Here is a 57,671-nt window from a genome sequence, read left to right as displayed (position 1 = left end):
GGGCGAACTTCACGGGTAACGGATCGGAAAGCACGCCATCTACCAGGCGTTCATTGTTGATCACACAACCTTTGCGATAGTACAAGGGTAATGCACTGGATGATTTCAGACAATCCAGCCAGTTGGCCGGTGTGGGCGACAGGTACACCGGTTTACCTGATTGGGCATTGGTAGCTACCACATAAAAGCGTTTATGCTTTTCCTGCATCACCTGGTAAGCTTTCTCAAAATGGATGGGGTTTTCTTCCTGTGTGCTGTTCCACAACCAATCCAGGTCCATGTAATGCCCACCTCGTAAGAAGCGGCTAAAATTCAGAAAATGCTTACTGGCCATATGTCCGGTATAGGAGTCAAAATTTCTTCTGAACTGTCCGGCAATATGGGAAGGAATATTACAGGCGCCGGAGGATACCCCGATATACATATCAAAAGGATCGTATTTGTGCCGCAGAAAAGCATCCAGCACGCCTACCGAAAATATTCCCCGCATACCACCACCTTCTATGATCAGTGCATTCATATTTAAATCATTTATTCAGAATAAGTACTATAAACACCAGTGTGTAAACAAATGAAAGGGTGGCTGCGATGTAATAAAAAATATACACGATCCGGTTATGCCGGCCCGGTTCTTTTTTATCCAGTCCTCTGGCTGCTGTTAGTGCGGCCCATAACATGCCCGCAGCAAAACAATAGTTGGAAAGGATCACACTGTAGAACAGGTAAACTGCATACCTGAAATCTTTCGTCAGCTCATTAAAAAACACCGCCATTACCATCAGCATGATGCCTCCCATGACAGATGCCGTGTGTAATAATTTCCACCCGTTTTCATTGGGGATCTTGTTTCGGATTGCCTTGGAATAACCTACACCAGCCAGATTACCAATCAGCATGGTCAGGAAGCCATGCAACAAAAGTGTATAATTCATCATAAACGTTGAAAAAATGAGTACCGGGTCTGATGGTCTCCATAGGATGGATATTAAACCTGATCAGACAAACTAAATTTACGTTTTAATTTTTTCACCGTGTGAATACTGGCAATACACTTATTGTCCTGTTTCCGCCAAAGAGAGCTTTCCAATGTAACTACTGTACCGGAAGGATCTACCTGGTAATGATGCAGGCGATAAATAATTTTATCGGCATGATTGCAATTCCCGAAATAAAAGACCCGCCGCTCGTTCAGATAACTTTCCAGGGGCCAGGTGGCATTTTCCAACCGGGCATTAAAAAAGTCTGCTTCACAGATATCGTTGATCAGGGGATAAGATGCAAAATAAAGCAGGTTCACCCCATTGATATCTGTATATGGATTGATACTGTATTCGGTTTCAAATACGACTCCGGTTTTCTCTTCCTGCAATATTTTTTTCTTTTCCTGTCTGTATATGTCCGACAGTTCTACGGGTTCGTAGTGCCGGGGTATTCTGGCAATATCTGCAGGAACGCTCCGACTCAATATCACGCTGTCGTTGCTTTTGGTGGCAAATGCAGATAGGATGCCTACTTCCGCCCTGATGTCTGATGATCGTATAAAGATATTACTGTAATTTTTGTTATTCCCCACTCTTAACAGGTTGCCACTCATCAGCAACTGATCATTTTCCTTGTAGTAGCTAAGGTCGTAGCTGGTCTTGATATGAATACCGATAATGGTGGCATATACCCTTCTTCCTTCGGCATCTTTAATGCCGGCGGTATTGCTATTGAGTGCATTCCCAATCAATTCCCAGTGATAGTCACCAATCTCTTTTATTAACCAATTCTCAGATAAACCAGACAATACCATTTGTGGCATACCTATTTTATGTACTCTTTCATGCCGGGCAGTTTGCTGCGGTAAGGGAACAGGGGCGTCTATTAACGTCATAAAATTAAATGGTCATACAATGATAGAAAGGGTATATAAAACAACTCACACACGCGCCTATAATATACAGGCGTCTACCAGATATTACAAGAATAAAAAATGAAAAAAACGAACGAAAAGATAGTGATAAACTTTTGGGCTGAAGGGGCACTCACTCAATATTCACAAGGTCTACAGGGCATCAGATACTACAGTGCTTAATGCATGTAAAATTACTTTCTTTCAAAATTATCTTTCACATTCCTATGCAACCAAAGTTATATCCGTTGCCTTGCGAATCAAAATACTTTCTTCGTTATAACAGAATTTTAACATTAAAAAAATGACTGATGCCACTTCGTTTATAGATTTCCGTCATGGTATCCCCGGAATGATAAAAAAAGGCTGACAGTATATCAAAAGTGAAGAATCATGCTGCTGCCAGATAGCATCTCTTTATTTACCGTCATATTTATTTTTTAAATTATCAACTATTGATCCGTTTGTCTCTCGATTATGACAATTATTATACTTGTTGATGTTCTTCCTCACTTGCTGCGCAAAATTTTCCAGTACTGTTTTTTCAGTGAAATATCCGCTGTCAACCTGGTTGATTTGTTTATCTGTTCATGCTATGCCGTTGCACATGCTTTACTTAATTTTATAGCGAAAAGAGCACCCTTTGTTAACCATCTTAATTCACTATCTCATGCCAACATTTACCTGATGGTCCGTTGTTAATATGGATGCTTTCTGTTGTATCCGGCAGGCCGCCACCTCATCCCGCCCATTACACCTGTAGTATTACATTCAACTGGCTGCCTGTATCAGATTGGTATTATGTATTCATTTTCAGATCGGACCATTGTATTTACAACCGGCAATAGTAGTATGCTCCCACCTCCCTGTTGCTGCTCATTGCATCTGCAGTAAACCATTTTACTGTTGTATCAACACATAGGGATAGCCGTTTCCGTTAGTTACCATGAAGGTATACCCCTCGGGATACTGCTGCCATACCTATTTCCTGTTATTGCCATAAAGACCCGTATGACAGTCATCATACCATGATATTATGCGATCACCTAAAACCATGACCATATGTACCCGCCAGGTATTCCTGTGCCGGATATTCCGCAACAAAACAGTTGGCCATCCGGCATTATCGTTATCCAGACCCCGTTTTTCCTGTTAACCACTCCATATACGAAGGCGCCTGTTCTGCCTGCATCACTTTATCCGGCAGCTATTTCCGGAGCAACCGATAGCTGCGGTATAGTAGCAGACCTGTGAAATGGCGGTCGTTGCAGCAGTACAAAGGCAGCTGTAAACCCAACAACTGGTAAGCCATATATTGCCATGGTATACCAGACACTTCGCGATTAACGTCGCTGTTATCCCTGTGTCCCGGGGCCGGTATCTTTACCGGCCCTGTATGTTTCCGGCGATCAATTCCCTACCTTTGGCCCATCAGTAACCATTTTAATCATACTACTCATGCAACCACTCATCCGGGTTCCCGAAAACTATACTGAATTTCTATACTGGGTAAAAGAAAGAACGGAATCTTTCTGGCGCACGGACCCTGCTGATACCACATTGGATTTCAAATGCGAACCATGGATCCATGGCGCAAAATGGCAGGGACTGACGGACACTGAAATTGATCAGATTGAAAAAAAATATGCCATCCGCTTCTCGCCTGCCCACCGGGAATTTCTGCGTATCCTGCATACGATAGATCGTAAAGAAGTGATGGAATACAAGGAAACATTTGAAGAAGATGCGCCCATACAAAAAATGCAACGGCCATTTTTCTATAACTGGCTGACGGATGACCAGGAAATAAAGGAGCGGTTTGAATGGCCTTATGAAACCATTTTATCCGATATACTGGGCGTCAATGACACCTGGCAGGAAGCGTGGGGGCCCCGGCCGAAAACGCCGGAAGAACAGACGACCCTTTTTTCCCAATGGTACCATACAGCACCGCCGCTGATTCCGATTACGTCTCATCGGTTTTCGCTGAGTGCACCCGACCTGCCGGATGCACCTATCCTTTCCGTTTATGGATCCGATATTATCGTTTATGGCTGGAATTTCCGCCATTATCTGCTAAACGAACTGGTAGAACATCTAAACCTTTGCGAGCTGGTATATGACGAGGAAGATCAATGTCATTATGCAGAGACCCTGCAGGAGATAAAAGCTATTAATGAATGGGAACGAGCCCATGCCGATACCAACAGGATACCTGTCTGGAAAGAGATGCTGTAGTACCGGCCTTCACCGGTTGCCGGTTTACGGACTATCTGCCGGCACGTTGCTGATGGTATCCTTTATCGCCGTAAGGTTCCAGTTCCATCATGACCAGTTTTTCCAGGGTCTTGATTTCCTGCTTATAATCTGTTTGCGGCTCATCACGCTCCTGCAGTACTTCTACAATTTCGTATATAAAATCTTCTCCCTGCTGCAGCTGCCAGTCCCGCTGCAATGCTTCATTGGCATGCGAGCCACTCATCAGTTGTATCCGCAGCGAGTTCCAGGCCCTGTCCAGGTCCATGGTGCTACCAATAAATACTTTATTATTCCGTTTGTTCCTGAGCTGGAAAACACCTTTTCTGAACTGCATTTCCTTATAGGCCTGCTTCAGCTCTTTTTTTGCACTCATTATTTATGGTTTTAATTGCTGATCAATAAAATTAGCCGCCTGCTTTGTAAAGAGGGCATAACTGGCGGGATGCCGGCGGTTGAGGTATAGGGAAAGCATACCGATACTGCCAAATAACAGCGCTGCTTTTTTGTGGGTCGCTTCCCGGGAGGTCAGTATCCCTTTTTCCACCAGGTGCTCCCAATCGGCTGTGCATAGCTCCTCCAGCAGCGCGGTCACCAGTTCACTGGTATCGCCCTTCTTATCTATATCGGCTAATTTTTCATTAAAGAAAAGATCGAAGATGCCCGGATACTGGATAAAGTATTCCATATATGCCAGTACGATCGTTTTCAGGCGCCTGTTTCCGGCGGCAACGTTTTGACTGCGTTCCGCTACATATTCCCGGCATTCTTCCCGGAAGTCTTTTACACAAAGGAATACCAGGTCTTTGGCGTCTTTAAAATAATTATACAGGGTAGCAAAGGAATAACCAGCCTTATCTGCCACATTCCGGACGCTGACACTTTTCAGGCCTTCACTTTTCAGCAGGTCTTTGGTGGCGGCAATAAAGTACCCCCTTACCCGCTGTTCCTGTATTTCCTTTTTAGTCATCATGCTGCAAATATATTGAACACTGTTCAATTTTTGAAATAGTATTAAAAATAATAAACAACAAGGTAATATGTGGCCGCTATAACAAAGGGCGATGACGCACAACAAATAGCCACTGGATAAACATGTCTTGCTGCACCAGAAGGATAATGTATTATTTATATATAAAAAATACAATTATCATCTCCGGTAATTTCCATTTTTCATCTCCCTAAAAAATACTATTTTTAATAACCTGCTTACAACACACCCTACATCTCAATAGCCATTATCACCAAAATCATTATCCAATGAACCTTTTCAGATATAAACATCGCAGAGCTGAAAGATTTCCGTTCCGCCAACTAGCTACCACCTCTTTCATCACCGGCGCGCTGGCCATCCTCCTTGGAATCGTATTGCTATTATCGGTAAAATCAGCCATCATCGCCCATCAGCCGGTTAAGACCGGCGCAAAAATAATAGCAGGATTAGGTATGATCCTATTGGGCGTAAAAGACCTCAAACGTGGTTATATCAATGAATATAAGTTTGACCTGGATGATGCCTATAATCCTGCTCAGAAAAATCATATCAATGATTTAATGGGGCAGCGAAGAAATAAACATCACAGGCTTGCATATATATACGCCGACATTTTACAAAGCAAATCATATGCATTGAATGATAGCGAAAAAAGACCTATTTCTGCCTGGCAGAAAATATTCTATGAATTACTTTCTCAGGGAAAGCTAACGAAAGTGATTGACCTGCTACCTTATCCCATCACTAATTTTATTGTCAACCAGTCTACGCCATTGGCTATTGTTGGTTATTTCCTGCTGTCATTATGCGTACTCTTTTTCTGTGCCTGGCTGGGACTTATTACGATCAACATGACCCTGATAAACCTATTCCTGTTTACCGGATTGTTAAGCTTATGGAAACCTTCCGGCATAGACAATGTACTTAGGGCCGACAGGAAAAAAGATCTACGGGAAAAGCTCATCTTATTCATACTGGCTTTCCTGGCTACCTTGACACTTTATAAAACATATACCAGCGCTATTAATTCCGGTGTATTTATATCTGTTCTGTTCCTGGCAGCGGTGATGGTTACTACAGCCATCCTGGCATTCCGGGTTATCAATCATATTTTCTCCTCCCGCGATAAACCACTGATCGTTGCATCCGAAATACAGGCTCACACCTATCGTGCCAATACACAGCCTAATAATATCTTAAATCAGTTCGACAACATGATAGGCGAAAAAACCAACTGGTTCTTCAAAGAGGCAACGAAAGACGCACAGGGGGTAATATCCGGCAGTCAGCACAACAAAGGCGATTTCGAATTTGAATATGTATATGAAACACTCCCCGTGCTGATCCCCAGTCCACATGATGCCACCAGTGAATCCTTATTGAAATACACCTGGGGACTTGGTACTGTTTTGCTGAGTGTGGGTCTTCTCTTCTTTTTTGCCGGTATTATGACAACTCCCGGCGTAAACATATCAGCCCTCCAAACTAATCCTGAAGGGATGCTCACAGACAATGCCCCCGGCATTTTTCTCAGCCTGTATTTTACTTTGCTGGGGTTAGCCATTTTTTTCTTTGGCAGAAAACTGGTGTATGAAATATATCTGTTCTTTCATACAGAAATATTTTTTGAATCCAACCTGATCGTCTTTAAGGCAACTGGCAACTATGATGAATTTGAACAGATTTCGGGCAATATCAAGCGAAAAGATACCTGTACAGATTATACCCCCGGCATCAAAGTATGCAAAGTTATCAGCAGCGTATTTATGCATCCTTATATGACAACAACAGCCATCCCGCAACAACCCAGATTTCTGGTAAAAGTAGAAAAACAGGATGCTTTGCTACAGGATTTATGGCAAGGTTTTCAGGCAAAAATGCAGCATTATACTGTTGCCTATCTACCATAATCAATAACTGCAATACCTTTAGGCAGGATCATTCTCCTACGTATAGGCATTGCAGTTATCTATCATCTTCCTGTCAGGTTAAAGTCACTTCCCACAACACCACTATTGTGCGCCGGCTCCCGGAACCAGGGACTGGAAGTTCACCGTATCCACGACCGCCTGTTGCTGCGTCGGGAAATAATGATTGTTATCGCTACGGGTAATAACAGTACCGGACATATTATTGATCATATTCGTTACAGGTCCTACCGCCTTTACCATCTCGAAGCCCACATTATTGTAGTACTCCAGTGTGCCATAGGTATTGTACAAATCCAGCTGCTGCCCTTCCCAGTCCTGCGATACATTCAGATGACCGGCAGTATTGTTATACACTTTAGCATTGGTATGGGTTACCCGTGCCGGGTATTGCTGTATATAATCGTACAAATAAGGCGCTAACTGCAATTCGAAAGCGGAATATTTCCAGCTGTTCCATACAATGTTATTGTAGATGAGTACTTCTTTTACGGTAGTACCGAAAGACATACCCCAGGCTCTGATGGCATTTCCCTGGTGATTGGTAATTTTGTTATCATGAAAAGAACCATTTCCCATCATCTGGAAAATACCGTTGTGATAACCATTCGGAGCATTCGGATCTGTGTATAGCGTATTGATGTTATTAATCACATTCCCTGCGATTTCATAATCCTCTACTGCACCCATCCAAACAACGTTGCCTATTTCCGGACAGTTTTTGATGGTGTTATTCACGAACTTAAAGTTTCTCATCAGTCCTTCTACCCCATTCGGTGCAAATTCGCCGCGACAGAAAAAGCCGCAGCTGGTATTCTCATAGGTAAGCCTTTCAAATTTCCAGTTCTTTGAAACCGTAGCCGGACTACCATCATAAATGGTCCGGTTATCGTAATGGATGGTATAATCACCGATATTCTTAAAGCTCAGATCATGCAGGTAAACATCATTACTGTTGCCACGGATCGTTAATGCGCGATAAGGCTGGTTGATAACAGACAGCCCCCATAATTCAAAGGTATTCGCCTGATCTACTTCCATACTGCCATTATTCAACACGACATCTGTAGCATCTATTTTCACGTTGGTAGCCGACGCGATATAAATGAATGAATAATTACCCGGTTTGATTTTGAGGGAGGCATTGCTCAGGGTACCCAGCAACAGCTCACCGGATCCCGTACCCACCACATTAGGATCAGGCGCCACCGGGGTTTGTGTAGCTGTTTCATAAGCCTTTACAAAGTCGGTACTGTAAATAGACGGGAAAGCAAATTTGCCATCTGAATAAGTGATCTTTTCTCCTGCTACCGTGTAGGAAATGGTTACGCCATTAACGACGATGGTGCCGGTTTGCGGGGTCGTTGTCAGGGTTGTTGTTTGCGTGTCTTTTGGAGTCATAATTATATATTTATTATTAGTGCGCGTTTATTTCTTCTATATTTGTTCTATTGCGCTCAGCGAAAATATAATAGAATTTTCTTTATTTCTATTATTTCACAGAAATACGATGATAAACTTATGAACACCACTGAGAACCAGCGGCTTAAAACCTTTAGAACCGCGCTTAGGAAAACGCAGCAGGAATTTGGCACTGCAACAGGCCTTAAACAAGGCAGCTATGCAGATGTAGAGCGAGGAAAGGTGAAGGTTTCCGGCGACATCAAAAATGCCCTTATAAAAGAATTTTCTTTAAACATCACGTGGCTGGAATCGGGAAAAGGCAGTATGTTCTTACCTCCTGCCGGTGGCAACACGAGAGATATTGGTCATCTCGCCTATCCTCTGGAGTCAGCAGAAACCCCTTTTATAGAATTGGGAGAAGGACAATATCTCATGCTGATTCCCCTGATCCATGAAGCAGCTTATGCCGGCTATCCTGGTGGTTATGCGGATGCTGAATATATAGGTGAGTTACCCCGGCATTCTATTATCGTCAACAAATACCACAAAGGACAATACCGGGCATTTGAAATTGTTGGCGATAGCATGGACGACAACACCAAACAAAGCATCCCGGATGGCAGCATTGTTACCGGCCGGGAAATCCAGCAAAGCTACTGGACCTCTAAATTTCACACCCACCGCTTTAAAGACTATATCATCGTACACAAAACCGATGGCATCACCACCAAACGAATCACGCACCATGATGTGGAGAAAGGTATCATTACCTGTCACTCTTTAAATCCGGATAAAAACATGTACCCCGACTTTGAGATACATTTGAAAGACGTGCAACAACTCTTCAATATCGTCAATGTATCGCAAGCCAGATAAAACAACCCTATCATAAACCACTTAAAATTATATGGATGATCTTCTTCCGGCGTATAATCCCAGGCGTATCACTGTTATTTTTTCTCTGTTTATTTTCGTGCCGGGTAAATAAGCCCAACGCGACTACCCCGCTACGCATTGGTTCCTGCGGTGACTATCCGCCGCTAACCACCTATGATACCACTACCCTTACTTTTCAGGGAGCTGATATTGACCTGGCCAGGGAATTAGGGAAACACCTCGGCCGCCCCGTCACTTTCATAAAAACGACCTGGCCTGCCCTGCAAAGTGATTTACTGGCCGGGAAATTCGATATCGCCATCGGCGGCATTTCCATTACGGCAGCCCGGCAACAAAAATGCTTATTCTCCGATCCACTGATTACTGACCGGAAGGTCGCCCTTTTCCGGCGGCGCGATAGTGCACGGTACACCCATTTCGCTCAGATGGATATACCTGGCGTTACCATCATTGAAAACAAAGGTGGCACCAATCAGCAATTCGCCCAGGCGCATATCCGCCAGGCTACCCTGCAGATCATCACCGAGAATCAACAGATATTCCCCCTGCTGCTGGCTGGCAAAGCGGATGTCATGTTTACGGATGAAACAGAAGCTTTGTACCAGCAAACCCTGCATCCCGATTTCTTTGTAAAACAGCTGCCCGATTCCATCAGCCCTGTTTTTTATAAAGCGATCATGCTCCGCAAAACAGACGAAAAACTGCAACAGACCATTAACAAGTGGTTGCGGCAACGATAGCGGCAGCATTTCTCTATCCTGATATATTTTGTATTTTCCAGAAAAAATTGTCATGACCACGCAGGTGATTAAAGTAAAAAACCCTTACTTACAGGCATTTATTCAGTTTTTTATTTTTTTCAAGGGAGATGTACCCCAGGCGATCAACTATGTCACTTTTCCCAATAATAATTTATGTCTGGCCCTGTATAAACACAATGATGTAGTGTATAACAACACCCCCCTGCTGAATCATTGTGAGATTTTACCAGGACATAAAACCTATACCAGCCGTTTATACGGATTTCATGAAATGCCCTTTCAGGTAACCGTTAAAGCGCCTATAGATCAGGTCTGTATTATATTTCAGCCAGCAGCCCTGAGAATGTTTACCCGGGAAGCTTATAAGGAGCTGCTGGAAAGCGACCAGGTATTCCATACTATTTTCCCGGCTGCCCGCCACTTCCCGGAATTGTTGTTCCAGGAACCCAAACCGGCTGCCAGGGCGGCCTTACTGGAAACATTATTACTCAAAAATATACAACAGCACTATCTGCCAGGCAGGATGCAAACAGCGCTGGATATCATTGACCAGGGCATACAACACAAAATAAATGTCACCACTATTGCCCGGGAAATGGGCATTAATAACGCCACCCTTTACAGGCTGTTCTCCGATCATCTTGGCCAGAACCCTATCGCTTTTCTGAAAACGCTACGGTTCAGAAAAGCCCTGGAGACGCTGCGGCACAGCCAGCCGGCTTCGCTTACCGGGGTCGCCTATACGCACCATTACTTCGATCAGGCCCATTTCATCAAAGACTTTAAACATCTATCGGGCGCAACTCCGAAACAGTTGCAAAAAAACCTGGCTATTCAACAGGATACCTTAGTATGGATCTACAAAGAAGCGTAAACCATGCACGATTTTTACAATTTCAGACAACGGAATATTGCTTCCTTTGCGGTACAAATCACACTCGACAATGAAAATAAGTTATCTGTTTGCACTACTCTTGCTGCTTTGCACAGCATCATCCCATGCCCAAAACAATTGTAACTGCGCCCAGGCTGTAGAAAAATTAATCGCAAAAATTGAAACGGAATATCCGGGGTTTAAGGAAAAAACAACTGACACCTTACTATATAATCATTTCAAAGCGGGTATTATTGAAAAATCATGGCGTACCGATGATGCCCATTGTCTTGCTTTACTAAAAGAATACACCCAATTCTTTAAAGACCGGCACATTTTCTTTCTGGACCAGACCACGCCTCAGCCCCAGGATAAAAAAGCGGGCAAGGCAACTGTAACGATCAGCGCGGCAGCATTTCACAAAAAAATAAGTACGACCAAGGATCCGCTGGAAGGCATCTGGAAATCTGACAATTATAAAATCGGTATCCTTAAAACAGATAAGACAACCTATACTGGATTCATCCTGGAAACCAATTCCCAATACTGGCAACCGAATGATGTAAAGTTTGTACTACACGGGACTGATCGTGTAGACTATTATCTCCAGGATCGTTCGATGTTCAAGGATACGTTTACGTTATATAGTCCTGCTATTCTATACTTCCGTCTCCTAAAATCTGCCTTTATCAAGCAACCGCTGCTTCCTGCCGATACCTTAAAAATACAGGCACAATTAAACGAGATAGAGGGCTTCTACGTAAAACAGCTAACACCTGCCACTACTTTACTTAGACTTAAAAGTTTTGATTATCCCTTCGTTGATCGCATTGAAGCATTAATCAAAGCGAATCGTGCTTTAATTGAAAACAGCCAAAACTTAATCATCGACATCCGTCAGAACGGCGGTGGCACGGATCTGGCTTACAAACCTATACTGCCTTACATCCTGACCAACCCCACCCTCCATACCGGCGCCACCTTTCTGGTGACCCAAACCTTACTGGACGGATTGGAAAAATATAAAAAAGGATTACCCAGGGATGAAAAACATCAGGCCGAAATCGCAGGCGTAGATCATCAACTTAACGCATTCACAGGGAACATCGGAAAATATATCAATCCGGATGAGGGGGAATCTCCTGTCAGCAAAATAGCACCTGCGCTCAAAAGCCCCCAACAAATTGTGATACTCACCGATCGTAAAGTGGCCAGTTCCGCCGAAAACTTTCTCCTGGTGGCCAAACAAAGCAAAAAAGTCAAGGTGTTTGGTACACCTACCAGCGGTGTCCTGGATTATGGCTCTGCACGTGTATTTGACATGGGTTGCGCCAACTACCCCTTTGTAATGCCTACCTACAGATCGTTGCGGCTTCCCGCGTATCCGATCGATAATATCGGCATCCAGCCGGATGTGTATCTGGATAACTACATCACCGATTGGATGCAGTATGCGATTAACTATCTGGAAGATAAACAATAACTACTACCCACCCATATTTACAAACCCGGATCCGCACCGCTGATCCGGGTTTATTATTTTGTTTTGTACCCCTCCCCTTTAAAAACCACCGGATATACGACTTCCATCTGGTATCGACACTCATCATTACCACCGGATAATCCGGTTAAAGGAATCTTCCACATTGCCTATATTTGCAGGCCAATAGCAATTGTATGCAGCAGCTGATTAAACCTACCGTCTTAAAAAAGGGCGACAAAGTAGCCACCATCTCACTTTCCTGGGGTGCAGCGGGCGAATTACCGCACCGGTATGAACGTGGAAAAAAGCAATTAGAGGAGGTTTTCGGGCTCGAAGTAGTAGCTACGAAACATGCGTTGAAATCTGCCGAATGGCTCTATCATCATCCACAGGCAAGAGCCGCAGATTTAATGGAGGCATTCGCTGACCCGTCTATTAAAGCCATTATTACCAATATCGGCGGGGAAGACAGCATCAGAACCTTACCCTACATAGATTTGCGCATCATCCAGGAAAACCCGAAAATTTTCCTGGGTTTTTCCGATAGCACTATTACACATTTCGCCTGCTTAAAAGCCGGGCTGACTTCATTTTACGGTACCTCCCTGCTGGTGGGCTTTGCCGAAAATGGCGGTATGCATGACTACCAGATAGCTGATCTTAAAAACACGTTGTTTTCCACCCAGCCCGTGGGGCAAATTATGCCGCATCAAAATGGCTGGACTTCGGAGCGCCTGGAGTGGTTTGACCCATCTTTATCCGATGTTAAAAGAAAAATGATCCCCTCCGCAGGATGGCGCTTCCTCCAGGGCAATAGAAAAGTACGGGGACGATTAATCGGCGGCTGCTTTGATGTATTGGAGTCTTTAAAAGGCACTGCCTATTGGCCGGCAAAAGAAATGTGGCGCGATTGTATTCTTTTCGGAGAAACATCGGAAGATATGATAGATCCGCTCTATTTCCGTTACTGGCTAAGAAACTATGCCGCGCAGGGAATTTTACAGGAGATACAGGGATTGATTATCGGCAGACCTTACGACAACGAACATGAGGAAGCTTACAATACTGAAATCCTGAAAATAATGGCCGAAGAAGGCCTGACGGATCTGCCCATCATTACAGCCATGGACTTCGGGCATACCTGCCCTACCTTTACGCTTCCCTTTGGTGTAATGGCCGAAATTGATTGTGTTGAGCAATCCTTTAGTATTATAGAAAGTGGTGTAAGTAAATAAGATCTTACCATGAAAGCGGAACACAAAAAATTAATGGCCAAATTCCTGGAAAGGCCCCTCATGTTTGTATACCAAATTGAAAAGGGACAAATTGTTGCCTTCTTAACCGGTTATGAGTTGGCTGCAGGAGACGATTTTGATTTAACAGATCAGCTATCTGCTCAACTCCGTATCACTCATAAGATCCCTAAAAGCAACCCGGGATGGCCAGGTCAGGTGCAGGAATATGCAGATAAAAAAGGAATTGACTTTTTTAATGCCTTTAAAGAAATCGCCCTGCCACTCCTTTTGTAGCAACTTATGTTATCCCGTATTACCCGGGCGGATAGCCTCCTCCCAGGTAATACGGGATAACGGTATACGCACAGCAACATCAGCTGAAATGCGACCCGGGCACAGGACTTTCAATCATAAAATTATAACGGTGTCCCTTTCCATGGGCGCCTATCCCTTTCAACAACTCCCGGTGTGCCGCATAAAAATCAAGCACATCAGGGATGGCTTCCGCTGGTGATTCCAGCCGGAAAATCTCTTCCGCAATGACTGCCGCCTCACGCGTATCTTCGGGAAGATGCTCCACTTCTCCATTCTCTCCCACGCGCATTCCTCCGCCATCCCAGGGAAAACTATATAGCTGTGTCATAAAACCGATGATATCCGGACATACTACCGCCGCATCCAGCCAAGAGTGATTCATGGCAAAAACGATTTGTCCGTTTTGGATGGTATTAAGTGTTTCATGATGCTCCAGGTGCGCACTGTCGGATGTCACGATCAGGCAATCCTGATACGCATTAGTGGCATCATATGTATAATATGCCACATCAAATTCTTTTGCCAGCAACCTGCCCAGTATCTCTGTATCTCTGTTGGGAAGCGCCACGATACCTGCAAATGAAAGGGATAGTTTTTCAGCAAATTGTTTGAGTTTAACGACCACCGATTTGATGGATTCCACAGAACCCCAGCTGGCGACGTATCTTCCACCAGCAACGTAATCCTCCCCCTCCTCTGTTTCAAAATAGTCGAGTATTACCCCGCCATATTGCACAAAATGCCAGTCGCGGATATGTGTCCGGATAACCGGCATGGATTGTAGCCGCGCTAAGGATTCCTGCAGCTCGGTCACTTTTCGGGCAGGAATTTCCATTTCTTCCTGATTGGGCTGCGCCGCTAAAAATTGTTGCAGCTGCGTGATGGATGCCTGTACACCGGCTGTTTCATTGGTGAGTATCTTACACTTATTCAGAAAATACAAATCCCAAAAGTTACCGGAGGTATTTTCTTTCAGCAATGCCAACGCTTTATCCAGTTGAAATTGCCTGGCAAAGCATATGGCCAGGTCATGCCGCGCCGTATCGTGTGTTGGCTGCAACTGTAACGTTTTCTCATAAAACACCTGCGCTTTATCATAATGCCTGGCGCTAAAGAAAAAGTCGCCCAGGTTATTGAAGGTATCCGGGTCATTGGTATGATGGATGGCCGCTTCAAACAATGCTTTCTCTTCATCGGCGCCTAATTTCTCCAGACAAGCTGCTGCCAGTTCGTACAGGGGTATATACGCCACATCCTTCTTTAAGCCCGACCCCAGCGATCTTAGCGCCTCCTGATATGCTCCCTGATCAAAGTGTTCGATGGCCTTCTCCAGCTCTTCTCTGGCAGGTGAATTTTCGTCTGGTTTTTTAAAAAAGCTAAATAGTCCCACAATATTGCATTGTATTTTTTAGTGTTAATGCTATTAAGATAGCAAGATGTAACTTTTAAACATAAAAAAAAAGACCGGGACTATATAATGCCCCTTCACTGCAGGGAGCGCTGTCTATAATAGATTGCCTGTGGGCTGTTTCGCAGCAGGAAAAGGAGATGGTTTACAAACAAAACCGGAGTTCCTTGAGGAACTCCGGTTGACTATATTCATACTAGATAGCTGCTAATTAAGCTGCACTAATTCCCATTGCTGATTGTCGCCGCCATGTGGCGTAAATTGTTGTATACGGGCGCCATCATCATAGGAAGCACTCACTACATCCAGTGCTTTATTAGTCAGATTACTTCTGATCTCATAGCTTCCATTGGGCTGACGGAACAACAACCATTCCTGGTTCTTACCGGTATGCGGTGTGAACTGCTGTATGATCGTCCCGTCTGCATAAGAACCTCCAGGTATATCCAATGCCTTATTACTCTGCACAGATATTATTTTATAAATCGGGATACCGGTAAAGACCTCTACGATCTTCCATCGTTGATTATCTCCTCCATGCCAATGATATTGTTGTATCTGCGCACCATCATTATAGGAACCACTCACTACATCCAATACTCTGCCACTACGTACAGAGGTAATACGATAGATACCTCCCGACACAATATTATTCAACGCAGGTTGATCTTTAGAGAAGGCACTGTTATTACTTTCCTGAATGTCTGATGAAGTTAACTGGTCGCTTTTCCGGCAAGACTGGGTCATAGCAAGACCGGCAACAAACAGCAGACCCAATAAAATCCGATTACAATAATTCATATTGGTTAAAATTAAGGGTGAATAAATATGGCATTTAGATCGGGAATAATTCAACTTTGCATAAATAACAGGCCCAATTGTTTGGAGCGATTTTTAATCATGCTTATTTTTCTGGAAAGAGAATACGGGTTAAATAATTTCCTTTGGGTCATCTAACATTAAATATATGATGGTTAAATAAAAGTAAGTATCCCAACCGGCAAGTCGCCCGCAGTACGGGAAATATTTTTTCAGACAGCTAATTTCGTCTCCTTATGACTACATTATCCCCATCTCTATAAGAACAAAACACGACTTACTTCCAATATACTACAGAGATACCTTACGTCTGATCCAACTACATACTTATCATGCCACATTCTTTCGTCGTGAAAGCATCCAGACAAATAACTATTGCAGCAGATCAATATACGCATCAGCAGACGTTGCTGATTGTAACAAGACAAGTGAAGCGACTACCGCAGTTCGTGACAATGAGACTGACCAGTCATTTACCGACATTACCAGTTGAATACACTAAATACTATACGCTAAAATCCTATTAACCCCAAAGACTAAACGAAATTATCCAGTTTGTGCAGACAGGTTTTATTTACTTTCTTGTCTTTGAGACACCTATATTCATATTACATAATTATCCAGTTTATAATAACTGCCATGGATTCAAGTAAAACAACGTTCTTGGATTTTATTCGGACATTACTTGTATACTATACACCATGCTTTTTAATTCAATTACCTTTGCACTATTCTTACCAGTAGTATTCGTACTGTATTGGTTTCTAGCGAAAGGAAATCTCAGATTTCAAAATGTTTTGCTCCTGGTTTCGAGCTATTTTTTTTATAGTTGTTGGGACTGGCGTTTTATGTTCCTGTTGGTTTTTTCTACGCTACTAGACTATTATACCGGCATTAAAATATATGAGGCCACCAGTAAAAATAAAAAACGTTTTTGGCTCTGGGCCAGCATAGTTATCAACCTTGGATTTCTTGCCATTTTTAAATACTATAATTTTTTTGCCCATTCTTTCGCAGAAGGTTTAACCTTGCTGGGATTCAAATCAAACATTGAGACGCTGCATATTTTATTGCCGGTGGGTATCTCCTTCTATACTTTTCATGGTTTATCTTATGTGATTGACCTTTATAAAGGTAAGATCAATCCCACACGCAACTTTATCGACTACTCCCTCTTCGTCAGCTTTTTTCCTTTGCTGGTGGCCGGTCCTATAGAACGGGCAACGCACCTCTTACCTCAGATCCGGCAGAAAAGGGAATTCGATTTTGAACAGGCGGTGAATGGCTTGCGGCAAATGCTGTGGGGCTTATTCAAGAAAGTTGTTATCGCCGATAATTGTGCGCAATATGCCAACACTATTTTCAATCATTCCACTGAATATTCCGGCAGTACATTAATTTTAGGTGCGGTATTATTCTCTATTCAGATTTATTGCGACTTTTCAGGTTATTCGGATATAGCGCTGGGCACCGCCAGGTTATTCGGTATGGAACTGCTGCGCAACTTCTCTTTCCCCTATTTCTCCAGGGATATTGCCGAGTTCTGGAGACGCTGGCATATTTCCCTGTCATCCTGGTTCAAGGACTACCTTTACATTCCTCTCGGCGGAAATAAAGGTGGTATGCTGATGAAGATCAGGAACACCTTTATCATCTTCCTGGTAAGTGGTTTCTGGCATGGTGCAAATTGGACCTTCCTGGCATGGGGCTTCCTGAACGCCTTATACATCATGCCTTCCATCATTCGCGGCACCAACAGGAATCATCTTGAAATCGTAGCCAAGGGAAAAATATTTCCGACAGTACGAGAATTTTTCTCGATGGTATTGACCTTTGGCTTAATAACTTTTGCCTGGATCTTTTTCCGTTCAGAGAACCTTGCACATGCATTCAGCTACATTTCATCGATATGTTCACCGTCATTGTTTTCTAAGCCAGACCAGGTACAGATCCCTCCATACCTCTTTTATCTTATAGGTTTATTCTTTGCCGTTGAATGGTTGGGACGGGAACAACAATATGCTATTGCTAATCTGGGCGTAAAGTATCACAAGATCCCGAGATGGGCGTTTTATGTTGCATTGGTCCTCACCATCTGTATATGTCATGGTACCGAACAACAATTTATTTACTTCCAGTTTTAATGTATCGAGATGAGGAAATTTTTCGTAACGCTATTACATTTTATTGCTATCATATTGGGGATATTTACGGTAGGGCTGCTATTACCGGCAACACCCACTACCTCGAAATCGTTATTGTTTGCACAACCCATAAAGGATTCGTTGCTGATACACACACCAGCTCCCCGTATGGTTTTAGTAGGTGGGTCCAACCTGAGCTTTGGGTTGAATAGTGAGATCATCCAGGACTCTCTGCATATTCATCCTATCAACACCGCCATTCATGCCGCCCTGGGGTTAATCTATATGCTCGATCATACCCTCCCCTTTATCCAATCCGGCGACATTGTTGTCATTTCGCCGGAGTATGAACAATTCTATAACAAGTTTGCATACGGTCGTGAAGAGTTACTGATAACGGCATTGGATGTTCCTCCCCGTGCCATCCACCAATTAGGCATCAGGCAGTGGGCGGCTATTTATAGTTATCTGCCGGCATATCTCTTCTCTAAATTCATGCCGTCGCAGTACTTATATAATACGGAAAGTCCGGTATATGGTGTTTCTTCTTTCAATACATTTGGAGATGCTTCCGGGCATTGGCAGCTGGGAAAGGAAAAATTTGAACCCTATGCTTCTTTAGGTAATAAATACAATCCCGCAGTTGTTGAAAAGCTGATGGATTTCAACAAGAAAATGCAGGAAAAAGGCGCTACCCTGTTGGTTTCCTTCCCCGGGCTGCAGGACTCGACGTTTGAAAAAAGTATCCCGCAAATAGCAGGTATCGCAGCTGCGCTAAAGAAAAATGGTCTTACTGTACTGGGCACTCCGGCACGGTATAAAATGCCAGACTCCCTGATGTTTAATACTCCCTATCACTTAACCAAAGCAGGAGTTGATTATAGAACAAACCTATTAATAGCTGATATAAAAAAAGCGATGCAATAATCACCTGTCCGCAAGCAGGAACAGGATATTACCTGCGCTTTATCTGCGTACAAATAAAGTGTAGGTATTTCCTTCAATGATGTCACGATTGGTCATGGGCTGCTTACCGGTTATACCACCAACGCTATGGACATTCCTCCGGAAGAGTTTGCAGTGCCGGCGGTTTACTGAGACTACATTTCAGACGTTGTATTTATATTTACCTCTCAAGATAGCCAGGAAAAATACACAAAGTAACCATTAAGACCAGCTTCCCCTCAACAGCATAGTAATTCCCAATTACCGATTAAATCGAAATCTCATTTTATGCAAACTATTAATTTCTTCTCTGAGGCCTATCAGGAAAATCCTTACTATTACTATCAGTTAATGCACGAACAACAACCACTCTTTTTTCACGAACCCACGAATAGTTATGTTATCAGTTTATATGAAGATGTGGAAAGAGCTTTTAAAGATCCCACCTTCACCAGCCATAACTATTCCTGGCAGGTAGAACCCCTGCACGGCGTCACCATGATACAGATGGATGGCAGAGAACATTCCAGGTCCCGTAATGTAGTAGTACCTTCTTTTCGTGGCAAGGAACTGATGGAACAAACACTCCCTTGTATAAAACAAAATGCAGCTTCCCTGCTGGAACATTTCAACGGGCGAAATGTGGTGGAATTAAGGGATGAATTTACCAACATCTTCCCTATTAAAGTGATCGTCAGCATGCTGGGACTACCGGAAGAAGACATCGTCTATTTTCATAAATGGTACAATTGTTTTGCCCGCCACTTCGAAAACATCAGTAATAATGAGACGGTATTACAGGCAGCCAAAGATGCCAGGGATGAATTCCAGGCATATCTGAGTAATATCATCGATGACCGTATTGGCAAGCAGGGCAACGATTTACTGACCATTCTCTGTAATGCTGAAATAGACGGTGTGCAGATGGACAAGCGTCAGATAATGGGATTCTGCGGACTGTTACTACAGGCAGGTGGTGAAACAACGGATAAAGCCATTGCCAATATGTTCCGCAATTTGTTGTCCCATCCCGACCAGCTGGCCCTGCTGCAACAAGACCGAAGCCTGATGGATCGGGCCATCACCGAATCCCTGCGGTGCTCCCCCCCCGCTCATATGATACTGCGCGTCACCAGCGAGAAAGTACAGTTAAGTAGTGGAGAGATTCCCGCCAACGCCACTGTGGTTTGTATGATTGCTGCTGCCAACCGTGACAAATCAAAATTTGAAAACCCCGATGAGTTTAATATCCTGCGGAAAGAACTGGAAACCAAAATAGCGTATACCGGCGCCAGCAACATGGCTACTTTTGGATATGGACGCCACTTCTGTGTAGGTGCGCAGTTATCTAAAATGGAAATGCAGGTGGCGGCGGAAATGCTACTGGATTACATGGAGGAGCTGGCGTTTGCGGATGATACCATCCCTAAAGAAATTGGTATATTCAGCCGCTACCCGCAAAGCCTGCGTGTGAAATTCAAAGCACGGAATAGCATCAACTAATATCAGCCCGGTAAGTTACCTGCTACGGGATGTTCCGGTATTGCCGCTACCGGAGCGGGTAACATACGTACCTTCCACATAAGCCAACCCTCCTACTACGGCCACCTGTAGTATCAGGAATGCTGCGCCCCATATGGTGGCTCCGGGAAGATACCAGATTAATAACGCCAGGCTGATAAACGCCCATATCCAGTTGGCGTATATCAGGATGCGCAGCAACGATACAGCCGGCTGTTTTTGTGTTACGAGACGCAGGGCCACCAGTGCATAAGCCAGGGTAACTGCCGAGATAATAACAATCAGATTTACCGGTAGTCCCATAAAATCGGATAACAACGGATACCCACATAAACCTATCACCGCCGTGCCCCCACCCAACAAGAAATCCGCCAAAAGTATCTTCTTTAATAAAGGAATATTCCTGAGTTGATATTTCATATACATACGTGGTTAAATTTCCTGATGGCCTGTTGTAATAAAACGCCGCTGCTACCGGATCAAGCGGGCGTTTTATTATGGATCGTATCTCTCACGGAGGTGGTATCACCGGCCGGCAGCACAAACGTATCCTTTTGATACCCCTCCGGGTTGGGAATCAGTTCGCGGCTTTCATCATAACTTTCGGTACGGGAGTAACAACCGAAAAGCGTGGTTAGTCCCAGCGCCAGTAAGAACGTCTTCATACTGCAATGTATTAAAAAAGGATCAGCCACCGGCTCCATTTAAACCAGCTATGTGCCAGCCATCAGTTGACAATTTTATCCTGCTCTCCTTACGGGAAAGGCAATGCGATGGGTGAGAGCAACCAGGAAATGCCATCTTCCTCCTGCTTCACATGCCAGATAATCACCCCCCTGGCATCTTCCTGAAATGCCATTTCATGCAGCATAAACGGTGGTATCCAGATTAATCCTATTTCACCATCTCCATCCCAGCCGGCCGCCAGAAACAATTCCCTGGCTACCGTAAGATACGCCGCGGCATTTGTCAGATATACATGGGGATCCGCCGTGAAATGCAGGTTATCGATCCATTCGTAGGCTGTCAGGTGAAATTCCCGCAAGGCTTCCGGCGCATATTTTATCACGTCTTCTTTCTTTATGGAGTAGGCCATTATCTATCTGTTATGATGTGTTTTGTTTCCATGCATCTGATACAACAGGATAAGTATATAAAATGACTCCTGCCTGTACCTGACAATGATAAACGGTCATGCCGCTGTTACGGCTGTTCATCCGGCAAAGATACATCACTAAAAAGGGAAGTGCCTATGCCTGAGAAAACTTCGCAGCAATCCCTTATCTCACCAGCTTCGCTATTACGATGCGGAACGTTTGCCCCACCATAACCTATCAAGACTATATTTCCCGCCACCGGCTATCAGTAAATAAAGGAACAATACCAGGAATAAAAAAGGCGGCTGGTCGTCTGTAAAGACCTTACCCGTACCCATGATAAAAGTAATCACCCCCATATTGATGACCAGCACGGCTGCCGCCATCCGGGTCAGTAATCCCAGCATTAGGAAGGCGCCACCAACGAGTTCCGCCCCTTTTCCCAGATAAGCCATTCCTACCGGTATCGGAAAATGAAGGTCAGTCAGCCAGGCAATATTCCCCTCCATATGCCCCGGATGAAATATGCCGCAGCCATGAACAAAAATCAGTAAGCCGGCGATGATACGAATCAGTACAACCCCGATTGCTACATGGGCCATTGCGGCCAGACGTTTTTTAAACATAATAATTATTTTTAATTTGAATAAATCAGGCCGAAGGTAAAGTGATACGCAGGCAAGGGCAGGTAAACACGTGTAAAAAAGTGTAAATTGACTGGTAAAATCTTTTAAAGCTTTGTATTTACATCGGTTAACGACGGCCTTTATTACGCTGGCAATCCTGCTGCATCACTGCTCAAACCTGTTTGCACAGGGGCTTTCAGAGCAGGAAAGCCGGAAAGCTATCCAGTTCAGACAGGTAGGTCACCTGTTGCTGCGGGCAGCAGGCGATCATACTTCCCGGATCATGCCGGTACAACAAACAGCTGCCAATACGTACCGGATTTCGTTCGAAAATCCGTTTACATTCATCCCCGATTCCCTGGCCAACATCGCTACACAGCTGATGAAAGCGCATCTGCTGCCGGTTCCCTACACGTTAAGTGTTACCATCGCCGGATCTTCCCAGATTGTATATGGATTTACCAGCGAAGATGTCATCAAAGGCACCGTGCCTTGTATAGGCCGGATAATGCCACCAGACAATTATGTTATTAATATACAGGTACCTGTCAGCAACAACGCACCGCTTTATTATACCCTCATCGCGGGCTTGCTGATGAGCGTTGCAGTGGTCACAGGCAGGCAGTTTTACAAACGTAAAAAGCCGAACAACCCCGACAGGCCACTGGTAGTTCCGGCGCCAGTTATGGACATACCCGGCATTGCCATCGGAGCATATCTGTTTATCCCGGATAAAGGCATATTGCGCTACGCGGAGGAAACAATCTCCCTCACCCCCAAAGAACAGACCCTGCTTAACATCTTTGTCAAACAAATCAATCAGGTGATTGATCGTAACCTGTTACTAAAAGAAGGATGGGAAGATGAAGGGGTAATTACAGGACGCAGCCTGGATATGTATGTATCCAAACTCCGGAAAAAGCTGCAGCACGATGCTGGTGTCAGTATTAAGAATATACATGGTAAAGGATATTGTCTGCATGTTGAACTATCACATCATTAGTACGCAAAAACCATCAAAGCCTGCAGTACCGGTACTGAAGGCTTTGATGGTTTATCTTTTGTAATTGAAATTTTATTCCGGTTTTATTACTTGTTGCGTATGTACCTCCTGCCCTGCCATGATTTTACAAATGTATTGTCCTGCCGGTAGTTTTGCAGTGGTCAAAGGTATTTGATATACCCCTGGTGCCCTTACCTGATCTGTCAACACAAAGGGCCTGGCGCCATTCACCGGATATAGTGTGATCGTTACCCGGGCTTGTTTACGCAGGGTGAAACGGGTACTTAGCTGCGTACTGAATGGATTCGGGAATAATTGCCAGTCTTCTACAGCTGCTGTCTGCGCGCCGGCTGTAGATCCGGCCCTGGCAGCAGCTTCTGCATAGATGGTATGATTATACAGTGCAGGGGAGGCAAAAATAGCGGCATCACTCATCTTTTCCAGGTTCCCGGCTACTTGCTGCGCCGGTACCTCCTGGGCAGCATAGTGTATATTCACACTGCCTATCAACTGTAAACCGGAGGTAAGACGCACCTCCAGCTGGTTAAATGGTTTTTCACAAGTGATAAATACCATGACTTTATTTCCCTCCAACAGCATCACAAATATGCCCATATCCAGATCAGCCAGTCTTCTGCGGTCATTGTTAAATGTACCATTCAGGTAAGTGGCTACCTCCACATTACCCACCTGCAGCGGATTGGTTACGGTGGCAGGAAATGATAGCAGCAGGGTGACAGTACTGCCGGTGCTGCCGGTAGATGGAAAGGTCAGTGTTTGCTGCGCATAAGCACCCAGCAAACCTAATAAAATCTTCAACTGGGAATAAGTAGTGCTACTCGTGTCTACCGCTAATTCAGGCTGTGCGACCAGGCATCCCACGCAAAGGCCATCCGTCTTATAAGTTTGTATCCTGGCCAAACCAGGGAGAATGGATTGCGCCTGTATAGCTGTAAAGGAAGTGATCAAACATCCCATCAAAATCAACATTTTAAACCAGGATGACCGGAGGAATATGAGGAAGTGGTACATATGATATCATTTAGATGGTGCATTAATCAGACTTAATCAGCGAAGTCACCTGTGTACTACCAGATTCCTGTAAACGCAGGATGTAGCTGCCGGCGGGATAACCATTACCATTAACCTGTAGCTGATAAGTGCCAGCCGACATCCATTCATCTTTCAGTGTAGCCATCAGGGTGCCACTGATATGAAACAGTTGTAACCGCACACGTCCTTCTTTTTTCACTGTATAGCGTAAAGCTAATTGTTGAGAAAAAGGATTAGGAAATACTTTTAATGTGGTCGGCCGGGGTATGGCGGGTTTAATCGTATCGGCCAGGATGGCTGCTGCAGCCGGCATACCACCGTCGCAATTGTAAGCTGCTTTTATCTTTGCCAGCAGAAAGTCTTCCAGCCCGTTATTGCCATCTGAAATATCTCCATCAGTAGAAAAAGAAAAACCTCCCAGGATCACTTCTCCAGGTATGTTGGTCGTACGTAAGGAATAAAGCTGATCTACCTTGCTACCACCCAGTGTAAAGGTACTTCCCAGTTTGCCTGTATACCCTATCACGGCAATCAGAAAATCGTCTTCCCCCTTATTAACGGTTGTAATATCACCATTTGCAGAACGGGTATATCCACCCAACAACCAACCACCTGGAATAGATTGTACACTCGTCAGTAAATCATAGCTGCTCCCGCCATAGGATTTCTCCCATTCTTTATTGCCGGATGCATCCGTTTTTACGACCCAAAAGTCCTCTCCACCCTTATTACCACTACTAACATCCCAATCTGACGAAGTAGAAGTACCCGCCAAAAGATAACCGCCGTCTTCTGTATACAATACCCGTTTGAGGATATCCGCTCCACTGCCGCCATACGTTTTATTCCATTGTTTATTTCCATTGGCATCTATCTTGATAATCCAGTAATCTTCCGCACCATTATTGCCGTCTGTAATATCTGCGTTGGAGGAGCGGGAATATCCACCCAACAGATAGCCGGAATCCGGTGTTGCAGCTATCGTTGTCAAAACATCCAGATTATTACCACCAAAGGTCTTATCCCATAACTTTACCCCTCCTGTTCCCATACGTACAATCCAGATATCGGATTTTCCATTATTGCCATCTGTAACATCTCCATTGTCTGACCAGGTATAACCGCCCAACAAATATCCACCTTCCGGACTGGCTACGACCGCATTGATCCGGTCGTTACCGGTTCCACCAAAAGTTTTATCCCATAATTTGTTACCGGTATTATCGACCCTTACCATCCAGGCATCTTCACCGCCGTTATTACCATCTGTGATGTCTTTATCAGCAGATGTCGTGTATCCCGTCAGCAAATAACCGTTACCCGGGGCTTTTATAGCAGCCAGCAATACATCATTACCACTACCACCATAGGTTTTATTCCATTGTTTTGTACCAGCAGAATCTGTTTTAATAGCCAGAAAATCCTGTTGGCCATTATTGCCATCCGTAACATCCATATTTGCGGAAGCAGAAGTACCACAAAGCAGATAGCCTCCATCAAGCGTAAGGGAAACATGATACAGATCGTCTAACCCGCTTCCCCCAAATGTTTTATTCCATTGTTTTGAGAAAGTAGCTGCTGTGGGCGAAACACGGAGATTTACTCTCTTTCTGGATTCATTCGTACAACCAGTTGTGGCATCCGTTGTCTCTACGTAAAAAGTAGTATCCCGGAAAAGTGTGGGCGCCTTGAAATCCGCTCCGGTAAATATCGGCACCCCACCTATTGCTCCCACATACCATTTAAAAACAGCATTTTCCGGCCCCGTAATATGCAACATCTCTGCAGCACCTTCACACACATTTACAGTATTACTGATATAGGGTAACGCACGAACATGATACGCCCCACATATATCTACCTTCTCAGGAGTATAATTATAGGCTTCCAATGAAATCGCTATTTTATCAAATGGTCGCTGATATTGCCATCCAAATACATACCCAAACGGCGCATTGGTATATTCTACACTAAACGAACTAAGCGGGATCTTCTCCAGTTCGGTATCGCCATCATACGTAATTACATGACCCGCTTTTATTACTATGGGCGTCGTCCCCTTAAATAATATATTAAGTGAATCTCCCGGTTTTGTCTTTACAGGAAAAGACAAGAAAAACTTAGCACCTACATTTTCTTTCCGGAATAAAAAACCAGCCGCGGTAGAACGATCATTATCTACGGCCAGCCCGGGGGAAGTAACTGCAGCCGGGCCACTGGTGGAAAATGACGTAGCACGCACGCAATGTATGGGCTGCGCCAACGAAACATGCACGATCAACATGCATACACTGCAAAGCAGCAGCAAACGGTATAGGTTTGGAGAAAACTTCAAACACGTAAAATCAGGGTACATACTTATATTAGTTGAAGGATATGTAAAAAGGAGTAACCAGGCTATTGGGGCATAGGCAGTCAGGGAAATAATGAAATATGCTACTGTAAGCATACTGCAATTCCTGCTTTACGCAAGTACGCAGGCAATATAGAGAAACAAGAAAAAAATGATAAATTTCCTGTCTTAATATCAAAGTTAAATTCCAGGATATGTAAGTCGATTGCAGCTATGAAAACAATATTCCTGCCCGGCGGTAGTTTTACAAATACATTAAAGAGACGTTCATATGATGATTACATTACCGCATAGTTATTGCAGCCATACCCATTACTTTTATAAAGCTATTTATACGCTATCAAATATAACATCCCCTGTTTTATGGATTGTATATGAATACACACGCCATATGACAACCCTTATTCGAAAGTACCCGCCCTATATCTGCACATAATAAGCCTGTTAAAACCCAATTTATTTTTCTATCCTTCAATGTAATCTTATGAAAAAAATCCCCTTATTGGCTATTGGCTTAATGCTAATCCTAAACGCCTGTAAAAAGCAGGATGAAAAAGCGCTTCCGGCGGAAGCTCCTAACATCTCCAATCACCTCAATCAATTTAAAGATTTACGTGTTCCTCAAACGGCCATTTCCAGGAGTGAAAGTAATCAGTCAACGACACTATCCGGCAGTGCCAACGACAACAACGGTTGCGTACCGATTGCGCATACCCAATCTGCTGAATTCGATAAACTAAGTGTATTAGATCCTTCTACGGATATTATGTACATCGGTTCCTTATTGGACGGCAACAGTATACAAAGCGGAACCTATGACCCCTTAATTTATCCTGCAGGTTATGTACGCAAACCTATTACCTACTCTGTTTCCATACAGGGTTCCAGTGGTCCTATTGCCAAAACCATTACTCCTACATTAGCCGATTTCAGGACTTCCATGCAGGAAATCATGCGCAGTACAATCACCGGACAGCAGCCTGCCAATTTTACTTTTTCATTAATTAACACCCGTTCCAAAAGGGAAATGGAAATGAAAATCAGTGCCAATCTAAAATTCAGCACTTTTTTTAATGCTACTATGAATTATGATGAAAGCAGTTACAGTGGCAGAAATTTCTTCGTATTGAAAATTTTTCAAAAATTTTTCAGTGCAGATATTAATATTCCGGGAGATGGTAATTTGTTCAATAAACCGATTGATTTCACCGGAACCATTGCACCTGTATATATCTCCACCATTGATTACGGCAGAAGTGCGTATCTGCTCTTAGAAACAACTTATGATTCATCCCGGGTATATAAATCACTCGAAGCATCTTTTAGTGCCTGGATAGCAGGTGGAGGCACCACCATCTCCAATGAATATAAAGTAGTAATGGACGAACTAAAAATCAGTGGCGTTTTAATAGGAGGCTCTTCTACGTCAGCTGCCACTACGATACAAGGAATTCAAGCCTTCCGCGATTATGTCATCAATAGTGCCAATATGGGGCCGGAATCAAGAGGAGAAGTAATTGCCTATAAACTACGTAATGCTAAAAATCACGGTGTTTACAAAACGATTATAAATGGCGACTATACCACCATGGATTGTTCCTCTCAACTGGTAAACATTCAGTCATACAGTACTAGTGGTGGTGGGAATAGTTATCTCGCGGCAGGATTTATTCCTACCGGAAATTATTGGCATTATGATGGTCCTCTATTCCGCGCATATAATAAACCCTTACCTGGCGCTGTACCAATAAATTCATTTAACAGTGCGCCGGGTGAAGATCATTACTTTACACCCAACTGGATAGATGCCCCCGGATGGTGGCAATATGAGGGAGTAGCATTTTATGCCTACAAAACACAAGTACCTGGATCAATTCCCATTCACATTCACTATTGCGATTGGAATATGCATCATTATTTTGGTCCTCAGCGTACATTGGATGATCCCAATTACTGGAAATTCTATGAAGGAATCTCATTTTATGCCTTCCCCCTGTAATTTATAATTCATCACCAGCAGACTATACGATCAAAAAACTGCCTGTAAATAGCGCAGAGAAGGTTAATGCCTGTTGGCATTAACCTTCTCTGTATATAACACTGCTACAAACATTAGATCTTAATAATGTAAGTCCGCTATACCTGCGACGTGTCCTCCCCTCCTGTCAGCAGCTACATTTTTTTCAGATGATCTATTGCACGGTGCAATGATTGTATCAGGTCTGCCTCGCTCACCAACAGCTCCTCCGTTGCCTGCGCTTTAAAATCAGCAATACTATTATAATAATCACCAGGATCCAAAGGATTAACACTATAGCCTTCTGTCAACGAATAACCATATGTAACTTTTAATCGCCCCGACAATTTTTCTACACGCAAACAACCCGTGTACTCATCCGAAAAATCAATGGGCAAATAAATGATATCATTCGGGCTACTATTACTTATACAGGCTATCCAATAGGCGATCAGCGATGCCACCCCTGCTTTTATATCCTTACTACCGACCGACTCCAGCTTCAACCAGAAATAATAGGTATCAAAATATCCCTCCATCACATCCTGTACAACAACATGCAGGTCGTCATGGCCCCCATTTCCACTATCAATTACTGCTACTGTAATCAGCTCATTCATTGGCAATATTTAATGTGTGTTAGCTAAACGCGCGCCTGCTCATGTCAATGATACGATATTATTCCGGATAGCATAGAGTACCAAACCGGTCACGTTGCGGGAACCTGTTTTCTGTAAGAGGTTGTTGCGGTGACCATTGACCGTTTTGACACTGATAAAAAGTTCCTGTGCTATTTCTTCCGCCGTATACTGTTTACACACCAGCTGTAAAATCTCTTCTTCCCGCTTACTGATGACCAGGTTCGCCGGCTTTTGCTTTATTTTCCGGACGGTTTTAAGCTGCAATGCTTTTAAAGCCCGTTCGTTGATATAGGAGCCTTTATGATATACCGCATTAATGGCCTCTTCTACTTCCTGGGGGGCGCTGTCTTTCACCAGGTAGCCATGTGCACCGCAATGAATTAACTGGTTAATAAAATGCTCATCATCGTGCACAGATAAAATAAGAATCTTCATTTCCGGGAAAGCGGCCGTTACATCTTCCGTTACCTGCTGCCCGCTGTATTCTCTTTCGCCATCGGGTGGTAATGAAAGATCTACCAGCATCACGTCCGGCACCGCCGGCGCGTTTTTTAACCGCTCCAATACCGAATAGCCATCTGCCGATTCAAATACCACTTCCATACCTTCCCAGGTACCAATAATGGCTTTCATGCCTTCTCTGAAAAGAAACTGGTCTTCCACCAATCCTACTTGTATATTGTGTTTCATCTGTTAACGATTATTTTCACCTATGGTTAATGCCACTGTTGCGTAAAAGCCACCAGCTTCCCTATTCCCTATTGTCAGTTTTCCGCCGAGCGCATTTACCCGGCCTTCAATCCCTTTAAGTCCTAACCCTTTATGCTGATTATCGGCCGGGAGTCCGCTCCCATCATCCTGATAATGACATTGCAGCTGTTGCCCCCTGCGCAAAAAATCTATTTTTATAGCGGTAGCACCAGCATGTTTCAGGGTGTTATTGATCAATTCCATCACAATACGGAACAGGCCCAGATTCACCAGCCAGGGCACCTCTTCCAGTTCGCTGTCACTACCCAGTTCGATGGTGATGCTACCCGCTTTATGGATAGGCGCGATCACTGCATCCAGGGCAGCTAATAATCCAAAAGCTTCCAGTTGTGGCGGCATCAACCGATGGCTGATACTTCTCACACTCTCCAGGGCGGTTTCGGATAATGCACGCACCTGCTGTAAGCCTTCCTGCAACTGCGGTGTACCTGCTGTACTTTGCTGCTGCAATACCATCAGGTGCATCCGCATAATAGACATCACCGCTCCCAGCTCATCGTGTAAATCATGCGCAATACGCTTACGCTCCTGCTCCTGTGCCTGTATGTTCGAGCGAAGCAGGTCATGCTGATAGATGTTTTTTAAGGCTTCCTGCTTTAGTTTCTGGAGCGATAAATTCCGCTGAAAATGCAGGTTCAGGAACACCACACCCACACCGATAATAAATACGATCAGTGCGAGTGGCAGCAAGGCGTTTAAAAAATTCAGGTCTTTGATCGTTTCCATAGGCCAATAAAAAAACAACTGTACATCACAATGGAAAAAAACGAATGAAAAATCCAGGCATACAAACTCAGACTTCTGCTAAATGCATGGGTGATCACCGAACCAAAGTAAAACAACAGTATACTGGAAGAATAATAGATAAACAAACCGGCGTTAATCCAATTCAGGCTTTTGAGATCACGGCCACTGGTTTCTTTTACGATATCACTTAAGAAAAACCGGAAGGTAAACAGCGTCAGGATAACAATCAGCACTGATTCCACTGTTAAGGCGATAGAATTAAAGGTGAGTACCGATTGAAAAAACAGGGAATTGATAATGGTAAACAGCAGGAATAACCCGGTGATCAACCCGATGATCTTGCTATTGACAAACCCACGCAGCAATGTCTGATAAAACCAGGCCAGGCATACAAATCCGGCGGCTACGTAGATGTGCAGCAAAGGCATATTGTTTTTACCGGCATACCAAAAAGCCAGGGAGGTGAACTGGATGATACCTGATAAAAAAATAAACCAGGAGAACACCTTCAACTCATGCGGGAATCTTTTGTAGTACAGGGCGGCATATACCACTGTTAGCAAAATAGGTACATGCGATAGCACAATGATCGTTTCTGAGAAATTCATCATGGTTGACGGTCTTCTTTTACAGTATTTCCATTCGGGCAGGTATTGGGACAAGGGGCATTCAGATCCAGCACATACCTGTCATAATTCGCCATTCCAGAAGGACTGATACTCTCCATAATAGGATTTGCCTGCTTGTCCAGCATCACATCTGTGCCGGCATTCCACTTCCTCGGATCACTCCCTTTTAAACAGGCATTATCGACCGGTACAACATAGAGCTTAAATCCAGCCTGCTCGTGATACCCGAGATATACCCGTACATGCTTAAACCGGCATATGGCGGAATCGGCCATGGAGGCCGGCATTCCCATCGCCGTTAAAAGGTCTACCGCCCGGATGGTATAGGCTTCTACCGGCTCTCGGTGTTTCCAGTGCTTCCGGTTAAGTTTATCATAGGCCAGAATATTTTCGCGGGCAGTTGTCAACCGGGTGAGGATCCGGGTAACACTATCAGTTGCCTGGCCGCAGTCATTACTGTTAACCACCGGCGTCGTTGTTGTATGATCAGCAACCTGCTGCTTACATCCGGCAATCATGGCAAGCATTAATAATACCGCGAAAAAAAAGGGGGATCGTTTCATTGTAAGGATACTTATTTATAGATATTGGGTGATGCTAAAACAGCTACAAGTTAATGACAAAAAGCATATCGCCGCCGTCTTCTTTCCGGGAAACAGGTATAAATACCTGTATATATCTTCAAAACAGACATAAATACCTGCTGCTCATTCCTACACTTATCCAGACCTGATATCCCCCATCTGGATATCATATGCTGCATTCCCCATCAGCACAGTACCGGCTGGTTTAATATAGCGATTGATGAACGCTACATAGCCGTACAACTGGATTAACCCCCATTATTTATCCTTATTCCACCATCGGACTTTGACACCAACTATCAGATTCTGTGAATAATCAAAAAAACCGAATCCACTGTTCCTACCGGTTATCTTTTGTGCATGCCCATAAAACCCGATGCGCTCCCGGAGCTGATAATACAGCGAAAAGCGGCTGAAAAAACCACCATCATCCAAACCGATATAGTTGACCCACTCTACGTCTACTTTTTTTATGATACCGGTTTTGAAGAGCCGCAGAAATAAATAGTTACGTTTTCTGATAAAATCTTTGGCCTCATACAAGCGCCCCAATGCCTCCCCGGCATGAACGGGCGCTCCATCGACCGGCACAAAACCCATACGGGGCAACACATCCAGCAGCTGATTAAACTGGTCCCATTCGGCATTACTGTATCCGTCAGAAAAATGAATGCCTTCAAATACGATATTAAATTTTTCAACGGGCGACCATTGCCCGCCCAACAACAACCGGAACACAGGTTGCTGTTTACTGGCTAAGCCGGCATCTCCCGGGTATAAAGCAGTATTTTGTACCTGGTACATATTATCCGTATGCAGTTCCAGTTTTTCTCCAATGGCCACCGTACCGTTGAGTGCAGCCTGGAAAGTACCATCTGTACCCCATCGGGCGATAGCAGCCAGTTCAAATGGTTCGAGATTGCGATAATACCTGCCTGCAAATGAATGTGTTTTAAAATACAGCCGGGTATTCTGTTCTGTATTGGGCAGGTAAAATAAGTCTATCTGGTCTTTAGCCCCATTGTAAGTAGCCTGCAACATATCGCTGCCTTTAATATTAAACAGGCGGTCTCCCGGATCCAGCGGTGAAGGCGGATCAATGATAATATCAGAGGGACTGCCTACATACCCTACGCCCATTTTCATTTTCTTCCTGCCTGCAGTAAAGGTGAAGTTACGGCGTACGAGCTGATAGTTCAATTCTATCAGGTCCCATTTAAAATCATTGGTTAAGGCATTTTGTGCTCTTTGCTCATCCGGAATTATCTGAAACAGCTGCAGCCCCCTCAGGGCGGTATTCCATTGGCCGCCCAATACGCCTATACTGGCATCCCCATACAATACATTCGTCACGGCCATCTTATTGAGGGACTGTACATTCTTTGGATTCAGCGGAGAATGGTTGATTTGATTGGCGGCAGGTTCACTTATCAGTACCAGCTGTTGGGCAGCCAGTTCATGGCCGGCAAAGAAAGTGAGCATTGCGATAACAAGTGCCTTCCTATTTGCAAATTTCATTGGATATTTCCGGTAAGGCAGTTTTTATAAAATACCGATTCGGCAGTTGTTGCTCACTTTTTATTTTTACAAAATCAACCGTTGATTCCCGGTCTTTGTTGAAATGATCTGTAAAAAGGATCTGCGTATTAACATCTTTTCCTTCACTGATATTATATTTGGTATACCTGATCGTTTTGTATTTTTTTCCGGAAAGCAGGTAAGATACCGCTGTGATCGGCCGTTTATTGGCCTTGTTTATCCAAAGATCTACTTTCTGATAGGTAGCACTTTTATTTTTTGCAGCCAGATGCAGTAAGTGGGCTGCTGTATTTTCATAAGTGGTATTTTCCATAGCAGTTACTACATAATCTTTCCAGCTGAGATTCGTTAAATCACCATAGGAAACAGATCCGGACATTTTTTGCATCGGCGTAATCCGGGTAGGCATGCGCGTATCTTTTGTATAAAACCATAAACCATCTTTTACCATCAACAATAAATTTCCACTTTCCGCAGGCGACATATAGGCCAACAATACTTTATCCGCATTATAAAATACATGGTAAAGATGCGTCGAATGTCCGGCCGGACCGTTATCATCCAGTTGGATAACAGAGGTCATGACCGGCCATGGCTGGCGTTTAAGTTCTGCTTCCCGCAAGAGTGCCGCCCCTTCCTCTATAGATTGGGCAGCTAAAAAAGCAGGCCATAACAACAATAGCAAACAACATTTGATCCGGTATATCATTTTATTGGTTTTATAACAGCATCGTAGTATATCAGGCATGTTCCAAGGATTGAATAATAGATAATTTTCTGATGATCAGGAAAGACGACAAACTGGAAAAAGCAATCGCCAGTATCACACCCACTGCAATCAGCAGGTGATAAAAAGTAAGGCTATATATCTGCAATATGTAGCCCCTGTTCATTCCCGGAATCGGCGGCATCATAATATTGGCGGCATTCAGGAGGGCGGCTACCAGCAGTTGCAGCAGCATCCCAACAACAACACTGATCAAACCTATGTACAAGGCTTCAAACAGGAAGATGCCCGATATTTTATGGATACTGATACCAATGGCCCGCAACGTTCCTATTTCGCGGATACGCTCCATGGTAGACATATTCATAATATTCCAGCAGCTCAGCGCTACAATCACCAGCACAATGCTGCCCATAAAAGTGATGATAACCGTATAGGTATCCCGGATAGCCGCATAAAATTCCGCATCATTTTTCCAGTCCGACAATTGAAACCGGTAGTCCGGAAAGGCTGTTTTCAGTTGCCCTGCCAGCGCTGCCAGTTGCTGGTTCAGGTGGGCCCTGTTTTTGAACATCACCGCGATATAACTTATCTTATCCGTATTTACCAATTGCTGTACCACCGGAATGGTGGTCATCAGATAGTATTCATCTACTTCGCTGATACCGGTAGATACAATATCCATCAGCGTTACATCGATACCATTAATAGCGCCATCTACGGTAGTACCATAGATCATCAATATATCTCCCACCTTTGCATTTAAGGAACGTGCCAGTCTTTTGCCTAATATAACACCCGCTTTACTTTTGTTGAGTGGTTGTAGCTGGCTACTTGCCTTCATGCTTTTGTCTACCCCTACCATGCCATTGCGCAACCGGGATTCTCCATCCGGATGGATGCCCTGTCCTTTGAATGGCATGGATTTGTCGCCGTTGGAAATAAGTCCGCCGAACATAATTCTGGGTAACACATCAGCTATCTCCGGCATGTTGCGCAGCCGGTCCAATAGTGCGGGGGCATTCGCTATGCCGAATTCATATAAATATTGCTCCTCCCGCTCTTTCAACCGCGCATCCCTGATTTGCGCATGTCCGGTGCCGCCTGCACCACTAAATCCGTTTCTGATGGTAGCTTCCTGTAAACCATATATAGAGTAATCGTAGTATCCAAGCGCAATTCCCAATGCAGCAAAGCCACATGCTGCAATTAAGATGGCAAAAAAAGACCGCCTGCGGTTACGAAACAAGTTCCGGTATCCCAGTTTATGCAGCTGATAAAGATGCCTGCCAACATATTTCCCTTTTGCGTCCGGGGGCTTCCGGTTGCCGGACAAGTGATGAGCTTCTTTTATCCCGGTACTAAATAGCATAGCTTTTATATTTAATGCGCATCTACCAGATGTCCTTCTTTTAAAAAGAGTTTTGTACTGGCATATCTCATTATCAATGGATCATGGGTCGCCAATACAATGGTTACCCCATATTCTTCATTCAGATCTTTCAACAATTGTACAATCGACACAGCAGTATCGGCATCCAGACTGGCAGTAGGCTCGTCTGCAATCACCAGCAAAGGATTACCGGCCAGGGCCCGCGCAATAGCCACCCGCTGCCGCTGCCCGCCGGATAAACGGGCCGGCACATAATGCATCCGGTTACCTAAGCCTACCCGCACCAGCATCTGTTCCGCTTTTTCCCGGATAGCCTTTTTATCACTGCTACTAAACAACAGCGGGAACTCTACATTTTCGTATCCGCTTAACACAGGGATCAGGTTAAAAGACTGGAATACATAGCCAATATTTTTCAGTCGCAGCAGATTCAGGTCCTCCAGCCGAACTGCTGTAATGTCTTTTCCGGCAAATACAATATTGCCGGAAGATGGTTTATCAATACATCCTATAATATTCAACAGGGTTGATTTTCCGCTGCCGGAAGCCCCTGCTATGACTAAAAAATCGCCATAGCAGATATTACAACTCAGGTCGCGCAGCACATGTACCTGTTCGGCAGCTGTTTCATATGTTTTGGATACCTGCTTTAGCTCAATCAGTACTTTCGTCATGTAAAACCTTATTAGGAGGATGAGGGGATGACTTGCCGTAATATTTAATAAACGCCGCCATATCCGGCTGTAAGAGCAGCTGCCGGTAATCCGCTATGGAAAAAGGCAGATTGGTGGCACTTCTTTTTCCCGGCCAGCTGTTATACCAGCTGTTTACTTTAGGATGATTCCAGACCAGTTTCTCCAGTTGCGCATCTACTTTCGCATTATAAGCGGCATAAGCCGTTTGAAGCGGTTCTATGGCACTATAATCATTTTCCAGCATCTCTTTCATACAGGTAATAATATACCGCACCTGAAACTCGCTGATGGTGATAATACTGAAAGTGGTTCCAACATTCGTATTCGGGCCATAGGTCATGAAATAATTGGGAAATCCCGGCATGGTGATACCCAGGTATGCACGGGGACTGTATTGCGCCGCGCCGCCCCAGGCATCCAGCAGCGTGATACCCGCCCGACCGGTTACGCTGAAAGGAGGATGAAACGGTTTAAAACCAGTAGCCAGTATAATCGCATCTACGCTATGTGTTTCTCCTTGCTGATCCACCAGACCATTGGGCACCATCTCACGCACCCCTCCACTGATGAGGGTTACATGGGGGCTGCTCAATGTTTTGTACCAGTCATTATCAATCAGCATGCGTTTGCCGTAGGGCGGATAATCCGGAACAATCCTGGTTATCAACGCCGGATCGCTATCCGTTTCTTTCTTCATATGCCGGATAAGATAACTGCGTAAAATTCCATTAAACGCATTTACAGACTCGTCTTTCGACTTCCAGGCAGGATCTTTCACCAGGTAATGATTCATTCCATCTGCCATTCTCCAGAACAGCAACAACCGGTACCAGTTGCTGTAATAAGGAATATGCTGCATTGCGTCGTGCTTTCCCTGCGGCACTTCTTCCTGATAAACATCTACCGGCGTAGCCCAGTGTGGCGTACGTTGAAAAATCAGCAATTCCTTGACTGAGCCGGACAGCGCTGTTGCCACCTGTATACCACTGGAGCCGGTACCGATTACGCCTACACGCTTTCCGGATAAGTCCAGTTCCTGATTATAATCTGCTGTATGAAAACAAGGCCCCGCAAAAGAAGCCATACCAGGAATATCCGGGATAGCCGGGTGATGCAGCTGACCGGTTGCATTGATCACGGCATTACACCTGCGTATCTCCGTCTGACCATCCGGCAACGTTACCCCAACTTCCCATTCCTGCCGATCCTCCTCCCATTTCATTGCCGTAACGGTATGTCCCAGCCTGATATGCGGCGCTATCTTATATTTATGGCTGCAATCCGTAAAATATTGCCGCATAAAATCCTGTGTCGGAAAAAAATGGGGACAGGATAGCAGCGGTTCGAAGGAGTAGCAATACAGATGACTCATGATATCTACCCGGCAGCCCGGATAGGTATTCTTATACCAGGTACCTCCTATCGCTTTGTTTTTTTCCAGCACGGTAAAGGAAATACCGGCCTCCTGCAACTTGATAGCTGCCAGGATACCAGACATCCCGGCTCCAATCACCATTACCTGAAAGCCCGCTCTTTTACTCACGGGTGTTTTGGTGTTATTCCAATCCACACTTTTTTTATCTTTTCCTGCGGCGAAAAAATCTTCCCACAACATTTCCTTTTGTTTATCAGGTACCACTTCTCCTGTTATGAAATGCAGCATGGCTGTCATCATTTTTTCAGCCGGGAAGGCCGGTAATGCGCGGGGGTGGCGCCGATAGCTGCGCAGTACTTCCAGCGCCTGTTTTCTGACCATTTCTTTTTCATTTTCCCTGAATCCGTCACTGACATCAAAAATATTTACAGAAACAGGTCCTCTAGTGATGTTGGTAAGGATGCTGTCATCTCCGGTCAGGTGAATTGTTGCCATTAACAACGCAGGCACATTGGCCGCATGCACCATGTCCTGCAGCTGTTCATCTGTAAAATCGAGCTGCAGTATTTTATTACCGGTTTCCCTTATCTCGGGTAATGACAACCTATTCGCCGTATCATCATTCATATCATGCTGTTTTAAATCATTATACCGATCCTGTTAATTGGTGGTATCTGTAATGGCTAAACGCAGTTGCATATCAATGGCAGCTGCTACAAAAGCAATGCTTTCATCGCAGGCAGGCAGTACATTCGGCAGGGCAAAGAAGCCATGCGTCAGGTGCGTATATCTTTTGAAAACAACCGGTATCCCCTGTTGTACCAATGCTGCAGCATAGGCCTCTCCTTCATCACACAAAGGATCGAAACCCGCTGTCAGTATAACAGCTGCCGGTAGCCCCGAAAAATCGCCCGCGCGCAGCGGGGCCGCATATACCTGTGTACGATCATCCGGATCAGGTACATAATCATTCCATAGCCGTACCATTACCTCACTTGTCAGGAGTCGCTGATTTTCAGGCGCCAGATAGGAAGCGGTGGTAAAATCAGTATCCATGATCGGACAAACAACAATCTGCATCGCAATAGCAGGGCCATTCAGATCCCGTGTACGCAAGGCTGTCACCACAGCCAGATTTCCGCCACTGCTTTCCCCGGCTACCAGGAGTGGCACCTCTTTGCCGGCTATGCCCTGCTTATTTTCTGCCACCCAACATAAGGCATCATAGGCATCATTGGCTGCTGCCGGATAGGGATGTTCCGGCGCCAGTCTGTAATCCACCAGCACCACTGCACATCCTGTCTGATTGGCCAGCATGCGGCCCAACGTGTCGTGCTCGTCGATGGTACCGGCGATCCAGCCACCCCCGTGATAAAAAACGATTATACCCCGGGGATCCGCTGCAGGCAATAATATCCGGATATCAAAAGCACCGGTAGCTGTAACCACCTTTTCATTGCTGACCGATAACATTTCCGGTCCTTCTCCCACATAAGCGAACATTTCTTCCCATACAGCCCGGATGTCTGCTACCGGCAACTCATGCAACGGCTTGCCCAGATTTACTTCAATTTCGCTGTAGATAATGGCTTGAACAGTATCCAATGGCATAACCCGATATTTGAAGATGAATAAATACTTGCGATGTGCACCAATTATCTTTTCCCACCTGTTGTATAAAATGATTGCATTCTGTCGTGGAGGATCACTGCTGTTTCGGTCATCATCTTCAGGGCAATTTCATCCACATGACGGTTACGCCAGTCCTCCAATGCAGTACCTTTTACCCATTGATTAAATGCCCCCAATGCAGGACCACAATGCACCTGAAAGTCTACTTTATTATTGCTGTCTCCATTCAGCGCCAGCCGGGTAGTATGCCCAAAATACCAGCGGAAGATATAGGCCATTTTTTGTTTGGGATTCCGTTCTGCCAGGGCAATTTCCGCCGGTGGATAGTATGCTTTTACTTCTTCATAGATTTCATCAAAACTTCTTTTAAAGTACTTCTGCTGCAGCTGCACGCTGGTTTCTTCGCTTAATTCATGAATAGTATTGTATTGTTTGTACAAATCGTATAGCTTGTTCGCCCTTGCCGGAAAGAAAACACCTTTCTTCAACACCTGTATTTTAGCGCCTATCTCAAACATATCGCCAGCCGGCGCATAGGTAGTATCCTGTATGTTTATTTGCTGCAACATATCTTTCACCACCTCACTCACGCCGGCTTCCACGGTACATTGGTTGATGGAGCCGGTAAGTATGAAATCTGCCCCCAGTACGAAAGCTGCGGCCGCTGCCTCGGGCGTACCGATTCCTCCTGCCGTACCTACATTAATACGCTTTGCATAATTGAATTTTTTCATGCTGGCATCCCGTTGCCGGATAATGGTAGGTACCAATACCCAGGCAACGCCCTGATCGGTATGTCCTCCGGAATCGGCTTCCACACACAGGTCATCTGCCATTGGAATATTTTTTCCCAATGCCGCTTCCTCTGCGGTAATGACCTGATCGGCCAGCAACTTTGCTACGATTCTTTCTGATGGCGGGCTTAAAAATAGTTCTGCTACTTCCGGCCGGGATATTTTAGCCATGATACGGCGGGGGCTTTCTATACTACCATCTGCTTTACGATGCAGGCCTTTTAAACGGAGCTTCACCAATGCGGGCCCCGGCTCTATATAGGCGGAGGCCTCTATATTCCTGATATTATACTTGAGCATCAAGGCTACCATCTCTTCCTCTCTTGCACCATTGAGCATGTTCATCCCATAAGGTTCGCCTGCCTGCAGCTCCTGCTGAATATATACAATCGCCTTTTCCACTTCCGGCGCCTTCATGCCGCCAGTGCCAAAGTAGCTCATCATACCTGCCCGACCCATCTTCACTACCATTTCCTTCGACGCAATACCATGTACCATGGCGCCTGCGGCATAAGCATACTTTACCTTGTAATCCTTTTTATAATCTGCCGACCCTATCCACTCCGGCATAATCTTATCCGAAAAACCGGTAGCTGTTTGTGGTTGCTCCACCACTTTACCGGTTGCAGCAACAGCTGCAGGAGCCGGAGCTGGCGCCAGTGCAGGAATAAAGTCAAGCATCTTTTTCAATACATCTCCCGGTCCAGTTTCAAAAAAAACAGGCGTTTCCTTTGTGTGCTGATACACGTAATGTATACTCTCCCACCATTTTACCGGTTGGGTGATCTGCGCCGTCAGTAAAGCGCCAATATTGTCATTGGTGTAGGGAAGCGCATTCACATTGGCAATGACCGGTATCCGCAACGCAGTAAAAGTATGCCTGGCTATCATCTCCCCAAATGCTGCTGCCACCTCCTGCATGTACCTGGAATGAAAGGCGCCGCTTACATTTAACGGAAAATACAGCTTCGCCCCATTGGATTCAAATACTCGCTGAGCCGCCATAATATCTTCCCTGGGCCCGGCAACAATAATTTGTTCCGGTGTATTGTAATTGGCGATATCAATGGTGCCCAGGTTGTGATGCTGCAATATCTTCTCTACCGCTTCCTTTTTCAACCCAATCAAAGCTGCCATTCCACCGTTTTTCACTTCATTCATCATTTCGCCCCGCTGCTTTACCAGCTTTACTCCGGCGCCAAAGGAAAAAGCACCGGCGGCGAATAACGCCGCATATTCTCCCAGGCTATGCCCCAGTACATAGTCCGGTTCACCCTCCTTCTCAACGCTGTCGAGATAGGTCAGTGCGCTGACCACAAATAAAGCGGGCTGGGTATAACGGGTGTTATTCAGCAGTCTGTCCGGGTCTTTCCCGCAAAGTACTGCCAGATCATATCCCAGTATTTCGTTTGCTTCCTGTACGAGTTCGTCATACTTCACAAACAACTGTTCTCCCATTCCTTTTTTCTGTGACCCTTGTCCGGGAAACATACATATCTTCATTGTGATACATTTATTGATTATAATCCGATGGTCATGCATCTTGCACTACAACGGGCATTACCTGCTTCCATGGCGGTTCTTTGTGATCCGCTTAAATGAGCGGAGAAAATCTATTGTCATGCCACCCTTTGCATACAAGGCGGCACAAAAATCTATGATAGATAAGTGTACCTCCTGTTCTGCCAGCATAATCATATGATTGGCGGCATTCACATCTATCACATGAAAATCCGGTAACTGCTGCTCCCATTCTTCCCAATAGTTAATATGATCCAGGGAGACAACCGGCGGCGCCATACAGAGATAAGGTTCCATATCGCCGTAAAACAATCCATTCCGGTTCCGGAAATAATAACAGGTCAGCCCCGTGGGATCAGGTAAGTCTTCCAGCTGATAACTACTCACTTCATACGCCTTTTGTACCTCCATCGTCATCCATACTTCTTTTTCTATCCTGGCTGTATCTTTTTTCAGCCCACGCAATTTTGCCAGCAGTATCAACTGGCTAAGGAAGGCCTCATCTGATACGTGGACATCTACCTCCTCCCGCCGGATCATTACCTGGTAGTACTTTTCCGGTGTAGCCATCACAGTGTTCAGCAATAAAATATTGATAATCTCCAGCAGATAATCTTTTTGATCCGGTTGGTATAGTTTAAGTCCGGCCGGACTTAAACTATCAATCATCACAATGGAATTCACGACTTCTCCTGCTCTTTGTAACAGACCCGTCATTTCATAGGCCAGACATCCTGCCAGTGAATAGCCACCGAGATCGTAAGGGCCGTGCGGCTGTACCGCTTTTAGTATTTCCACGTAATAGGCCGCCATGGCTTTCACGCCCCGGATTGGCTTTACGTTCTCTTTCATCCACCCTCTTGCCTGTATGCCGAAAAAAGGCCGCTGCGACATTTGCGCGATCATGATATAAGGCTGTATCCCTCCTCCGCCACCATGCAACCAAAATACAGGCGTGCCCGTTGTTACACTATTCATATGAAACAGCTCCGGATAGGTTGCTTCCTGCCTATCAAAATATCCAGCCGGGCGTTCTTCCAGCAACGCCAGCTGTTGCGTCAGCGGACCCGCTATCGCGGCCGCATAGGTGCTATCCATTCTATGACCGCCGGGCGCCGATACAGGTGTTGCCTGCGGTGTATTCCCCATTATTTTCAACAATAAAATCTTCGCTTCGCTATAATTTATTTCGCCTGTTTGTAAGGCCAGCAGAATACTTTTGGAGTCCATATGATTATTTTACGGAGAGGATAACCGATAATGATTATTTTTCAAGCAGGTTATTTTGAATATTCATCTGATAAAGTATTTCATCTGCCTTACCTACGTCTATTTCCCCTGATTGTACCGACAATAAAAGTTCATCCAGTGAGCGCGCCGGCGGCACCGGTTCATTTTCCAACGGGGCTGCCACATCATGGGCTGCCGTATCCGGCACCCAATATTTTTCTTTCTTAAACGGATATCCGGGCAGGCTGACCCGACGGGGTTTGTGGATACCATACAACAATCCCCAGTCAACAGGATATCCTTTTACCCAGACCTCCAGTAGTTTATTATATTTACCTTTTCCGAGCCACACCCGCATGGTTTCCTTCATATCTTCATCACTGGCCAGCACACTCAACACCTCTTTTTTTTCTTTTACCTGCCCGCGATACAAGGGTATAGCAGCCGGAGAAGGCTGGCCTGCTACCTGCAGCAATCCCTGCAACAGCATCGTCATATTATCGGCCACAAATCCGATTCTTTCTTCCATGACGTCCCGGCCGGACTGCAACGTATAGGCGATCCCGTGCAGGTCATTTTCTTTCAACGGGCCAGTCTTCAATGCCTGATATAAATCATGCGCCAGTTCACTTAACCGCTCGCCGTTATGTGCAGACAATACGATTAATACAGGGCCTTCCGGTTGCGGCGTTGTTGCAGCCGGCACTACATATTCTTCCACCACCATATGTACATTCAGTCCACCCTTACCCAAAGCACTGATGCCCGCACGACGGGGTAATGCCTGTCCGCCGGCATCATAACAAGGCTCCCATACCTGCGTAGCCTGCACCACGAAAAAAGGACTTCCTGCAAGCTCCAGGTCGGGGTTTAATGCGGCTGTATGCAGGCTTTTGATGAGCGTCTGATGTTTCAACTGCAACAGTACTTTAATCAAACCGGCTACGCCGGCTGCCAGTTCAAGATGTCCGATATTACTTTTCACCGTTCCCAGTCCGCAATACCCATGTGTATTTTGATACCGGTCGTCCTGTTGTGGTAACATCCGGAAAGCTGCTTTCAGGGCATTGATCTCTGCGGCGTCTTCCAAACGGATGCCTGTAGTATGTGTTTCGATATAGCCAATTGTGCGGGGAGAGATCCCCGCCCGTGCATACACCTGCTGCAGCCAGGCAGCCTTCACATGGCTACCCGCCGCGGTGAACGCATCGGCATACCCACTGTGATTTTCTGCGGAGGTCCGGATCACCCCATAGATCTGATCTCCATCCCGTTCTGCGGCATCCCGCCTTTTTAACAACAGCATGCCTATTCCTTCGCCCCGTACATATCCGTCTGCAGCCACCCCAAATGCTTTACAACGCCCATCTGCGCTCAGCATGCCGGCTTGCGCCAGGTTCCCGTAACCGGCAGGACTCAGCAACGTATTGATGCCGCCTGCAATAGCCATTTCTCCATGTCCCTGCTGAATATAGGCGACTGCTTTGTGAATAGCTGCCAGGGAACTGGAGCAAGCCGTTTCTACCGGCTCACTGGGGCCATGCAGATTAAAAAAACGACTCACACGGTTAGGTCCGGCGGAAGCCATTCCGGCAGGTACCCGCTTTCTGCCGGCAGCAGATAATAACTGTTCGTATTCGCCGCAGGTAGTCGCCACAAATAATCCGGTTGGGGTTCCCCATAACTGTGCGGCACTGTATCCTGCATCTGCTATGACCTTCCATACGTACTCCATTAACAGGCGTTGCTGGGGATCCATATACATCGCTTCCTCCGGAGCAATATTAAAAAAGGCAGCGTCAAAAGCAGTTATATCGGCGATAAAGCCTCCCCATCGCAGACTGGCGGCATCTGCCTGTTCATCGCTGAGGGTGCGCCAATCCCATCGTTCCCGGGGTACTTCACTGATGCAATCCCGTTCTTCGGTAAGGTTTTTCCAGAATTCCGTCACACCTTCCGCGTGGGGGAAACGGGCGCTGATACCGATCACGGCTACCGCTGCCTGTTCGCCTGCCATTACCGTATCCGGCAATGATGCAGTCTGTCGCCTGGAGGGGCGTGTAGCATTGGCTGTAATAGCTGCAGGTGCCGCCAATAATTCCTGCATCAACAGCCCTGGTAATTTCACTGCTGCGCCCTCCTGATAGGTTTTGATAATGTGCGCCGCAAATATCTTTAAAGTGGGAGCTCCGAAAAATAGCTCCGGCGTTACTACAATACCATAGCTGGCCTGCAGTTTTTTAGAGAATTGTACCAGCTGTATGGAATCCAGGCCTAATTCATTTAACTGCATATCGCCATTCAATTGCGCTTCCGGTATACCCAGCTGCGTGGATACCTCCCGGAGGAGCAGTTGTAACACCCGCGTGTCCCATGTTGACGGCGGCGCAGCAGTTACATGTTCCGTCGGTATTGGCGTCGCTGCGGCTATATGCAGTTCGCCTGTTACTGCCCTCAGACGCAATCCCAGCAAACGAACGATTACCTTGCCATTATCATCACACATATCAATATTTACCCGGGACGATGTCGCCGATGGCGCACCATCTGTACAGTACCTGACCACGCACCAATAAGTACGATTGATGGTTGTTCCTTCATAAATCAGCACTTTATCTACTGCATCGGGCATCAGGTAACCAGCTGCTGTAAATACCTTTCCATTCCGGGAAAGACCGATACATCCCTGCCAGACGCCCTCCAGTAATCCGGGATGCAGGATATACTGCTCCTGTGTCATATCCTGCAGGAATAATTTCACCAATACTTCTTCTTCTCCCTGCCACAACCCTTCCACACAATTGCAGGCCGCCCCGTACAGCACCCCCTGTTGTTCAAAGGCCTGGTAACATTGCGCTCCGGATAAATATCCCCGTTTACAACCTGCCTGCAACAAGGTGAGATTGTATACCGGAGGAGGTGCGCTGTTGACAACCCCCACTTTACCCTGGCAGTGTAGTTGTTCGGCTCCGGATGCTGCAGTTGAATAGCTATCAAAATAAAGGATGCTCCTCTCCTGATATAATGCTATATGCACTGTTGTATCTGCTGTTCCTGCCACCAAAGGCATCGTCCATATCACGTCATTGAAGGCAACAGCCGCTTGTTCCGCAGCTATACCTGCTTCCAGCACAGCTGCACGTGCCATCTCCAGAAAAGCAGCAGCCGGTAATAATGCCTGTCCGTGTACGAGGTAATCCTGTAAAAAAAACTCCTCTCCGCTAAAAGTACTGCTGAAATGCAGTGCTCCCAGTGTAGACGTATTGCGATGTAACAAAGGATGTAATACGGTTGTATCGCCTGTTTTATGTGAGGGGTTATAAAACTGCCGGATCAGGTTTTTAGCATCCTCTTTACATAATCTTTTTTCTCTTAACTCATTTAAAACATATTCCAGAAAGTGAATCGCCATGGCAGAACATTTTTACATCTTTTAATCAGCACATTCCGGCAGCTCAATTTCTTTGTCTCATTTTACAAACAGCGGTGTCTATGGTGGTGGTACCACTGATCACTTCATCCATTAATTCATCATAAAAACATTCATCAAATTCCGCCGCTGTTGTCATGGCAATCTTGTTATTTCTGGCAGGAAATCTTACGCCTTCAATCCAGTATCTTTCTTTTACAAACGGATAGGTAGGTAAACTGATACGACCCGGATTGGCTGCTTTGTATAACAGATTCCAATCCACCGGATATCCTTTCACCCAGGCATCCAGCAGTTTGTTATACTTACCTTTTTCTATCCAGATCAGTACGCCCTGTTGCATATCTTCATCTGCAAATACACTCAGCGCTTCCCGGTTACCTTTTACCTGCCCGCGGTATAGTGGTATCGCCGCATCTTTTGACCCACGTATAAACACGTCCAGTACCTGCAGCAATTCCTCCATACCCGTTACAATAAAGGCCAGCCGTTCTTCCATTCCTTCACGGCCTACCTGCAGCGTATAGGCAATGGAAGCCAGGTCTGTTTCCTGGTATCGGCCGGATTGCAGGGCTTTTTGTAAACCAACCGCTACTTCCTGCAGCCTGTTGTTATTACGGGCAGAGAGTACAATCAGCAAAGCCGTTCCGGGCACATAGCTATTTTCTTTAACCGGTGCTTTGTATTCTTCCAGTACTACATGCGCGTTCACGCCACCAAACCCAAAAGAGCTGACCCCTGCCCTTCGCGGCAATTCGATGCCATTGTCATCATACAACGCTTCCCAGGGGCGTGTTTCCTGTACTACGTAAAACGGACTTTCTTCCAATTCGAGATAAGGATTCAGTGTTTCACTATGCAAACTTTTCACCAGCGTCTGATGCTGTAGCTGCAACAGTACTTTGATGATTCCCGCCACCCCGGCCGCCAGTTCCAGGTGGCCGATATTGCTTTTCACAGAACCAATGCCACAATTCCCTTTTTTCAGCTTTTCCGGCGTACCACCGGCGGTTTCACATAATGCCTTAAACGCTGCCTTGAGGGCGCTTATTTCTACCGGATCTCCCAATCGGGTACCGGTACCATGCGCTTCTATGTAACCCACCGTCCATGGGGCGATGCCTGCGCGCTGATATGCTTTTTGCAGCAAGGCAGCCTGGGCTTTGGTACTGGGCGCCGTGAGTGAACTGGCATGCCCGCCATGGTTTTCTGCGGTACCGCGAATCACCCCATAAATATGATCTCCATCCCGCTCTGCGGCTTTTAATTCTTTCAGTAGCAGCATGCCTACTCCCTCTCCACGTACATATCCATCTGCTGCTGCGGAAAACGTTTTACAACGTCCGTCAGGACTCAGCATGCCCGCTTTCGCAAAGCTGATATAGGCCGCAGGGCTGACGAGGGTATTTATGCCGCCGGCTATCGCCATTTCTCCATGTCCCTGCTGAATGTATTCCACGGCGCGATGAATAGCCACCAGGGAACTGGAGCAAGCTGTTTCCACCGGCTCGCTGGGGCCATGCAGGTCCAGGAAATAACTCATCCGGTTGGGCCCTACAGAAGATACTACTCCGGTAGTGCTGAACCCTTCTATTTCCATATTACTCTGTGATAACAGCTGTAAATATTCGCCACAGGCTGTTCCTATAAATAATCCGGTATTGCTGCCGGCTAACTGCGTGGTGCTATATCCTCCATCTTCTATTACCTTCCATACATATTCCATCAGTAAACGCTGCTGTGGGTCCATGGAGATGGCTTCTTTGGGAGAAATATTAAAAAACAAGGGATCAAATGAAGCGATACTCTCTATAAATCCTCCCCATTGCATGCAGCCATGCTCCACTGTTTGCCGGCTGACGGCGCTCCAGTCCCAACGGTCCGGCGGCACCTCACTGATACAGTTACGTCCCTCCACCAGGTTTTGCCAATAGCTGACAATATCTGCTGCCTGCGGAAAACAGCCACTCATACCAATCACGGCAATGTTGGTAGCCACAGCGGATGTTGGCGCCGGTACACTACCGTTACGCTGGTGATGACGGCTACGACGTTGTGGTGATGCCGTACGCGGCGTGGCGGAAGATGGTATGGCGATTGTTTGCGTGGCTGGTTTATTTATTTTCATTTGCAGTTTGGCAGCAAAGGTGTCTCCATAAGTATCACATAAATACCCCGTAAAAGCATTGATCGTGGGATATTCAAAAAATAACGCCGGCATTAATATGATGTCATAATTCGTACTCAGTTCACTGGAGAATCTTGTCAGTTGTACGGAATCAAATCCGTATTCATTCAAAGGATTATCTATATCCAGCTGGTCTATGTCAATGCTGAGCAGGCGCGATATATCCTGCAACAACAAACGCCGTACATGGTCTTTTAAGGAATCTGCAGATAAAGCCGTTGTTGTAGATACCACATCCGGCTTTACTATTTTTTCCGGTTGCGACGTGGTATTCACCTCGTTCAGCAACCGTTGCAACTTTAACGGCTCTCCGCTCAACACCAGGACACGCGGCAACCGGGTATGTAAAGCCCGATAAAAACTGTGCAGTCCATCTGCTCCGGATAACAGGGTAACACCATAGGTTTGCCTCACCAAACTCAGTGAAGCAGCATCTACGTGCATACCTCCCTCTTCCCACAGCGGCCAGTTGATGGATAAAGTATGGCCACTGCGCACGCCTGCCGCCACCAGTTCATTCCGGTATAAAGCATAATGGTCCATAAAACTGTTTCCCAGCGCGTAATCTCCCTGCCCGGCATTACCAAATGCGCCTATTACCGAAGAAAAACAAACAAAAAAATCAAGTTCATATTGTGCGGTACGTTCATCCAGGTGTAGCAGGCCACTTACTTTAGGCGCCATTACCAGCGCGGCTTCCGCCATTTCTTTATTCGTGATCAGCGCATCGCGGAGAATACCTGCGGCATGAATAATTCCATCTACGCGGCCATAGGTATCTTCTATCCAATCAAACAGTGCATCTACTTCTGTTTTTTCTTTTATATTACAGATCTGGTAATCCACGCCGGCGACATCCATATCTACCTGCTCCCGGAGACCGGTGATGATCACATGTGCATCCGGTACCTGCTGCAGAATTTCTGTTGTAAACAATTGCCCCAGCTTTCCGCTGCCACCGGTAATAACATAGATCCCTCCGGCCTTCCAGGGTAGTACCGGATCGTCTGCAGCGGCTATCTGCTGCCAGCTTCCTTTGTATCTTATGCCATCTGCGTAGCTGATTTCCCTATCTGCAGTAGCCATATCTGCCGCTAATATTTCCAGGAGCTGTGCTCCATCGATGGTATTGGGCACCCTGATCTGCTGGCTCCTGATTTTCAAACGCTCCATTGTAGCTGTACGCAACAATGCCCCCAATCCCTGAAACATCCTGCTCGCCGGACTGTCGCCGGTAACCAGTTGCAAAACAACACCACCGGGTGGCGGTGCTGTCAGCAACTCCTGCAAGCAGGTATATAACTGTTCACTGTAGGTATGATAGCGTACATCCATATCTCCGGTAGCTTGTAATGAAATACACCGGGCATTTCCGATGGTTGTTGCCACTGCTGTCTGTAAATCCTCCGGCAATTCACACAGGAAAACAATCCGCTCTTCTTCGGGGATATAGGTCGTTGTATCTTCCGACAAAACAGGTTCATATAAAAACACGCCGGTGGCAGCACTGACAGGTATTTCTTTTTTCTGGTTCCCCAAAGCACGTATGCCAAAACCACGTATACTGATCAGCACTTTACCCGTATCGTCCACGATATCAATATCCAGCCTGGGTGTAGTAGCATCGGTACTGCTGCCCTCACTGCAACGAACGCTGCTCCAGTAAATACCTCCCGGCGCGGTGCTGCCATACAGTAATACTTTGTCCATATTAAAGGGGATCAGTAAATTTCCAGGCGTATCCGCCGCACCATTCCAAAACAACCCGATACAACTTTGCAAAGCACTATCTACCAGTCCGGGATGTAACACATATCCGGTATCATTGGTAATGGCAGGTAATGCCAGTCGTGCCAGCACTTCTCCTTCGCCTAGCCATAAATCTTCTATACACCGGTGACCAGGTCCATAAGTGAGTCCGATCCGATCGAAAGCCGTATAACATAATTCACTGGTCAAATGTGCGTTGGTACAACGCGCCTGCACAGCTGCTATATCGTACACGGGAGGTGTCGCAATAGCTGTTATCAGGTATCCCGTTCCATGCCCATGCAATAATTCTACCCCCTCTTTATCATGCGTATAAATTTCATAATTGATATCTGTCCCCTGTTCATACAACCCAACATGTACTTTCACCGGGTCTTCCCCTACTATTAACGGTTGCGGCCAGATAACATTTTTCAATCCGATGGCAGCCACCTCGTCTGCCGGCAATTCATTGCCCAATGCGATGGCCGTACGTGCCATTTCCAGATAAGCCACGGCGGGCAATATCCTCCGCCCGTTCATGACATGGTCTCTTAAAAAAAACTCCTCTCCGTTGAACAAACTGGTGAAACGTTGTTCCTGCAGCGTAGAACTATTGGTATGTAACAACGGATGTAAATAAGGTACTTCAAAACCGGATCCATGCTGATGATAATAGAATTGCCGTATCAGGTCTTTCGCATCTGACTTCTGCAAACGTTTATCCTTCAATTCATTAAATACATACTCCCAAAAATGAATAGCCATAGGATTACATTTTTTGTCTGTTTAGTTAAAATAAATTGCACCAGACCTATGTCCGTTTTGTTTTATCGTATTGCATTAATTTTTATTCCTGACTTTAAAGGCAGCTTTATCAATGCTCGTGGTTCCATTCATCACCTGGTCTATCAGCTGATCATAAAAAACATCATCAAACGTTTTATGCGGAGCTGCATTTCCTTCTTTTCGCAGGGATGTACCCGTTACAGCCGGTATCTGGTTATCCACCCAATATCTTTCTTTTGCAAACGGGTAACCAGGCAAACTGATACGGCCGGGATTTCCTTCTTTATACAGCAGTTTCCAGTCTACCGGATAACCTTTCACCCACACGTCCAGCAACTTGTTGTATTTACGTTTCTCTATCCAGGCCAGCATCGTTTGTACCATATCTTCATCCCGCGTGAATGCATGCAACGCTTCTTTATTTCCTTTTACCTGTCCCTGATATAACAATACTGCGGCCCCTTTCTCCGGCTTCATAAAATATTGCAGGCCTTTCAATAGCTCCTGTATGTCGCCGGCAATAAAGGCCATACGTTCCTCCATCGCCTCTCTGCCTACCTGTAATGTAAAAGCGATAGCAGCCAGGTCTTTGTTTTCATAAGTGCCGGTGGCCAATACCTGGTGCAGCCGGGTGGCCAGCTCTTTCAGTCTTACACTATTACGTGCAGACAGTACAATCATCACCGGGGTTACGGGCAACAGTGGTTTCTCCGGTGCGATATATTCTTCCAGTACCACGTGTGCATTTACACCGCCGAATCCAAAGGAGCTAACGCCTGCACGCAATGGCAATACACATCCGGCCTGATCATACATGGGCTCCCATGGGCGCGTTTGCTGCACTACATAAAAAGGGCTATCCTCCAGTACCAGCTGCGGATTTAATGATGCTGTATGTAAACTTTTCACCAATGTCCGGTGCTGTAATTGTAATAATACTTTAATCATGCTGACGACGCCGGCGGCCACTTCCAGGTGCCCAATATTACTTTTGACGGAGCCAAGGCCACAATAGGCAACACCGGGTGCAGCATTGTTTTGCCGGTATTCCCGGAAGGCAGCTTTCAACGCATTGACTTCTACCGGATCTCCCAGTCTCGTACCGGTACCATGCGCTTCTATGTAACCCACCGTCCACGGCGCTATGCCGGCTTTCTCATAGGCTTTTTGCAGTAAAGCCGTCTGTGCATTTGTGCTGGGGGCAGTCAGGGAGCTTGCATGTCCGCCGTGGTTTTCTGCGGTGCCGCGAATGACGCCATAAATGTGATCTCCATCACGTTCCGCCGCATCCAGTCTTTTCAGCAATAACATGCCCACACCTTCTCCCCGTACATAACCATCTGCCTCTGCTGAGAATGTTTTGCAACGACCATCCTGACTCAGCATACCCGCCTTGCCCAGGCTGATACAGATTTCATGACTGATCAGCGTATTCACGCCGCCAGCCACCGCCATCTCTCCATGTCCCTGCTGAATGTATTCCACGGCCCGATGAATGGCTACCAGTGAACTGGAGCAGGCTGTTTCCACAGGTTCGCTGGCGCCGTGCAAATTCAGCAGATAACTCATCCGGTTAGGCCCTACAGAAGATACCAGCCCGATAGCGCTGAAACCTTCTATCTGCGTATTGCTACGGGATAACAGTTGCGCATACTCGCCACAGGAGATACCAATAAATAATCCCGTGCTGCTGCCCGACAGCTGTTCAGGACTATACCCGGCGTCTTCCATTACTTTCCAGACATACTCCATCAGCAGCCGCTGTTGCGGATCCATATGGTAAGCTTCCTGGGGAGAAATATTAAAAAACAGGGGATCAAAAGCTGCGACATCTTCCATAAATCCACCCCAGGGTAAGGTACCCTCCGCACGCCAACTCCAGCGATCTGGTGGCACTTCACTGATACAGTCCCGTTCTGCCATGAGGTTTTCCCAGAAGGCAGTAATATCTGCGGCCTGCGGGAAACGGCCACTCATGCCTATCACCGCAATGGGTGCGTTGTCCGCCCCGGATAGCCGGCGCGTACGCACCGGCGCAGCTATGGGTACCGGTATTGCAGCTGCCGGTATTTCCTGCCGTACCGATGGTGGCGTTACCGTTGGCGACGGAAGAGAAAACAGGGTCCGATGTTTTTTAGACAGATAGCCTGCCAATGCCGGCAACGTAGGGTATTCAAAAAACAGTGCAGGCGTCAGCGTCAATCCGTAGGTATCATTCAATCCACTAAAGAAAAGGCCCAGCTGAACAGAGTCTAATCCATATTCTGCCAGATCATTCCCATCACCCAGTTGATCTATGGGAATATCCAGCTGCTGCGATATGTGTGCTAATAAGAGCCGATGGATATACTCCTGCAACTCCTCATCGGCAGCCGCTTCATTTGACAACGGCATCACCGCAGATGACGACCTTTCCGGTGTTTGCTGTGTGATCTCTATTGCCCGCAAAGACAAGCCATAAAAACCAACGAGTACGTTTCCCTGCTCATCACACAAATCAATATCCAAACGGGGCATAGCCGCATCTGCACTGCTGCCGGCACTGAAACGAATAATGCTCCAACAGCTATCTCCTGTCAATGTGTTGCCGGATAATAATACTTTATCAAGACTATAGGGAAATAACAAGCGGGCCGGCTGCTCCGTGCCGGTGTTCCGGTATAATACCATGCTGCCTTGCCAGGCACTCTCCAACAGTAAAGGATGCCATTTGTATCCATCCTGCCCGGTGCTTGCCGGCACGGAGAGCTGCACCAATACCCCGGCTGTTCCTTTCCATATACCGGTAATACAACGGCGATGCGCTTCTACACTCAGTCCTGCCTGACGATACCATTCGTAACAGGCATCTCCCGATAAATCATCTGTCATCTCCGATTGCCATGCTGTCATATCATGCACCGGCCAGGCAAGTTGCTCCCGCATATGCCCCATTCCCCGACAATATACCGGCACGGCTGTTGCTACCGCTGCATGCACTTCGTACTGAATACTACCACCCCGCTCCTGCAGGCTAAGCTGCAATGCCACGGGCTTTTCCTGTATCGTTAACAGCTCAGGCCATATGATGTTTGTCAGTTCCAGGTTTACCGGCTGCGTTGCAGACCGCTCCGTTGCAATGAGCAACGCAGCGCGCACCATTTCCAGATAAGCCATCGCCGGCAACAGCGGCTGTCCATTTATGCTGTAATGATGCATCACAGCTTCTTTTCCACTAAATACACTGCTGAAACACTGCTGATAAAGGCTGGAGATATTCGTATGTAAAAGCGGGTGTAACCGGGATAGCGCCCTTGCGGTTGGCAGCACTCCTCCGACAGACATATCTGTCCGGTATACGTCTCTGACAAAAGGATAGACTGGTAAACTAATGCGATAAGGTTTGCCGGCGCCATACAACAAAGCCCAATCTACCTGGTAACCTTTTACCCAAAGTTCCAGCAGCTTATTGTATTTACGCTTTTCCATCCATGTCTGCATGGCCTTCCTCATGTCTTCATCCTGCGCCAGCAAATGCAGCATGTCTTTATTTGCTTTTATCTGCCCGCGATAGATCATCGTCGGGGTATCCGGAGCAGTATGGGTTAACGCTTTTAAGCCGCTGATTACTTCCGGTATATTACCTGCTATAAAGGCCGCCCGTTCCTCCATGGCTTCCCGGCCCACTTGTAAGGTATAAGCAATAGAGACCAGCTCTTTTTCGCTGTACCGGCCCGTCTCCAGCAGCTGATACAACCGGGAGGCTATTGCTTCCAGCCGGTTCCGGTTACGCGCAGATAAAACGATTAATACGGGCCCTGTAAACATCTCCTGTACTGTATCTGCAGGTGGTATATATTCTTCCAATATTACGTGTGCATTTACACCGCCCAGACCAAAGGAACTCACCCCCGCACGCCGGGGTAATGCATTACCTGCTTCATCCCGGATAGTATCCCAGGCACGTGTTTTCTGCAACACATAAAAAGGCGTATTGTCCAGTTGCAGATAGGGGTTCAATACTTCGCTATGCAAGCTTTTCACCAGTGTTTTATGCTGCAGCTGCAACAATACCTTGATCACGCCTGCCACACCGGCTGCCAGTTCCAGATGTCCAATATTACTTTTCACGGAACCCAGCCCACAGACGGGCGCCTGACCCGCTGACAGGTTGTCTCCGAATACCGCTTTCAATGCATTTACTTCCACCGGATCTCCCAGGGCGGTACCGGTACCATGAGCTTCCATATATCCTATGGTAGCGGGAGCCACGCCAGCCTGCGCATAGACCTTCTGCAGCAAAGCCGTTTGTGATGCTCCGTTGGGCGCTGTGAGCGAACTCGCCGCGCCGCCGTGGTTTTCTGCTGTACCACGGATAACGCCATAGATATGGTCCCTATCACGTTCTGCCGCATCGAGTCTTTTCAGCAATAACATGCCCACACCTTCCCCACGTACATATCCATCTGCTCCTGCAGCAAATGTTTTGCAATGCCCATCACGGCATAATATGCCAGCCGAGGCAAACACCTGAGAAGCAATCGGACTAATAAGGGTATTAACGCCACCGGCAATCGCCATTTCACCATGTCCCTGCCGAATATATTCCACTGCCCGGTGAATGGCTACCAGTGAGCTGGAACAAGCTGTTTCCACGGGTTCGCTCGGCCCATGCAAATTCAGGAAATAACTCATGCGGCCAGGTCCCAAAGAAGGCGCCAAGCCGGTAATACCAATTCCATCAACCGTGGGACTATTAATCAGCAACAACTGCATATACTCGTTGGAAGAAGTACCTACAAATAATCCCGTAGGGCTGTCTGACAGTTGTCCGGCACTATACCCACCATCTTCTATCACCTGCCACACATACTCCATCAGCAAACGCTGCTGCGGATCCATATACTGTGCTTCATGCGGAGAAATATTAAAGAATAAAGGATCAAAGGCATATACATCTTCTATAAAACCGCCCCATTGCATGGTCTCCGCGGTACGCCAGTTCCAGCGATCCGCTGGTACTTCACTGATGCAATCACGTTCTGCTACCAGATTTTCCCAGAAAGCCGCTATGTCTGCCGCCTGTGGAAACCGGCCACTCATGCCAATGATCGCAATGTCGGGCAACGCAGTAACCACTTGCACCGGTTGCCGGCGCCGGCGGGACAAGCTGATGTCCGGCGCAACGGCAAATGCATCTTTTATCGCCGGTGTTTCACCAACAGCAGCCTGTGATATAAAATGATGACCGTAAGTATCTCCCAGATAAGCTGATAATGCAGCGATGGTATGATATTCAAAAAAAAGTGCAGGCGTTAGCGTTAGCTGATAAACACTATTCAATTCATTAAAAAAATGAGTCAGCTGAATGGAGTCCAACCCATATTCACCCAGCGAACTATCTTCATCCAGCTGACCTTCCGGGATACCCAGCTGTTTCGACAACCGTAACAACAATAAACGCCGGATATGTTCTTCCGCTGTTCCTCCTGTCAATGACTGCCTGACGTCCGTATTATCCGGCATAACCGTACTGACCAGCTGCTCCATTTTTGTCTGGATGCCACATAATACCAATACACGTGCACACCTGGTGTGCAAGGCCTGGTAAAAACAGTGGATGCCATCGGCAGCCAATAATGGAACAAGCCCCATCGTCTGCAGCATCAAACGCTCCGTAACCGTATCTACCTGCATACCGCCATCTGCCCACAACGGCCAGTTAACAGATAAGGTATGGCCGCTACGTACGCCTGCCATCACCAATTCATTCCGATAGGCGGCGTAATGATCCATAAAACTATTGGCCACAGCATAATCCCCCTGCCCCATATTGCCCACTGCTCCTGCGATAGAAGAAAAACATACAAAAAAGTCCAGGTTATATACGGCACTACGTGCATCCAAATGCAATAGTCCATTCACTTTCGGCGCCAGTACCCGGTTAATTTCCGCGACGTCTTTCCGGATGATCAGGCAGTCGTTGAGCACTCCTGCAGCATGAATAATGCCATCCACCTGCCCATACGTCTGATCTATCCAGTCAAACAACGTATCTACCGCTGCAGCAGCTGTTATATCGCAGGATTTGTATATTGTTCCGGGTGTTTCCATATCCGGTTGTTCGCGGCGACCAATAAGAATTACCCGGGCACCCGGCGCCTGCTGCAATATCTCCGCTCCGAATAAACGCCCCAGTCCACCGTTACCGCCGGTAATCACATATACGCC

44 protein-coding genes (2 of these 44 running past the window's edge) are annotated in these 57,671 nt (G+C 46.0%); 14 read left to right on the top strand and 30 right to left on the bottom strand.

The genetic code is table 11. From position 1 onward, the window contains the following. The 3 genes in view from OL444_RS16440 to OL444_RS16430 are tightly spaced (at most 50 nt apart) and all read right to left on the bottom strand, a layout consistent with a single transcriptional unit that may run on beyond the window. A protein-coding gene (locus OL444_RS16440; RefSeq protein ID WP_264731476.1) for a patatin-like phospholipase family protein crosses the window boundary here: on the bottom strand, positions 1-520 show its 5' portion. 317 nt of this gene lie to the left of the window's left edge; the window shows 520 of its 837 coding nt (coding positions 1-520); its start codon is at positions 518-520; the stop codon falls past the left edge of the window. Between the two features lie 7 nt (positions 521-527). Then, positions 528-935 carry a styrene oxide isomerase gene (locus OL444_RS16435; RefSeq protein ID WP_264731478.1) on the bottom strand — a complete coding sequence of 136 codons (408 nt, stop codon included), beginning with the start codon at positions 933-935 and terminating at the stop codon, positions 528-530. A 50-nt stretch (positions 936-985) separates the two neighbouring features. Beyond that, positions 986-1,876: a Pnap_2097 family protein gene (locus tag OL444_RS16430; RefSeq protein WP_264731480.1), complete on the bottom strand. Its 891-nt coding sequence runs from the start codon at positions 1,874-1,876 to the stop codon at positions 986-988. Between the two features lie 1,080 nt (positions 1,877-2,956). On the opposite strand from OL444_RS16430, the gene OL444_RS16425 reads away from it, so the two are divergent. Together OL444_RS16425 and OL444_RS16420 are read left to right on the top strand one after the other, a co-directional pair. Beyond that, entirely contained in the window at positions 2,957-3,148 is a 192-nt protein-coding gene (locus tag OL444_RS16425; RefSeq protein WP_264731481.1) for a hypothetical protein, read from the top strand. A 204-nt stretch (positions 3,149-3,352) separates the two neighbouring features. Then, positions 3,353-4,132 (top strand): hypothetical protein, encoded by a 780-nt coding sequence (locus OL444_RS16420; protein WP_264731483.1) that lies wholly within the window; start codon positions 3,353-3,355, stop codon positions 4,130-4,132. A gap of 31 nt (positions 4,133-4,163) precedes the next feature. Here the strand turns inward: OL444_RS16420 and OL444_RS16415 are convergent, their stop codons facing one another. Continuing rightward, positions 4,164-4,526 (bottom strand): GIY-YIG nuclease family protein, encoded by a 363-nt coding sequence (locus OL444_RS16415; protein ID WP_264731485.1) that lies wholly within the window; start codon positions 4,524-4,526, stop codon positions 4,164-4,166. Between the two features lie 3 nt (positions 4,527-4,529). Next, positions 4,530-5,123, bottom strand: a complete 594-nt coding sequence (locus OL444_RS16410) for a TetR/AcrR family transcriptional regulator (RefSeq protein WP_264731487.1) — start codon at positions 5,121-5,123, stop codon at positions 4,530-4,532. A gap of 287 nt (positions 5,124-5,410) precedes the next feature. Between OL444_RS16410 and OL444_RS16405 the strand changes: the two genes are divergently transcribed. Beyond that, complete coding sequence (locus tag OL444_RS16405) at positions 5,411-7,054, top strand: hypothetical protein (RefSeq protein WP_264731489.1); 1,644 nt, start codon at positions 5,411-5,413, stop codon at positions 7,052-7,054. Between the two features lie 102 nt (positions 7,055-7,156). Here OL444_RS16405 and OL444_RS16400 read toward each other — a convergent pair whose 3' ends face one another. Next, positions 7,157-8,473, bottom strand: coding sequence for a hypothetical protein (locus OL444_RS16400; protein WP_264731491.1), 1,317 nt, complete (start codon positions 8,471-8,473; stop codon positions 7,157-7,159). 120 nt (positions 8,474-8,593) lie between these two features. Between OL444_RS16400 and OL444_RS16395 the strand changes: the two genes are divergently transcribed. From OL444_RS16395 to OL444_RS16370, 6 genes are all read left to right on the top strand, one after another. Beyond that, positions 8,594-9,352 (top strand): XRE family transcriptional regulator, encoded by a 759-nt coding sequence (locus OL444_RS16395; RefSeq protein WP_264731493.1) that lies wholly within the window; start codon positions 8,594-8,596, stop codon positions 9,350-9,352. A gap of 35 nt (positions 9,353-9,387) precedes the next feature. Next, entirely contained in the window at positions 9,388-10,113 is a 726-nt protein-coding gene (locus OL444_RS16390; RefSeq protein WP_264731496.1) for a transporter substrate-binding domain-containing protein, read from the top strand. Positions 10,114-10,165: 52 nt separating this feature from the next. Further along, on the top strand, positions 10,166-11,008 hold the full coding sequence (locus OL444_RS16385) for a helix-turn-helix domain-containing protein (RefSeq protein WP_264731499.1): 843 nt from the start codon (positions 10,166-10,168) through the stop codon (positions 11,006-11,008). A 70-nt stretch (positions 11,009-11,078) separates the two neighbouring features. Further along, the gene (locus OL444_RS16380) at positions 11,079-12,491 is read left to right on the top strand and encodes a S41 family peptidase (RefSeq protein WP_264731501.1); all 1,413 of its coding nucleotides are present in this window, start codon (positions 11,079-11,081) and stop codon (positions 12,489-12,491) included. 194 nt (positions 12,492-12,685) lie between these two features. Beyond that, positions 12,686-13,726 carry a S66 family peptidase gene (locus tag OL444_RS16375; RefSeq protein ID WP_264731503.1) on the top strand — a complete coding sequence of 347 codons (1,041 nt, stop codon included), beginning with the start codon at positions 12,686-12,688 and terminating at the stop codon, positions 13,724-13,726. A gap of 33 nt (positions 13,727-13,759) precedes the next feature. After that, entirely contained in the window at positions 13,760-14,020 is a 261-nt protein-coding gene (locus OL444_RS16370; protein ID WP_264731505.1) for a hypothetical protein, read from the top strand. A gap of 79 nt (positions 14,021-14,099) precedes the next feature. On the opposite strand, the gene OL444_RS16365 is transcribed toward OL444_RS16370, so the two are convergent. Together OL444_RS16365 and OL444_RS16360 are read right to left on the bottom strand one after the other, a co-directional pair. Continuing rightward, complete coding sequence (locus OL444_RS16365; protein WP_264731507.1) at positions 14,100-15,431, bottom strand: tetratricopeptide repeat protein; 1,332 nt, start codon at positions 15,429-15,431, stop codon at positions 14,100-14,102. A 225-nt stretch (positions 15,432-15,656) separates the two neighbouring features. Next, positions 15,657-16,250, bottom strand: a complete 594-nt coding sequence (locus OL444_RS16360; protein ID WP_264731509.1) for an RICIN domain-containing protein — start codon at positions 16,248-16,250, stop codon at positions 15,657-15,659. 1,046 nt (positions 16,251-17,296) lie between these two features. On the opposite strand from OL444_RS16360, the gene OL444_RS16355 reads away from it, so the two are divergent. From OL444_RS16355 to OL444_RS16345, 3 genes are all read left to right on the top strand, one after another. Further along, positions 17,297-18,412: an MBOAT family O-acyltransferase gene (locus OL444_RS16355; RefSeq protein WP_264731511.1), complete on the top strand. Its 1,116-nt coding sequence runs from the start codon at positions 17,297-17,299 to the stop codon at positions 18,410-18,412. 9 nt (positions 18,413-18,421) lie between these two features. Then, the gene (locus tag OL444_RS16350) at positions 18,422-19,339 is read left to right on the top strand and encodes a hypothetical protein (protein ID WP_264731513.1); all 918 of its coding nucleotides are present in this window, start codon (positions 18,422-18,424) and stop codon (positions 19,337-19,339) included. A gap of 306 nt (positions 19,340-19,645) precedes the next feature. Continuing rightward, complete coding sequence (locus OL444_RS16345; RefSeq protein WP_264731515.1) at positions 19,646-20,860, top strand: cytochrome P450; 1,215 nt, start codon at positions 19,646-19,648, stop codon at positions 20,858-20,860. A 15-nt stretch (positions 20,861-20,875) separates the two neighbouring features. On the opposite strand, the gene OL444_RS16340 is transcribed toward OL444_RS16345, so the two are convergent. The 4 genes from OL444_RS16340 to OL444_RS16325 all read right to left on the bottom strand — a co-directional run bounded on the left by OL444_RS16340 (position 20,876) and on the right by OL444_RS16325 (position 22,601). Continuing rightward, positions 20,876-21,298, bottom strand: coding sequence for a hypothetical protein (locus OL444_RS16340; RefSeq protein WP_264731517.1), 423 nt, complete (start codon positions 21,296-21,298; stop codon positions 20,876-20,878). Positions 21,299-21,357: 59 nt separating this feature from the next. Next, on the bottom strand, positions 21,358-21,543 hold the full coding sequence (locus tag OL444_RS16335; RefSeq protein ID WP_264731519.1) for a hypothetical protein: 186 nt from the start codon (positions 21,541-21,543) through the stop codon (positions 21,358-21,360). A gap of 89 nt (positions 21,544-21,632) precedes the next feature. Next, positions 21,633-21,974 (bottom strand): hypothetical protein, encoded by a 342-nt coding sequence (locus tag OL444_RS16330; protein WP_264731521.1) that lies wholly within the window; start codon positions 21,972-21,974, stop codon positions 21,633-21,635. A 204-nt stretch (positions 21,975-22,178) separates the two neighbouring features. Then, on the bottom strand, positions 22,179-22,601 hold the full coding sequence (locus OL444_RS16325; protein ID WP_264731523.1) for a DoxX family protein: 423 nt from the start codon (positions 22,599-22,601) through the stop codon (positions 22,179-22,181). Between the two features lie 112 nt (positions 22,602-22,713). On the opposite strand from OL444_RS16325, the gene OL444_RS16320 reads away from it, so the two are divergent. Beyond that, positions 22,714-23,604: a winged helix-turn-helix domain-containing protein gene (locus OL444_RS16320; RefSeq protein ID WP_264731525.1), complete on the top strand. Its 891-nt coding sequence runs from the start codon at positions 22,714-22,716 to the stop codon at positions 23,602-23,604. A gap of 72 nt (positions 23,605-23,676) precedes the next feature. Here OL444_RS16320 and OL444_RS16315 read toward each other — a convergent pair whose 3' ends face one another. Together OL444_RS16315 and OL444_RS16310 are read right to left on the bottom strand one after the other, a co-directional pair. Beyond that, positions 23,677-24,582, bottom strand: coding sequence for a T9SS type A sorting domain-containing protein (locus tag OL444_RS16315; protein ID WP_264731527.1), 906 nt, complete (start codon positions 24,580-24,582; stop codon positions 23,677-23,679). Between the two features lie 76 nt (positions 24,583-24,658). Beyond that, entirely contained in the window at positions 24,659-26,941 is a 2,283-nt protein-coding gene (locus OL444_RS16310) for an Ig-like domain-containing protein (RefSeq protein ID WP_264731529.1), read from the bottom strand. Positions 26,942-27,494: 553 nt separating this feature from the next. Here OL444_RS16310 and OL444_RS16305 point away from each other — a divergent pair. Then, on the top strand, positions 27,495-29,009 hold the full coding sequence (locus tag OL444_RS16305; protein ID WP_264731531.1) for a thiol-activated cytolysin family protein: 1,515 nt from the start codon (positions 27,495-27,497) through the stop codon (positions 29,007-29,009). A 173-nt stretch (positions 29,010-29,182) separates the two neighbouring features. On the opposite strand, the gene OL444_RS16300 is transcribed toward OL444_RS16305, so the two are convergent. The 16 genes from OL444_RS16300 to OL444_RS16225 all read right to left on the bottom strand — a co-directional run. Next, positions 29,183-29,647 carry a hypothetical protein gene (locus OL444_RS16300; protein WP_264731532.1) on the bottom strand — a complete coding sequence of 155 codons (465 nt, stop codon included), beginning with the start codon at positions 29,645-29,647 and terminating at the stop codon, positions 29,183-29,185. Positions 29,648-29,686: 39 nt separating this feature from the next. Continuing rightward, positions 29,687-30,358, bottom strand: a complete 672-nt coding sequence (locus OL444_RS16295; protein WP_264731534.1) for a response regulator transcription factor — start codon at positions 30,356-30,358, stop codon at positions 29,687-29,689. Positions 30,359-30,361: 3 nt separating this feature from the next. Then, positions 30,362-31,165, bottom strand: coding sequence for a sensor histidine kinase (locus OL444_RS16290; protein ID WP_264731536.1), 804 nt, complete (start codon positions 31,163-31,165; stop codon positions 30,362-30,364). Further along, positions 31,144-31,797, bottom strand: a complete 654-nt coding sequence (locus OL444_RS16285; protein WP_264731538.1) for a hypothetical protein — start codon at positions 31,795-31,797, stop codon at positions 31,144-31,146. Before OL444_RS16285 ends, OL444_RS16290 begins: the two co-directional genes overlap by 22 nt. Next, entirely contained in the window at positions 31,794-32,378 is a 585-nt protein-coding gene (locus OL444_RS16280) for a hypothetical protein (protein ID WP_264731540.1), read from the bottom strand. Before OL444_RS16280 ends, OL444_RS16285 begins: the two co-directional genes overlap by 4 nt. A gap of 279 nt (positions 32,379-32,657) precedes the next feature. After that, the gene (locus OL444_RS16275; RefSeq protein ID WP_264731542.1) at positions 32,658-33,917 is read right to left on the bottom strand and encodes a hypothetical protein; all 1,260 of its coding nucleotides are present in this window, start codon (positions 33,915-33,917) and stop codon (positions 32,658-32,660) included. After that, positions 33,901-34,647, bottom strand: a complete 747-nt coding sequence (locus OL444_RS16270) for an outer membrane lipoprotein-sorting protein (protein WP_264731546.1) — start codon at positions 34,645-34,647, stop codon at positions 33,901-33,903. The genes OL444_RS16275 and OL444_RS16270 overlap by 17 nt, the downstream gene beginning before the upstream one ends. 31 nt (positions 34,648-34,678) lie before the next feature. Further along, on the bottom strand, positions 34,679-36,037 hold the full coding sequence (locus OL444_RS16265) for an ABC transporter permease (RefSeq protein WP_264731548.1): 1,359 nt from the start codon (positions 36,035-36,037) through the stop codon (positions 34,679-34,681). An 11-nt stretch (positions 36,038-36,048) separates the two neighbouring features. Continuing rightward, entirely contained in the window at positions 36,049-36,732 is a 684-nt protein-coding gene (locus tag OL444_RS16260) for an ABC transporter ATP-binding protein (RefSeq protein ID WP_264731550.1), read from the bottom strand. Further along, positions 36,713-38,755 carry a flavin-containing monooxygenase gene (locus OL444_RS16255; RefSeq protein WP_264731552.1) on the bottom strand — a complete coding sequence of 681 codons (2,043 nt, stop codon included), beginning with the start codon at positions 38,753-38,755 and terminating at the stop codon, positions 36,713-36,715. Before OL444_RS16255 ends, OL444_RS16260 begins: the two co-directional genes overlap by 20 nt. A 33-nt stretch (positions 38,756-38,788) precedes the next feature. Further along, entirely contained in the window at positions 38,789-39,739 is a 951-nt protein-coding gene (locus OL444_RS16250) for an alpha/beta hydrolase (RefSeq protein WP_264731554.1), read from the bottom strand. A 44-nt stretch (positions 39,740-39,783) separates the two neighbouring features. Beyond that, the gene (fabD, locus tag OL444_RS16245) at positions 39,784-42,057 is read right to left on the bottom strand and encodes an ACP S-malonyltransferase (RefSeq protein ID WP_264731555.1); all 2,274 of its coding nucleotides are present in this window, start codon (positions 42,055-42,057) and stop codon (positions 39,784-39,786) included. A 57-nt stretch (positions 42,058-42,114) separates the two neighbouring features. Beyond that, positions 42,115-43,305, bottom strand: coding sequence for a thioesterase domain-containing protein (locus OL444_RS16240; RefSeq protein ID WP_264731557.1), 1,191 nt, complete (start codon positions 43,303-43,305; stop codon positions 42,115-42,117). A 34-nt stretch (positions 43,306-43,339) separates the two neighbouring features. Further along, entirely contained in the window at positions 43,340-46,717 is a 3,378-nt protein-coding gene (locus tag OL444_RS16235) for a beta-ketoacyl synthase N-terminal-like domain-containing protein (RefSeq protein ID WP_264731559.1), read from the bottom strand. 43 nt (positions 46,718-46,760) lie between these two features. Next, positions 46,761-51,440: a beta-ketoacyl synthase N-terminal-like domain-containing protein gene (locus OL444_RS16230; protein WP_264731561.1), complete on the bottom strand. Its 4,680-nt coding sequence runs from the start codon at positions 51,438-51,440 to the stop codon at positions 46,761-46,763. 75 nt (positions 51,441-51,515) lie between these two features. Further along, positions 51,516-57,671, bottom strand: the end of a protein-coding gene (locus tag OL444_RS16225; RefSeq protein WP_264731562.1) for an SDR family NAD(P)-dependent oxidoreductase. Its footprint extends 6,435 nt past the window's final position; the window shows 6,156 of its 12,591 coding nt (coding positions 6,436-12,591); its start codon lies off the right edge, out of view; the stop codon is at positions 51,516-51,518.

Source organism: Chitinophaga nivalis (assembly GCF_025989125.1).
Classification (GTDB): domain Bacteria; phylum Bacteroidota; class Bacteroidia; order Chitinophagales; family Chitinophagaceae; genus Chitinophaga; species Chitinophaga nivalis.
This window is presented reverse-complemented; position numbering and strand designations above follow the sequence as displayed.

Coding starts and splice junctions, on each gene's coding strand:
- OL444_RS16435 (WP_264731478.1), bottom strand. CDS start 935: ATGATGAATTATACACTTTTGTTGCATGGCTTCCTGACCATGCTGATT.
- OL444_RS16430 (WP_264731480.1), bottom strand. CDS start 1,876: ATGACGTTAATAGACGCCCCTGTTCCCTTACCGCAGCAAACTGCCCGG.
- OL444_RS16425 (WP_264731481.1), top strand. CDS start 2,957: ATGTACCCGCCAGGTATTCCTGTGCCGGATATTCCGCAACAAAACAGT.
- OL444_RS16420 (WP_264731483.1), top strand. CDS start 3,353: ATGCAACCACTCATCCGGGTTCCCGAAAACTATACTGAATTTCTATAC.
- OL444_RS16415 (WP_264731485.1), bottom strand. CDS start 4,526: ATGAGTGCAAAAAAAGAGCTGAAGCAGGCCTATAAGGAAATGCAGTTC.
- OL444_RS16410 (WP_264731487.1), bottom strand. CDS start 5,123: ATGATGACTAAAAAGGAAATACAGGAACAGCGGGTAAGGGGGTACTTT.
- OL444_RS16405 (WP_264731489.1), top strand. CDS start 5,411: ATGAACCTTTTCAGATATAAACATCGCAGAGCTGAAAGATTTCCGTTC.
- OL444_RS16400 (WP_264731491.1), bottom strand. CDS start 8,473: ATGACTCCAAAAGACACGCAAACAACAACCCTGACAACGACCCCGCAA.
- OL444_RS16395 (WP_264731493.1), top strand. CDS start 8,594: ATGAACACCACTGAGAACCAGCGGCTTAAAACCTTTAGAACCGCGCTT.
- OL444_RS16390 (WP_264731496.1), top strand. CDS start 9,388: ATGATCTTCTTCCGGCGTATAATCCCAGGCGTATCACTGTTATTTTTT.
- OL444_RS16385 (WP_264731499.1), top strand. CDS start 10,166: ATGACCACGCAGGTGATTAAAGTAAAAAACCCTTACTTACAGGCATTT.
- OL444_RS16380 (WP_264731501.1), top strand. CDS start 11,079: ATGAAAATAAGTTATCTGTTTGCACTACTCTTGCTGCTTTGCACAGCA.
- OL444_RS16375 (WP_264731503.1), top strand. CDS start 12,686: ATGCAGCAGCTGATTAAACCTACCGTCTTAAAAAAGGGCGACAAAGTA.
- OL444_RS16370 (WP_264731505.1), top strand. CDS start 13,760: ATGGCCAAATTCCTGGAAAGGCCCCTCATGTTTGTATACCAAATTGAA.
- OL444_RS16360 (WP_264731509.1), bottom strand. CDS start 16,250: ATGAATTATTGTAATCGGATTTTATTGGGTCTGCTGTTTGTTGCCGGT.
- OL444_RS16350 (WP_264731513.1), top strand. CDS start 18,422: ATGAGGAAATTTTTCGTAACGCTATTACATTTTATTGCTATCATATTG.
- OL444_RS16345 (WP_264731515.1), top strand. CDS start 19,646: ATGCAAACTATTAATTTCTTCTCTGAGGCCTATCAGGAAAATCCTTAC.
- OL444_RS16340 (WP_264731517.1), bottom strand. CDS start 21,298: ATGAAATATCAACTCAGGAATATTCCTTTATTAAAGAAGATACTTTTG.
- OL444_RS16335 (WP_264731519.1), bottom strand. CDS start 21,543: ATGAAGACGTTCTTACTGGCGCTGGGACTAACCACGCTTTTCGGTTGT.
- OL444_RS16330 (WP_264731521.1), bottom strand. CDS start 21,974: ATGGCCTACTCCATAAAGAAAGAAGACGTGATAAAATATGCGCCGGAA.
- OL444_RS16325 (WP_264731523.1), bottom strand. CDS start 22,601: ATGTTTAAAAAACGTCTGGCCGCAATGGCCCATGTAGCAATCGGGGTT.
- OL444_RS16315 (WP_264731527.1), bottom strand. CDS start 24,582: ATGGGATGTTTGATCACTTCCTTTACAGCTATACAGGCGCAATCCATT.
- OL444_RS16310 (WP_264731529.1), bottom strand. CDS start 26,941: ATGTTGATCGTGCATGTTTCGTTGGCGCAGCCCATACATTGCGTGCGT.
- OL444_RS16305 (WP_264731531.1), top strand. CDS start 27,495: ATGAAAAAAATCCCCTTATTGGCTATTGGCTTAATGCTAATCCTAAAC.
- OL444_RS16300 (WP_264731532.1), bottom strand. CDS start 29,647: ATGAATGAGCTGATTACAGTAGCAGTAATTGATAGTGGAAATGGGGGC.
- OL444_RS16295 (WP_264731534.1), bottom strand. CDS start 30,358: ATGAAACACAATATACAAGTAGGATTGGTGGAAGACCAGTTTCTTTTC.
- OL444_RS16290 (WP_264731536.1), bottom strand. CDS start 31,165: ATGGAAACGATCAAAGACCTGAATTTTTTAAACGCCTTGCTGCCACTC.
- OL444_RS16285 (WP_264731538.1), bottom strand. CDS start 31,797: ATGATGAATTTCTCAGAAACGATCATTGTGCTATCGCATGTACCTATT.
- OL444_RS16280 (WP_264731540.1), bottom strand. CDS start 32,378: ATGAAACGATCCCCCTTTTTTTTCGCGGTATTATTAATGCTTGCCATG.
- OL444_RS16275 (WP_264731542.1), bottom strand. CDS start 33,917: ATGAAATTTGCAAATAGGAAGGCACTTGTTATCGCAATGCTCACTTTC.
- OL444_RS16270 (WP_264731546.1), bottom strand. CDS start 34,647: ATGATATACCGGATCAAATGTTGTTTGCTATTGTTGTTATGGCCTGCT.
- OL444_RS16265 (WP_264731548.1), bottom strand. CDS start 36,037: ATGCTATTTAGTACCGGGATAAAAGAAGCTCATCACTTGTCCGGCAAC.
- OL444_RS16260 (WP_264731550.1), bottom strand. CDS start 36,732: ATGACGAAAGTACTGATTGAGCTAAAGCAGGTATCCAAAACATATGAA.
- OL444_RS16255 (WP_264731552.1), bottom strand. CDS start 38,755: ATGAATGATGATACGGCGAATAGGTTGTCATTACCCGAGATAAGGGAA.
- OL444_RS16250 (WP_264731554.1), bottom strand. CDS start 39,739: ATGCCATTGGATACTGTTCAAGCCATTATCTACAGCGAAATTGAAGTA.
- fabD (WP_264731555.1), bottom strand. CDS start 42,057: ATGAAGATATGTATGTTTCCCGGACAAGGGTCACAGAAAAAAGGAATG.
- OL444_RS16240 (WP_264731557.1), bottom strand. CDS start 43,305: ATGGACTCCAAAAGTATTCTGCTGGCCTTACAAACAGGCGAAATAAAT.
- OL444_RS16235 (WP_264731559.1), bottom strand. CDS start 46,717: ATGGCGATTCACTTTCTGGAATATGTTTTAAATGAGTTAAGAGAAAAA.
- OL444_RS16230 (WP_264731561.1), bottom strand. CDS start 51,440: ATGGCTATTCATTTTTGGGAGTATGTATTTAATGAATTGAAGGATAAA.